The 56,722-nt window shown below is 69.9% G+C and carries 55 protein-coding genes (1 of these 55 cut by a window edge); 13 read left to right on the top strand and 42 right to left on the bottom strand.

Features of this window, described 5'->3' with window-relative positions:
* The 3 genes from ACFWJ8_RS13770 to trpD all read right to left on the bottom strand — a co-directional run.
* The coding region (locus ACFWJ8_RS13770; protein ID WP_378812328.1) for a PHP domain-containing protein at window positions 1-995 on the bottom strand (995 nt) is incomplete at its 3' end.
* Between the two features lie 12 nt (window positions 996-1,007).
* Window positions 1,008-1,511, bottom strand: a complete 504-nt coding sequence (locus ACFWJ8_RS13775) for an aromatic ring-opening dioxygenase LigA (protein ID WP_378812331.1) — start codon at window positions 1,509-1,511, stop codon at window positions 1,008-1,010.
* A gap of 83 nt (window positions 1,512-1,594) precedes the next feature.
* Window positions 1,595-2,656: an anthranilate phosphoribosyltransferase gene (gene trpD, locus ACFWJ8_RS13780; protein ID WP_378812334.1), complete on the bottom strand. Its 1,062-nt coding sequence runs from the start codon at window positions 2,654-2,656 to the stop codon at window positions 1,595-1,597.
* A 187-nt stretch (window positions 2,657-2,843) separates the two neighbouring features.
* Between trpD and ACFWJ8_RS13785 the strand changes: the two genes are divergently transcribed.
* The 5 genes from ACFWJ8_RS13785 (at window position 2,844) to ACFWJ8_RS13805 (ending at window position 7,871) form a co-directional block, all read left to right on the top strand.
* Window positions 2,844-3,485 carry a heme-copper oxidase subunit III gene (locus tag ACFWJ8_RS13785; RefSeq protein ID WP_378812337.1) on the top strand — a complete coding sequence of 214 codons (642 nt, stop codon included), beginning with the start codon at window positions 2,844-2,846 and terminating at the stop codon, window positions 3,483-3,485.
* A 20-nt stretch (window positions 3,486-3,505) separates the two neighbouring features.
* Window positions 3,506-4,309: a c-type cytochrome gene (locus tag ACFWJ8_RS13790; protein WP_378812340.1), complete on the top strand. Its 804-nt coding sequence runs from the start codon at window positions 3,506-3,508 to the stop codon at window positions 4,307-4,309.
* A gap of 37 nt (window positions 4,310-4,346) precedes the next feature.
* Complete coding sequence (locus ACFWJ8_RS13795) at window positions 4,347-5,426, top strand: Rieske 2Fe-2S domain-containing protein (protein ID WP_378812342.1); 1,080 nt, start codon at window positions 4,347-4,349, stop codon at window positions 5,424-5,426.
* A complete protein-coding gene (locus ACFWJ8_RS13800) occupies window positions 5,423-7,276 on the top strand; it encodes a cytochrome bc complex cytochrome b subunit (protein WP_378812345.1) in 1,854 nt (617 codons plus the stop codon). The genes ACFWJ8_RS13795 and ACFWJ8_RS13800 overlap by 4 nt, the downstream gene beginning before the upstream one ends.
* Window positions 7,277-7,451: 175 nt before the next feature.
* The gene (locus ACFWJ8_RS13805) at window positions 7,452-7,871 is read left to right on the top strand and encodes a rhodanese-like domain-containing protein (protein ID WP_378812348.1); all 420 of its coding nucleotides are present in this window, start codon (window positions 7,452-7,454) and stop codon (window positions 7,869-7,871) included.
* A 19-nt stretch (window positions 7,872-7,890) separates the two neighbouring features.
* On the opposite strand, the gene ACFWJ8_RS13810 is transcribed toward ACFWJ8_RS13805, so the two are convergent.
* The 6 genes from ACFWJ8_RS13810 to ACFWJ8_RS13835 form a co-directional block, all read right to left on the bottom strand.
* Window positions 7,891-8,043, bottom strand: coding sequence for a hypothetical protein (locus tag ACFWJ8_RS13810; RefSeq protein WP_378812351.1), 153 nt, complete (start codon window positions 8,041-8,043; stop codon window positions 7,891-7,893).
* A gap of 460 nt (window positions 8,044-8,503) precedes the next feature.
* Window positions 8,504-8,944, bottom strand: coding sequence for a cytochrome c oxidase subunit 4 (locus ACFWJ8_RS13815; protein WP_378812354.1), 441 nt, complete (start codon window positions 8,942-8,944; stop codon window positions 8,504-8,506).
* Window positions 8,945-10,672, bottom strand: a complete 1,728-nt coding sequence (ctaD, locus tag ACFWJ8_RS13820; protein WP_018170586.1) for a cytochrome c oxidase subunit I — start codon at window positions 10,670-10,672, stop codon at window positions 8,945-8,947.
* Window positions 10,672-11,571 carry a cytochrome c oxidase subunit II gene (coxB, locus tag ACFWJ8_RS13825; RefSeq protein ID WP_378812358.1) on the bottom strand — a complete coding sequence of 300 codons (900 nt, stop codon included), beginning with the start codon at window positions 11,569-11,571 and terminating at the stop codon, window positions 10,672-10,674. The genes ctaD and coxB overlap by 1 nt, the downstream gene beginning before the upstream one ends.
* A gap of 169 nt (window positions 11,572-11,740) precedes the next feature.
* On the bottom strand, window positions 11,741-12,106 hold the full coding sequence (gene erpA, locus ACFWJ8_RS13830) for an iron-sulfur cluster insertion protein ErpA (RefSeq protein ID WP_018170584.1): 366 nt from the start codon (window positions 12,104-12,106) through the stop codon (window positions 11,741-11,743).
* A gap of 103 nt (window positions 12,107-12,209) precedes the next feature.
* The gene (locus tag ACFWJ8_RS13835; RefSeq protein ID WP_378812362.1) at window positions 12,210-13,610 is read right to left on the bottom strand and encodes a dipeptidase; all 1,401 of its coding nucleotides are present in this window, start codon (window positions 13,608-13,610) and stop codon (window positions 12,210-12,212) included.
* Between the two features lie 48 nt (window positions 13,611-13,658).
* Between ACFWJ8_RS13835 and ACFWJ8_RS13840 the strand changes: the two genes are divergently transcribed.
* The gene (locus ACFWJ8_RS13840; protein ID WP_378812364.1) at window positions 13,659-14,240 is read left to right on the top strand and encodes a DUF3043 domain-containing protein; all 582 of its coding nucleotides are present in this window, start codon (window positions 13,659-13,661) and stop codon (window positions 14,238-14,240) included.
* A 54-nt stretch (window positions 14,241-14,294) separates the two neighbouring features.
* Here the strand turns inward: ACFWJ8_RS13840 and ACFWJ8_RS13845 are convergent, their stop codons facing one another.
* From ACFWJ8_RS13845 to ACFWJ8_RS13875, 7 genes are all read right to left on the bottom strand, one after another.
* On the bottom strand, window positions 14,295-15,320 hold the full coding sequence (locus tag ACFWJ8_RS13845; RefSeq protein ID WP_378812366.1) for a quinone-dependent dihydroorotate dehydrogenase: 1,026 nt from the start codon (window positions 15,318-15,320) through the stop codon (window positions 14,295-14,297).
* A 26-nt stretch (window positions 15,321-15,346) separates the two neighbouring features.
* Window positions 15,347-15,841 carry a transcriptional regulator NrdR gene (gene nrdR, locus ACFWJ8_RS13850; protein ID WP_378812368.1) on the bottom strand — a complete coding sequence of 165 codons (495 nt, stop codon included), beginning with the start codon at window positions 15,839-15,841 and terminating at the stop codon, window positions 15,347-15,349.
* A gap of 12 nt (window positions 15,842-15,853) precedes the next feature.
* The gene (hisD, locus tag ACFWJ8_RS13855) at window positions 15,854-17,203 is read right to left on the bottom strand and encodes a histidinol dehydrogenase (RefSeq protein WP_378812370.1); all 1,350 of its coding nucleotides are present in this window, start codon (window positions 17,201-17,203) and stop codon (window positions 15,854-15,856) included.
* A gap of 30 nt (window positions 17,204-17,233) precedes the next feature.
* Complete coding sequence (locus ACFWJ8_RS13860) at window positions 17,234-18,397, bottom strand: hypothetical protein (protein WP_378812372.1); 1,164 nt, start codon at window positions 18,395-18,397, stop codon at window positions 17,234-17,236.
* A 114-nt stretch (window positions 18,398-18,511) separates the two neighbouring features.
* Window positions 18,512-21,982 carry a DNA polymerase III subunit alpha gene (dnaE, locus tag ACFWJ8_RS13865; RefSeq protein WP_378812673.1) on the bottom strand — a complete coding sequence of 1,157 codons (3,471 nt, stop codon included), beginning with the start codon at window positions 21,980-21,982 and terminating at the stop codon, window positions 18,512-18,514.
* A gap of 170 nt (window positions 21,983-22,152) precedes the next feature.
* Entirely contained in the window at window positions 22,153-22,602 is a 450-nt protein-coding gene (locus tag ACFWJ8_RS13870; RefSeq protein ID WP_378812374.1) for a DinB family protein, read from the bottom strand.
* Between the two features lie 9 nt (window positions 22,603-22,611).
* Window positions 22,612-23,181: a GNAT family N-acetyltransferase gene (locus tag ACFWJ8_RS13875; protein ID WP_378812377.1), complete on the bottom strand. Its 570-nt coding sequence runs from the start codon at window positions 23,179-23,181 to the stop codon at window positions 22,612-22,614.
* Between the two features lie 92 nt (window positions 23,182-23,273).
* On the opposite strand from ACFWJ8_RS13875, the gene ACFWJ8_RS13880 reads away from it, so the two are divergent.
* Window positions 23,274-23,747, top strand: coding sequence for an NUDIX domain-containing protein (locus ACFWJ8_RS13880; RefSeq protein WP_378812380.1), 474 nt, complete (start codon window positions 23,274-23,276; stop codon window positions 23,745-23,747).
* A 22-nt stretch (window positions 23,748-23,769) separates the two neighbouring features.
* Here ACFWJ8_RS13880 and ACFWJ8_RS13885 read toward each other — a convergent pair whose 3' ends face one another.
* The 9 genes from ACFWJ8_RS13885 to murC all read right to left on the bottom strand — a co-directional run bounded on the left by ACFWJ8_RS13885 (window position 23,770) and on the right by murC (window position 31,384).
* Window positions 23,770-24,690 (bottom strand): RluA family pseudouridine synthase, encoded by a 921-nt coding sequence (locus ACFWJ8_RS13885; RefSeq protein ID WP_378812383.1) that lies wholly within the window; start codon window positions 24,688-24,690, stop codon window positions 23,770-23,772.
* A gap of 1 nt (window position 24,691) precedes the next feature.
* Window positions 24,692-25,384: a signal peptidase II gene (gene lspA / locus ACFWJ8_RS13890; RefSeq protein WP_378812385.1), complete on the bottom strand. Its 693-nt coding sequence runs from the start codon at window positions 25,382-25,384 to the stop codon at window positions 24,692-24,694.
* Between the two features lie 3 nt (window positions 25,385-25,387).
* The gene (locus ACFWJ8_RS13895) at window positions 25,388-25,960 is read right to left on the bottom strand and encodes a DivIVA domain-containing protein (protein WP_378812387.1); all 573 of its coding nucleotides are present in this window, start codon (window positions 25,958-25,960) and stop codon (window positions 25,388-25,390) included.
* 141 nt (window positions 25,961-26,101) lie between these two features.
* Complete coding sequence (locus tag ACFWJ8_RS13900) at window positions 26,102-26,401, bottom strand: YggT family protein (protein ID WP_378812389.1); 300 nt, start codon at window positions 26,399-26,401, stop codon at window positions 26,102-26,104.
* A 9-nt stretch (window positions 26,402-26,410) separates the two neighbouring features.
* Window positions 26,411-26,875, bottom strand: a complete 465-nt coding sequence (locus ACFWJ8_RS13905; protein ID WP_191170739.1) for a cell division protein SepF — start codon at window positions 26,873-26,875, stop codon at window positions 26,411-26,413.
* Window positions 26,876-26,907: 32 nt separating this feature from the next.
* A complete protein-coding gene (locus ACFWJ8_RS13910; protein ID WP_378812392.1) occupies window positions 26,908-27,594 on the bottom strand; it encodes a YggS family pyridoxal phosphate-dependent enzyme in 687 nt (228 codons plus the stop codon).
* Window positions 27,595-27,616: 22 nt separating this feature from the next.
* The gene (ftsZ, locus tag ACFWJ8_RS13915) at window positions 27,617-28,768 is read right to left on the bottom strand and encodes a cell division protein FtsZ (protein ID WP_378812394.1); all 1,152 of its coding nucleotides are present in this window, start codon (window positions 28,766-28,768) and stop codon (window positions 27,617-27,619) included.
* 158 nt (window positions 28,769-28,926) lie between these two features.
* On the bottom strand, window positions 28,927-29,955 hold the full coding sequence (locus ACFWJ8_RS13920) for an FtsQ-type POTRA domain-containing protein (protein WP_378812397.1): 1,029 nt from the start codon (window positions 29,953-29,955) through the stop codon (window positions 28,927-28,929).
* Between the two features lie 7 nt (window positions 29,956-29,962).
* Window positions 29,963-31,384, bottom strand: coding sequence for a UDP-N-acetylmuramate--L-alanine ligase (gene murC, locus ACFWJ8_RS13925; protein ID WP_378812400.1), 1,422 nt, complete (start codon window positions 31,382-31,384; stop codon window positions 29,963-29,965).
* A gap of 117 nt (window positions 31,385-31,501) precedes the next feature.
* Between murC and ACFWJ8_RS13930 the strand changes: the two genes are divergently transcribed.
* Both ACFWJ8_RS13930 and ACFWJ8_RS13935 read left to right on the top strand, forming a co-directional pair.
* Window positions 31,502-32,452 (top strand): hypothetical protein, encoded by a 951-nt coding sequence (locus tag ACFWJ8_RS13930; protein ID WP_378812403.1) that lies wholly within the window; start codon window positions 31,502-31,504, stop codon window positions 32,450-32,452.
* Window positions 32,449-32,820 (top strand): GntR family transcriptional regulator, encoded by a 372-nt coding sequence (locus ACFWJ8_RS13935; protein WP_378812405.1) that lies wholly within the window; start codon window positions 32,449-32,451, stop codon window positions 32,818-32,820. Before ACFWJ8_RS13930 ends, ACFWJ8_RS13935 begins: the two co-directional genes overlap by 4 nt.
* Window positions 32,821-32,831: 11 nt before the next feature.
* On the opposite strand, the gene ACFWJ8_RS13940 is transcribed toward ACFWJ8_RS13935, so the two are convergent.
* From ACFWJ8_RS13940 to ACFWJ8_RS13985, 10 genes are all read right to left on the bottom strand, one after another.
* A complete protein-coding gene (locus tag ACFWJ8_RS13940; RefSeq protein WP_378812408.1) occupies window positions 32,832-33,917 on the bottom strand; it encodes a glycosyltransferase in 1,086 nt (361 codons plus the stop codon).
* A 55-nt stretch (window positions 33,918-33,972) separates the two neighbouring features.
* Entirely contained in the window at window positions 33,973-35,178 is a 1,206-nt protein-coding gene (gene ftsW / locus ACFWJ8_RS13945) for a putative lipid II flippase FtsW (protein ID WP_378812676.1), read from the bottom strand.
* A gap of 97 nt (window positions 35,179-35,275) precedes the next feature.
* The gene (murD, locus tag ACFWJ8_RS13950) at window positions 35,276-36,880 is read right to left on the bottom strand and encodes a UDP-N-acetylmuramoyl-L-alanine--D-glutamate ligase (RefSeq protein WP_378812411.1); all 1,605 of its coding nucleotides are present in this window, start codon (window positions 36,878-36,880) and stop codon (window positions 35,276-35,278) included.
* Complete coding sequence (gene mraY, locus ACFWJ8_RS13955) at window positions 36,877-37,989, bottom strand: phospho-N-acetylmuramoyl-pentapeptide-transferase (protein WP_378812413.1); 1,113 nt, start codon at window positions 37,987-37,989, stop codon at window positions 36,877-36,879. The genes murD and mraY overlap by 4 nt, the downstream gene beginning before the upstream one ends.
* On the bottom strand, window positions 37,986-39,398 hold the full coding sequence (gene murF, locus ACFWJ8_RS13960) for a UDP-N-acetylmuramoyl-tripeptide--D-alanyl-D-alanine ligase (protein ID WP_378812416.1): 1,413 nt from the start codon (window positions 39,396-39,398) through the stop codon (window positions 37,986-37,988). Before murF ends, mraY begins: the two co-directional genes overlap by 4 nt.
* 26 nt (window positions 39,399-39,424) lie before the next feature.
* On the bottom strand, window positions 39,425-41,209 hold the full coding sequence (locus tag ACFWJ8_RS13965) for a peptidoglycan D,D-transpeptidase FtsI family protein (RefSeq protein ID WP_378812419.1): 1,785 nt from the start codon (window positions 41,207-41,209) through the stop codon (window positions 39,425-39,427).
* An 85-nt stretch (window positions 41,210-41,294) separates the two neighbouring features.
* Entirely contained in the window at window positions 41,295-41,894 is a 600-nt protein-coding gene (locus ACFWJ8_RS13970) for a hypothetical protein (protein ID WP_378812422.1), read from the bottom strand.
* Window positions 41,891-42,844: a 16S rRNA (cytosine(1402)-N(4))-methyltransferase RsmH gene (rsmH, locus tag ACFWJ8_RS13975; protein ID WP_378812425.1), complete on the bottom strand. Its 954-nt coding sequence runs from the start codon at window positions 42,842-42,844 to the stop codon at window positions 41,891-41,893. The genes ACFWJ8_RS13970 and rsmH overlap by 4 nt, the downstream gene beginning before the upstream one ends.
* Window positions 42,845-42,955: 111 nt before the next feature.
* Complete coding sequence (gene mraZ, locus ACFWJ8_RS13980; RefSeq protein WP_026305415.1) at window positions 42,956-43,387, bottom strand: division/cell wall cluster transcriptional repressor MraZ; 432 nt, start codon at window positions 43,385-43,387, stop codon at window positions 42,956-42,958.
* Between the two features lie 196 nt (window positions 43,388-43,583).
* Complete coding sequence (locus tag ACFWJ8_RS13985) at window positions 43,584-43,952, bottom strand: DUF3040 domain-containing protein (protein ID WP_378812428.1); 369 nt, start codon at window positions 43,950-43,952, stop codon at window positions 43,584-43,586.
* Window positions 43,953-44,016: 64 nt separating this feature from the next.
* On the opposite strand from ACFWJ8_RS13985, the gene ACFWJ8_RS13990 reads away from it, so the two are divergent.
* Window positions 44,017-45,111, top strand: a complete 1,095-nt coding sequence (locus ACFWJ8_RS13990) for a polyprenyl synthetase family protein (RefSeq protein ID WP_378812430.1) — start codon at window positions 44,017-44,019, stop codon at window positions 45,109-45,111.
* A 4-nt stretch (window positions 45,112-45,115) separates the two neighbouring features.
* Here the strand turns inward: ACFWJ8_RS13990 and ACFWJ8_RS13995 are convergent, their stop codons facing one another.
* Window positions 45,116-45,475, bottom strand: a complete 360-nt coding sequence (locus tag ACFWJ8_RS13995; protein ID WP_378812432.1) for an Rv2175c family DNA-binding protein — start codon at window positions 45,473-45,475, stop codon at window positions 45,116-45,118.
* Window positions 45,476-45,667: 192 nt separating this feature from the next.
* Here ACFWJ8_RS13995 and ACFWJ8_RS14000 point away from each other — a divergent pair, with 192 nt between their 5' ends.
* Window positions 45,668-46,861 carry a LysM peptidoglycan-binding domain-containing protein gene (locus ACFWJ8_RS14000; RefSeq protein ID WP_378812435.1) on the top strand — a complete coding sequence of 398 codons (1,194 nt, stop codon included), beginning with the start codon at window positions 45,668-45,670 and terminating at the stop codon, window positions 46,859-46,861.
* A gap of 109 nt (window positions 46,862-46,970) precedes the next feature.
* Window positions 46,971-48,926 carry a Stk1 family PASTA domain-containing Ser/Thr kinase gene (pknB, locus tag ACFWJ8_RS14005; protein WP_378812438.1) on the top strand — a complete coding sequence of 652 codons (1,956 nt, stop codon included), beginning with the start codon at window positions 46,971-46,973 and terminating at the stop codon, window positions 48,924-48,926.
* 73 nt (window positions 48,927-48,999) lie between these two features.
* On the opposite strand, the gene ACFWJ8_RS14010 is transcribed toward pknB, so the two are convergent.
* From ACFWJ8_RS14010 to ACFWJ8_RS14020, 3 genes are read right to left on the bottom strand one after another with little or no spacing between them, the layout of a single operon-like run.
* Window positions 49,000-50,337: a class II 3-deoxy-7-phosphoheptulonate synthase gene (locus ACFWJ8_RS14010; protein ID WP_378812441.1), complete on the bottom strand. Its 1,338-nt coding sequence runs from the start codon at window positions 50,335-50,337 to the stop codon at window positions 49,000-49,002.
* 51 nt (window positions 50,338-50,388) lie between these two features.
* The gene (locus ACFWJ8_RS14015; protein WP_378812444.1) at window positions 50,389-51,090 is read right to left on the bottom strand and encodes a lysophospholipid acyltransferase family protein; all 702 of its coding nucleotides are present in this window, start codon (window positions 51,088-51,090) and stop codon (window positions 50,389-50,391) included.
* A gap of 7 nt (window positions 51,091-51,097) precedes the next feature.
* Window positions 51,098-52,033 carry an ROK family glucokinase gene (locus ACFWJ8_RS14020; protein WP_378812446.1) on the bottom strand — a complete coding sequence of 312 codons (936 nt, stop codon included), beginning with the start codon at window positions 52,031-52,033 and terminating at the stop codon, window positions 51,098-51,100.
* A gap of 154 nt (window positions 52,034-52,187) precedes the next feature.
* On the opposite strand from ACFWJ8_RS14020, the gene ACFWJ8_RS14025 reads away from it, so the two are divergent.
* The gene (locus ACFWJ8_RS14025; RefSeq protein ID WP_378812449.1) at window positions 52,188-54,014 is read left to right on the top strand and encodes an AMP-dependent synthetase/ligase; all 1,827 of its coding nucleotides are present in this window, start codon (window positions 52,188-52,190) and stop codon (window positions 54,012-54,014) included.
* Window positions 54,015-54,081: 67 nt separating this feature from the next.
* Here the strand turns inward: ACFWJ8_RS14025 and ACFWJ8_RS14030 are convergent, their stop codons facing one another.
* The 3 genes in view from ACFWJ8_RS14030 to ACFWJ8_RS14040 are tightly spaced (at most 49 nt apart) and all read right to left on the bottom strand, a layout consistent with a single transcriptional unit that may run on beyond the window.
* Window positions 54,082-54,573 (bottom strand): peptide deformylase, encoded by a 492-nt coding sequence (locus tag ACFWJ8_RS14030; protein ID WP_378812452.1) that lies wholly within the window; start codon window positions 54,571-54,573, stop codon window positions 54,082-54,084.
* Window positions 54,573-56,516 (bottom strand): AAA family ATPase, encoded by a 1,944-nt coding sequence (locus tag ACFWJ8_RS14035; RefSeq protein WP_378812454.1) that lies wholly within the window; start codon window positions 56,514-56,516, stop codon window positions 54,573-54,575. The genes ACFWJ8_RS14030 and ACFWJ8_RS14035 overlap by 1 nt, the downstream gene beginning before the upstream one ends.
* Window positions 56,517-56,565: 49 nt before the next feature.
* Window positions 56,566-56,722 carry the final stretch of a pyruvate carboxylase gene (locus tag ACFWJ8_RS14040; protein ID WP_378812456.1) on the bottom strand. It continues 3,251 nt past the right edge of the window, so 157 of the gene's 3,408 nt are visible here — the last part of the coding sequence; its start codon lies beyond the right edge, outside the window; its stop codon occupies window positions 56,566-56,568.

The following is a 56,722-nucleotide window of genomic DNA, read 5'->3' on the forward strand; positions in this document are numbered from 1 at the left end:
CGGCGGTCGCGTCCGGTCCACTCCCGCAGCCGCTCCAGCGGCCACGTCGTGACGATCCGCTGGGGCGGGACGCCCAGCCGCTCCGCGCGCTCGGCGCCGTAGTCCAGCAGCGACAGCTGCCCCGGAGCATGCGCGTCGGAGTCGATCGAGAAGAGGCATCCGATCTCCAGCGCCAGCGCGATGAGCTCGTCGGGCGGATCCTGCCGCTCAGGTCTCGAGTTGATCTCGACCGCGACGCCGTGCGCATGACAGGCCTCGAACACGGGCCGGGGTTCGAACGTCGACGGTGGCCGCGTGCCGCGCGAACCTTCGACGAGCCTGCCGGTGACGTGTCCCAGCACATCGACGTGGGGGTCGGATGCCGCGGCCACCAGCCGCCGGGTCATCGGACCGCGGTCCATCCGGAGCTTCGAGTGCGCCGAGGCCACCACGACGTCGAGCACCGCCAGCAGATCGGGGTCCTGATCGAGGGCGCCGTCGTCGAGGATGTCGACCTCGATGCCCGACAGCAGCGTGAAGCCGTCCCCGCTCAGGCCGGCCACCACGTCGAGCTGGGAGCGCAGACGCTCGGGCGACAGCCCGTTCGCCACCCGCAACCGCGGCGAGTGGTCCGTGAGCGCGAGATACTCGTGGCCGAGCGTCCGCGCCGCGTCCACCATCAGGTCGATCGAGGTGAGCCCGTCCGACCATTCGCTGTGGGAGTGCAGGTCGCCGCGCAGCTTCTTGCGCAGCGTCGAGGACCGTTCGACCCCGGCTCGTTCACGCAGATCCACGAGATAGTCGGGCACGTCGCCGGCCAGGGCCTGCTGGATCACCGCGAAGGTGGAGTCGCCCACGCCCTTGCGCCGGCGCAGAGCCGCGGCATCCCTCAGCTCCGCGTCGCTGAGCCCGTCGATCGCCTCAGCGGCCGCGCGAAACGCCTTCGACTTGTACCGCGACGACCGTTCGCGCTCGAGGAGCGTCGCGATCTCGGTGAGGGCGTCGTGCGGGTTCACCGGGAGCCGGGCTCAGGGTGTGATCGTGGCGCGCCTGACGACGACGGGCGCGCCGGCGAGGCGATGCAGCGCCCAGCCGAACAGGATCGACAGGATGCCCATGCCGATCGCGAACGCCGCGACCCCGAACGAGACGACCGACGTGAACAGCGACGCGCGGAGGAACGACGCGTCCATGACGGTCGCGCGCACCGGGTCGTCCATCGGGAGCTCGGCGTAGGTCTTGCCGTCCGCCATCTCCAATGCGTGCTTCTGGATGACCTCGGCCTGCGCGTACGCGGTGAACGGGCCGGCGACCTGCGCTCCCTGGAACGCCATCGCGTCGTCGGACACGGTGATGTTCTCTTCGCGCAGCTGGGTCGACACGGCGATCCACGCGACGATGCCGACGACGATCAGCAGGATGCCGGCGATGATGCCGAGCACTCCGACGACTTTCACCCCGCCGAGCTTGCGGGCGGGTGGTTCGACGGATCCGTCGAGCGGTGCGGACGTGGCGGCTGTGTCATCGGTCATGGCGTCCTCCGGTCGTAGCGTGGGCCTGCCGCACACGCTAGCGGGCGGCAGGGACGCTCCGGTAGAGCCAGGCCGTGAATAACCTAGGGCGCCAGCGTGTGGGTGACCTCGACCCACCGGTCGAGCGTCGCGGCGGCCGCTCCGCTGTCGATCGCGGCGGCCGCGTCGTCCCGCGCCTCGCCGAGGCGCTCGAGGATCGGGCGCTGTACCTGGGTCGCGTCGCGGAACAGCCGGTAGGCGACGATCCCGGCCGCGGCGTTGAGCAGCACGATGTCGCGGACCGCGCCGGACTCTCCGCCCAGCACGCGACGGACGACCTCGGCGTTGTACGCCGGCTCGCCGCCGAGCAGGTCGTCGATGTCGGCCAGCGGGATGCCGAGGTCGCGCGGGTCGAGGTCGTGCTCGTGGATGTCGCCGCGGCTCACCTCCCACAGCCTGCTGTGTCCCGTCGTGGTGAGCTCGTCGAGCCCGTCGTCGCCGCGGAACACCAGCGCCGTCGCGCCGCGCGTGCGGAACACGCCCGTGATCAGGGGCACGCGGTCCAGGTGCGCCACACCTACGGCGTTCGCCTCGGCACGCGCCGGGTTGCACAGCGGCCCGAGGAAGTTGAACACGGTCGGAACGCCCAGCTCGCTGCGGGTCGGACCGGCGTGACGGAAGCCGGGGTGGAACGCCGACGCGAACGCGAAGGTGATGCCCGCCTGCGACAGCGTCTCGGCGACGGCCTCCGGCGACAGCGTGAGATCGACGCCGAGCGCCGCCAGTACGTCGGACGAGCCCGAGGACGAGCTCGCCGCCTTGTTGCCGTGCTTGACGACGGGGACCCCGGATGCCGCGGCCACGAGCGCCGACATCGTCGAGACGTTCACGGTGCCGAAGCGGTCGCCCCCGGTGCCCACGATGTCGAGCACCGCGGCATCCACAGGAAGCGGCAGCGCGGCCTCGAGGATCGCGTCGCGGAAGCCGACGATCTCGTCGACCGTCTCGCCTTTCGCGCGCAGCGCGACGAGGAAGCCGGCCAGCTGCGAGGGCGTCGCCGCACCCGACATGATCTGTCTCATCGCCCATGTGGACTCCGAGACGGTGAGGTCGCGCCGCTCGAGCAGCGTGGTGAGGATTCCCGGCCAGGTGTACAGCTCCGCCATAACGCAGAAGCCTAGCGGCGCGCGGGAATCGGAACAGATTCGTGACACGGCGTCGCACCGGGCGCGATTCTGCGTCTTCACCACGTGTTCACGGCAGAGTCGCAGTGTTCTTTTAGGTCCCCCTAAGTTCGCGTCAGGGCAAATCGATGCCCTCCGATGCGAAAATCGGCGGCCCGGATCGGCCATAATGGGGAGCGTGACGACCTCCACAGCGACCTACTCCCAGGCCATGCGGTCCGTCAAGCGGCCGGATCCGGTCGCTGTCGGAACCATCGTGTGGCTCGGCAGCGAGGTGATGTTCTTCGCGGGCCTCTTCGCGATCTACTTCACCTTGCGCAGCACCTCTCCCGAACTGTGGGCAGAGAGCACCGCCAACCTCAACGTCCCGTACGCGACCGTCAACACGATCATCCTCGTGCTGTCGTCGGTCACGTGCCAGATGGGCGTCTTCGCGGCTGAGCGGTTCCAGCCCTACTCCACCAAGAAGCGCGGCTGGCTCGGCTGGGGCATGGTCGAGTGGTTCTGGCTGACGTTCGCGCTCGGCGCGCTGTTCGTCTCCGGACAGGTGTGGGAGTACGCCCAGCTCGTCACCGAGGGCCTCCCGATCTACGCGAACGCGTACGCGTCGGCCTTCTACCTCACCACCGGCTTCCACGCCCTCCACGTCACCGGCGGCCTCATCGCCTTCCTCCTGGTGATCGGCCGCGCGTACGCCGTCAAGAACTTCGGGCGCAAGGAGATGACCTCGTCCATCGTCGTGTCGTACTACTGGCACTTCGTCGACGTCGTCTGGATCGCCCTGTTCCTCGTCATCTACTTCCTCAAGTGAGAGCGGAGCTGAACCCCGACATGGCACGACAGACCACGCGCCGCTCAACAGGCCGCCGCAGCCCCTGGGCCGCCGCCGCCCTGATCGGCATCGGCCTGCTCATCACCGGCGGCGTGTACGCCGGTGCGTCCGCCGCGATGGCGGCGACCACCCCCGAGACGACGACCAACTCGGCACTCACCGCCGAGGACGGCAAGAAGCTCTTCCAGGCCAACTGCGCCACGTGCCACGGCCTCGACGTCCAGGGGACGGCCGACGGCCCGTCGCTCTACGGCGTCGGCGAGCTGGCGGTGCACTTCCAGATGAGCACCGGACGCATGCCGCTGCAGATGCAGGGCCCGCAGGCTCCGCAGAAGCCCGTGCAGTTCACCGACGAGCAGATCACCGCGATCGGCGAGTACATCCAGTCGATCGCGCCCGGCCCGACCTTCCCCGAGGACGAGGTGCTCGACGGCGAGGGCAGCGCGGCCGAGGGCGGCGAGCTCTTCCGCATCAACTGCGCGATGTGCCACAACGTGGCCGGCGCCGGCGGTGCGCTCACCGAGGGCAAGTACGCGCCCAACCTCCACACCACCACCCCGCTGAACATGTACGCGGCGATGGTGACCGGTCCTCAGAACATGCCCGTCTTCAACGACATGACGCTGACGACCGAAGAGAAGCGCGACATCATCACCTACCTGCTCTACCTGCAGGACAACGAGTCGGCGGGCGGCTTCTCGCTCGGCTCGCTGGGCCCCGTCTCCGAGGGCCTCTTCATCTGGATCTTCGGGATCGGTTCGCTGATCGCCATCACCGTGTGGATCACGGCGAAGTCCAACTGATCACGTTCATAAGACGCAATACCGACTGAGGAGCAGCATGGCCCACGAGGACGACCCGCTCGAGCACGAGAGGGCTTCCTGGAAGCCCTCCCCCGGGCTCGCCGTAGCGGTCAGCGACCCGGTGAACAACCCTGGGCTTCCGCCGCACCGTGCACGGGTCACCGACAAGGACCCGGCCGCGATGCAGCGCGCCGTTCGCACGGTCTACACCCTCTTCTACCTCTCGATCGCGGGCAGCATCTGGGCGGTCGCCGCCTACATGCTCTTCCCGATCGAGAGCGGCCGGATCGTCGACATCCGCAGCAACAACCTCTTCATCGGACTCGGCATCGCCCTCGCGCTGCTGGCCATCGGCATCGGCGCGATCCACTGGTCGAAGGCCGTCATGTCCGACAAGGAGTTCGTCGAGCCCCGTCACGCGACCCGCGGTCGCGACACGACGCGCGAGGCCGCGATCCAGGCGTTCGCCGACGCCAACGAGGAGTCCGGCTTCGGCCGCCGCGTGATGATCCGCAACTCGCTGATCGCCGCCGTCGTGGCCTCCGTCGTGCCGGGTGTCGTGCTGTTCCGCGGACTCGCGCCGTTCAACTCCCCCGAGAAGCCCCACGCGGGCGACCCGGTGTACCTCCTCGAGCACACCATGTGGAAGAAGGGCATGCGCCTCGCGCACGACCCGTCTGGCGAGCCGATCCGTGCTGCGGACCTCACCCTCGGCTCGGCCGTGCACGTCATCCCGGAGGAGCTGGCCGCGGTGTCGCACAGCGACGGCTACCTCGAAGAGAAGGCCAAGGCCCTCGTCCTCCTGGTGCGCCTCCTGCCGGAGCAGCTCACCGAGAGCGAAGACCGCAAGGAGTGGTCGTACAACGGCATCGTCGCGTACTCCAAGGTGTGCACGCACGTCGGCTGCCCCGTCGCCCTGTACGAGCAGCAGACGCACCACCTGCTCTGCCCGTGCCACCAGTCGCAGTTCGACGTCACCGACCACGCCAAGGTCATCTTCGGCCCGGCGGCGCGTCCGCTGCCGCAGCTGCCGATCACCGTCGACGACGAGGGCTACCTGGTCGCGCGCAGCGACTTCACCGAACCCGTCGGCCCGAGCTTCTGGGAGCGTCATTGAGTACCGCAACCGTCACCGAGCAGCCTGAGGCTCCCGTGGCACCCGCGTCGACGACCGGGCGCGACAAGCCCCTGGGCGGGCGCTTCATCGGCGCCACCGCGAACTACATCGACGAGCGCACGAGCCTTTCGGGCTTCGTCAAGGAGCTCGGCCGCAAGATCTTCCCCGACCACTGGTCGTTCATGCTCGGCGAGATCGCCCTGTGGGCCTTCGTCGTCGTCCTGCTGTCGGGAACGTTCCTCACGTTCTTCTTCCAGGCGTCGATGGTCGAGACCCACTACAACGGCGCGTTCCTGCCGATGCGCGGCATCGAGATGTCGGCGGCCATGTCGTCGACGCTCAACATCTCGTTCGACATCCGCGGCGGTCTGCTCGTCCGCCAGATGCACCACTGGGCGGCGCTCGTCTTCGTCGCCGGCATCGGCGTGCACATGCTGCGCGTGTTCTTCACGGGCGCGTTCCGCAAGCCGCGCGAGCTCAACTGGGTGATCGGCTTCATCCTGTTCATCCTCGCGATGGCCGAGGGCTTCACCGGCTACTCGCTCCCCGACGACGTGCTCTCGGGCAACGGCCTGCGCATCATCGACGGCATGGTCAAGGGCATCCCGCTGATCGGCACGTGGACGTCGTTCCTGCTGTTCGGCGGCGAGTTCCCGGGCACCGCGATCGTCGGCCGCCTGTACACGCTGCACATCCTGCTGCTGCCGGCGATCCTCGTCGGACTGCTCGTGGTCCACCTCATGCTGATGGTGATCAACAAGCACACGCAGTTCGCGGGCGCCGGTCGCACCAACAGCGTCGTCGTCGGCTACCCGATGATGCCGGTCTACATGTCGAAGATGGGCGGGTTCCTGTTCATCACGTTCGGCGTCATCGTGCTCATCGCTTCGCTGTTCACGATCAACCCGATCTGGAACTACGGCCCCTACGACCCGTCCCCCGTGTCCGCCGGTACCCAGCCCGACTGGTACATCGGCTTCGCCGACGGCATGCTGCGTCTCATCCCGCCGGGGTGGGAGGTCGTGTTCCTCGACCGCACCTGGTCGTTCAACATCCTGGTGCCGCTCGGCGTCATCGGCATCTTCATCATCCTGGTCCTGATCTACCCCTTCATCGAGGCGTGGGTCACGGGCGACAAGCGCGAGCACCACATCGCCCAGCGTCCGCGCAACGCGGCCACGCGCACGGCGATCGGCGCTGCGGGCGTGACGATGTACGCGGTCATGTGGGCGGCGGCGTCGTCCGACATCATCGCGACCCACTTCTGGCTGACGATGGAGGGTGTCATCCACACGCTCCAGGCTCTGCTGATCCTGGGCCCGATCGTCGCCTACTTCGTCACCAAGCGCATCTGCATCGCACTGCAGAAGAAGGACCGCGAGATCGCGCTCCACGGCTACGAGTCCGGTCGCATCGTCCGCCTCCCCGGTGGCGAGTACATCGAGGTCCACCAGCCGGTCGACGAGTACGAGCGCTTCAAGCTGGCCGACTTCGACACCTACGAGCCGCTTGTCGTGCGTCCGAACGCCAAGGGCCGCATCCCGTGGCACCAGAACTTCCGTGCGTCGATCTCGCGGTGGTTCTTCGAGGACCGCCTCACCCCGGTCACCCAGGGCGAGCTCGACGCGGCGCTGGCGCACCAGCACCACGACCTCGACCACCTGGCTGCCGAGGAGGAGCTCGAGATCCAGGGCGCTCACGAGCGCGCCGGTGTCCCGGATGCCCCGCACAAGCCGATCGACGACGGTCACAACAGCGAGGTGCCCGTCCGGCCCTCGAACGTGATCATCCCCGAGCCCGAGCCGGGCACGAAGGCTCCGAAGAACCGCGAGAAGGAGTCCGACCAGTAAGGTCGTCCACTTCGCCGACGGATGCCTCGGCACGATCGAACAGATCGTGCCGAGGCATCCGTCATTCGGGCGTGCCGACAGGCGCTCCCCGCCACTCCCCAGGTCGGCAGGAATCCGGCGACCTGTGGCACCGCCGCCGCCTCGTGGCGGCGCGCGACGGCCCTACTGTGGACGCATGACCGACGCTCTGACCTACTTCTCCACGAAGCTCGCCCTCGAGACCGACGCCTCCGACGTGTACGCCGCGCAGAAGGCCGGCGAAGACTTCGTGCTCGTCGACGTGCGCGGAGACGAGGCGTGGGCTCAGGGACGCGTCCAGGGCGCCGTGCACATCCCCTACCGTGAGATCGCGGAGCGCGCGCCGCACGAGATCCCTGCCGGCACGCCGGTGGTCGTCTACTGCTGGAGCCCCGGCTGCAACGCGGGCGCGAAGGGTGCCGTCGAGTTCGCGAAGCTCGGATACGCCGTGCGCGAGATGATCGGCGGCTACGAGTACTGGGTCCGCGAAGGCCAGCCTGCCGTCAACGACGAGGGCCCGCTCCCCCGCGTGTTCGACGCCCAGGTGATGGTCGTACGCGTCCCTGTCGGCGGCTGAGCGCCCGCGAGGCGAAGCCTCACGCGGAGTCCAGCTCCTCCACGAATCGTGCGGCGGCGGCGCCGTAGAAGGACGCCTGGGGGCGTCCGCCGCCGTACGAGACGTCGGCCACGACATCGCACACCACCGCGGTGACGTTGTCCCGTGTCCCTGCCTCCAGGGCGATCGCCACGCACGCCGCAGCGGCGGCTGCAGGATGGCATGATCCTGCAGGCGCACCTGGATCTCATCGGCGGGCACGCAGTCCGAGAGCCCGTCACTGCACAGCAGCCACCGGTCGCCGACGACGGCTTCCTGGACGGCGACGGTCGCGGCATCCCGATCCGCGCCGCTGAGCGACGCGGTGATGATGTTCCGCAGCGGATGCGTGACGGCATCCTCGGTGGCCACTATCCCCTGGTCGACGAGGGCCTGGTACGAGCGCTGCAGAGGCCAGATCTCCCGCCGGTCCTCCCCCGACGCCGTGGGCCACCGCGGCGCCCCACGGGGCCGTGAAGGCCGCGTCCTGGTTGACCGTGCGGTGCGGGCCGACGTCGGAGTGCGCCGCTGCATGCAGACGAGCGCGGGGCCCCGTCATAGACGGGGCCCCGCGCTCGTGAAGCGGCAGGCCATGCAGCTCGACTGAGAGCCGATCAGCGGGCGAAGTAGCCGCGGTAGTACTCGTACACCCAGCCGACGATGGCCACCACGAAGACGCCGATGCCGATGGGCATGAGCCAGGCGCCGACGGCGAGACCGATCATGCCGAGCGCTGCCGAGAAGGCCAGGACGAGGGGCCACCACGACCACGGGCTGAACTCGCCGAGCTCGGGGTCGCCGTCGTCGATGTCGGAGGTCAGGACGTCCTCAGGCAGCTCGCCGCCCTGCGCCTTGTGCACGCGGCCGATGTAGAACGCGATCAGCGCGCCCATGAAGGCGGTGAACAGCAGCGCCACGCTGCCCACCCACTCGATGGCGTGGTACCACGGGACGGTAGCCGAGGCGTGGGCGATGATGTTCCACCCCGTGTAGACGGCGGCGACGAACAGGAAGAAGGCCGACAGCAGCCACCAGAGTCCGGTGTTGGTGCGCACTTACTTGACCTCTCCCTCGGCCCCGACAAGAACCGGCGACTCGGCGGCCTCCGGGTGGTTCAGGTCGAACGCGGGCCGCTCGCTGCGGATGCGCGGGATCGACGTGAAGTTGTGTCGCGGCGGCGGGCAGGACGTCGCCCATTCGAGCGATGCACCGTAGCCCCACGGGTCGTTGACCGTGACCTTGGGCGCCTTGCGTGCCGTGATCCACACGTTGAAGAGGAACGGGATCATCGACGCACCGAGGATGAAGGCGCCGATCGTCGAGACCTGGTTCTGCCACGTCCAGCCGTCCGCCTCCGAGTAGTCGGCGTAGCGGCGGACCATGCCGTCGACGCCCAGCCAGTGCTGGATGAGGAACGTCATGTGGAAGCCGATGAAGAGCATCCAGAAGTGCACGTAGCCGAGGCGCTCGTTGAGCATGCGACCGGTCCACTTGGGCCACCAGAAGTAGAAGCCTGCGAACATCGCGAAGACGACCGTTCCGAACACCACGTAGTGGAAGTGGGCGACGACGAAGTACGAGTCCGACAGCGCGAAGTCCAGCGGCGGCGAGGCGAGGATGACACCGGTCAGACCACCGAAGACGAACGACACGAGGAAGCCGAGCGCGAACACCATGGGCGTCTCGAACGTCACCGAGCCTCGCCACAGCGTGCCGATCCAGTTGAAGATCTTCACGCCGGTCGGGACCGCGATGAGCATCGTCATGAGCGCGAAGAACGGCAGCAGGACTGCGCCGGTCACGTACATGTGGTGCGCCCACACCGCGACCGAGAGCGCCGCGATCGCGATCGTCGCGTAGACGAGGGTCTTGTATCCGAAGATCGGCTTGCGGCTGAACACCGGGAAGATCTCGGAGACGATGCCGAAGAACGGCAGCGCGATGATGTACACCTCGGGGTGACCGAAGAACCAGAACAGGTGCTGCCACAGGAGCACTCCGCCGTTGGCCGGGTCGTAGATGTGGGCGCCGAGCACGCGATCCGCGGCCGCGGCGAGGATCGCCGCGGCGAGCACGGGGAACGCCATCAGGATCAGGATGCTCGTGATGAGCGTGTTCCACGAGAAGATCGGCATGCGCCACATGGTCATGCCCGGGGCGCGCATCGTGATGATCGTCGTGATGAAGTTCACGGCGCCGAGGATCGTGCCGAAACCGCTCATGCCGAGGCCGAGCATCCACAGGTTGCCGCCGGCGCCCGGCGAGAACGAGGCGTTGGCGAGCGGCTGATACGCGAACCATCCGAAGGCTGCCGCACCCTGCGGGGTGAGGAAGCCCGCGACCGCGATCGTCGAGCCGAACAGGAACAGCCAGAACGCGAAGGCGTTCAGACGCGGGAAGGCGACGTCGGGCGCACCGATCTGAAGGGGCAGGATCGCGTTCGCGAAGCCCGCGAACAGCGGGGTCGCGAACATGAGCAGCATGATCGTGCCGTGCATCGTGAAGAGCTGGTTGTACTGCTCTTTCGTCGGCACGATCTGCATGCCGGGCTCGAAGAGCTCAGCACGGATGATGAGCGCCATGACTCCTCCGAGGAGGAAGAAGATCACGGACGCGATCAGGTACATGTAGCCGATCGTCTTGTGGTCGGTGGAGGTGATCCATTTGACGATGATGTTGCCCTTCTGCTCGACGCGCGTTGCGCTGAGCAGAGCCGCCTGCCGCGGCGGCAGGGTCGTCGGACGCCCCTGGGACGTCTCCTGGAGAGGGAGTGTCGTCGCCATCAGTGGTCCACCTCTTCCACGTTCTCATTGACGGAACCGCCCGTGCCCGGGAGGTTCTGCAGTCGGTCGTATGCGTCGTTGATGTCGCCCGTCTGGCCGGCGTCACGCAGCGAGTCGAGGTAGTCCTCGTACTCGCCGTCGCTCACGACCTTGACGTTGAAGAGCATCATCGAGTGGTAGTCGCCGCAGAGCTCGGCGCACTTGCCGGCGTACGTGCCCTCGCGGGTCGGCGTGAAGGACCAGAAGTTGTCCTTGCCGATGTACATGTCCTTCTTGTACAGGAAGTCGATGATCCAGAACGAGTGGATGACGTCGCGCGACGTGAGCTTGATCTTCACCGTCTTGTCGACAGGCAGGTACAGCGTCGGCAGCTCGTTGATGATGTCGCCCTTGGCGTCGGTCTGCGCCTGCACGCCCATGGACCACACCGTCTCGTCGTCGGTGGCGCCGTCGTACTGGAAGTCCCAGGCCCACTGCTTGCCGATCGCGGTGATCGAGACGTCGGGGTCGTCGTACTGCGTCTCGAGGATCGTCTGGTCGCGGGCCGTGAAGGCGAAGAACCCGACCACGAGGATCAGCGGCACGATCGTGTAGAAGATCTCGATCGGCATGTTGTACCGCAGCTGGACGGGCAGTCCGGTCTGGCCCTTGCGGCGGCGGTACGCGATCGCGGCCCAGCCCATCAGGCCCCACGTGATGATGCCGACGATCAGCAGGACGATCCACGAGTTGACCCACAGACCCGCCACCATGTCGGTGTGGTTGGTGGCCGCTTGGCCGTCTTCGGTGAACCCGGGGAGGAAGCCGTGCAGCTCGGTCGGGGTGCATCCGGCGAGGAGTGCAGCCGTCGCGACCCCGATGGGGAGAACGGCCCAGCGGATACGGCGTTTCGAAGGCACGGTGCACCTTTCCGATCACGAACAGGACTCTCGCCAGTCTAGGGCAAGCGTCCAGGGGATTCAGGCCATCCGCCCAGGTTGGATCGTGTCGGAGCGCGCGAAAACGGCGGGCCCGGGCGCCATTCGAAGCGCTCGGACCCGCCGCAAAAGTGCTCGGATCGTTAGCCGATCAGTGGAAGCTGTCACCGCAGGCGCATGAGCCCGCCGCGTTGGGGTTGTCGATGGTGAAACCCTGCTCCGAGATCGTGTCCTTGAAGTCGATCGTCGCGCCGTCGAGGTACGGGACGCTCATGTCGTCGACGATCACCTCGACGCCGTCGAAGTCGACGGTCTTGTCGCCGTCGAGGTACCGCTCGTCGAAGTAGAGCTGGTAGATCAGGCCGCTGCAGCCGCCAGGCTGCACGGCGACGCGCAGACGCAGGTCGTCGCGGCCCTCCTGCTCCAGCAGGTTCCGGACCTTGCCCGCGGCGGCGTCGGTCAGCAGAACGCCGTGGTCGCGAGCGGTCTGCTCGGTCGTCAGTGCGGTGTCGGTCATGGCACTCCTCCGGACGGGCCGCCTGGATCGTTCATCCACTGCCGGCGGCGGGATGCCTCGATTGTACGCGTGCCCGCCGCGGGAAGGCTCGGAACCGGCCGTATCAGGCGTCCGCCGTCCGCGCGTCGAGCTTCTCCAGCAGGAGCGCCTCGGACAGGACCGCGTGGCGGAACGTGTCGAGGTGGAGCGACTCGTTGGGGCTGTGTGCCCGCGCGTGCGGGTCCTCCACGCCCGTGACGAGGATCTGTGCGCCCGGGAATTCACGCACGAGATCCGCGATGAACGGGATCGATCCCCCGACGCCGATGTCGACCGACTCGACGCCGTAGCCCTCGTGCAGGGCTTCGCGCGCGGCCTCGACCGCCCAGCCGGACGTGTCCACGAGGAACGGGTTGCCGTAGTCCTGATCGGTGAACTCCAGCTCCGCCCCGAACGGTGCGTGCGCCCGCAGGTGCGCCTCGATGGCGGCGTACGCGTCGCGCGCGTCCTGCCCGGGCGCCACGCGGGCGCTGATGACGACGGAGATCTCCGGGCTCAGCGTGTTGGAGGCGTTGACGACCGTCGGCGCGTCGATGCCGGTGACGGTGATCGACGGCTTGTTCCAGATGCGGCTGAGGATGGTGCCGGTGCCGGCTGGCGACACGCCTTCGGGAAGCCCGGCCTCGTCTCGCAGCGTCGCTTCGGTGTACTCGGGTGTGGCGGCATCCCGTTCGGTCATCCCGGCGACGGCGACCGCGCCGTCCGCGTCCCACAGCGTGGCGAGGAGCTTGACGGTGGCCATCATGGCGTCGGGCACGGCGCCGCCGAACATGCCGGAGTGCGAGGCGTGCTCGAGCGTGCGGACCCGCAGCGTGAACCGGGTGTTGCCGCGCAGCGACACGGTCAGCGCGGGGGTCTTGTCGTCCCAGTTGCCCGAGTCGGCCACGACGATGACGTCGGCGCGGAGAGCGTCCGCGTTGTCGGAGAGGAACTGCGCGAACGACCGGGAGCCGGCCTCCTCCTCGCCCTCGAAGAACAGCGCGACGCCGAGATCGAAGTCGGCGCCCAGCGCCTCCTTCACTGCGCGCAGCGCGGCGATGTGGGCCATGATGCCAGCCTTGTCATCGGCCGCGCCGCGTCCGTACAGACGCCCGTCGCGGACAGTCGGCTCGAACGGCGGCGAGTCCCACAGCGCCTCGTCGCCGACCGGCTGCACGTCGTGGTGCGCGTACAGCAGGATCGTCGGCCGGCCGTTGCGGGCGGCGCGCGTCGCGAGCACAGCGGGGTTGCCCTGCTCCCCCGTCTCGGGGATCACCGCGGTGCGGATCTCGACGGTCTCGAACAGCCCGGTCTCGCGCACGAGACCCGCCACCGCCTCGGCACTGCGCTGCACCTGCGACGGGTCGAAACCGGGGAAGGCGACGGACGGGATGCGCACGAGATCGCCGAGATCGGCGAGGGCGGAGGGGATGCCGGAGGCCGCGGCGTCGCGCACAGCCTCCTGTCGGGTGAGGTCAGGGATCATGCGGGTAATCTTAAGGGCACCCCTTCTTTCGCATCTCGAGGATCAGCCGTGGCCAAGAACTCCGCACCCGCGCCGAACGACGCCCCTTCCGAGGGCACCGTCCTGAACGGCGACCCTGTCGGTAAGGGCCGCGCGACCCCGTCTCGCGCGGAACAGGAGGCCGCTCGCAAGCGCCCCCTCGTCCCCGACACCAAGGAGGCCAAGGCGCGCGCCAAGGCCGATCTCGCCGCGCAGCGCGACAAGGCGCGCATCGGCATGGCCAACGGCGACCCCCGCTACCTCCCCGCCCGCGACCAGGGTGCGCAGCGCAAATTCGCGCGTGACTGGGTCGACGGCGGCTGGCACCTCGGCGAGATCGTGATGCCGGCGATGGTGCTCGTCATCCTCGCGACCTTCGTGAACATCCCCGCGCTGCAGTTCTACGCGTTCGTGGGCCTGTGGGTCTTCATCGTGTTCGTCATCGGCGACATGGTCCTGACCTCGATCCTCGTCAAGCGCGCCGTCAAGAAGAAGTTCGGCGCCGACAAGATGGAGAAGGGCCTCGGCTGGTACGCGGCCATGCGCACCGTGCAGATGCGCTTCCTCCGCCTGCCGAAGCCGCAGGTCAAGCGCGGTCAGAAGCCGGCCTGATCCCCCGAGCCGGCCCGCAGGCCGGCTCCACGCGGCGGCGCGAGCCGCCGCGTTTCAGCGTCCCGCGGCGAGACCGCGGTTGATCTGCCGTGCCCACAGCGGGCCGCGGTACAGGAACGCCGTGTACCCCTGCACGAGGTCGGCGCCGGCATCCACTCGCTCCCGCACATCGTCAGCGGTCTCGATGCCGCCCACCGAGATGACGCAGAAGTCCGCGGGCACGGTCGCGCGGAGCAGGCGCAGCACCTCGAGCGCACGCGCCTTCAACGGCGCCCCCGAGAGCCCGCCGTCGCCCGCGGCCGCGACGGTGGCGGCGTCCGTCCGAAGGCCCTCGCGCGAGATCGTCGTGTTGGTGGCGATGATGCCTGCCAGTCCCGCGTCGACGGCGAGCTGCGCGATCGCGGCGATCTCGTCGTCGGGCAGATCGGGCGCGATCTTGACGAGCAGCGGTGTGGCCCCGGCGGCGTCGTGGACCGCATCCAGCAGGGGGCGGAGCGTCTCGACGGCCTGCAGCCCGCGCAGCCCGGGCGTGTTCGGCGACGACACGTTGACCACGAGGTAGTCGGCCAGCGGCGCCAGCAGCGTCGCGCTGCGGACGTAGTCCGGCGTCGCGTCTGCCACGTCGACCACGCGGCTCTTGCCGATGTTGACGCCGAGCACGGCGCGACGCGACCGCTTGCGGAGCCTGCGCAGGCGTACGGCTGCTGCCTCGGCGCCGTGGTTGTTGAAGCCCATCCGGTTCACGACCGCGCGGTCGGGGATGAGGCGGAACAGGCGGGGGCGCGGGTTGCCGTCCTGCGGGATCGCGGTCACGGTGCCCACCTCGACGTGCCCGAAGCCGAGCGCGTAGAGCCCGGCGGCTCCCTTGACGTCCTTGTCGAAGCCGGCGGCGACCCCGAACGGGGAGTCGAAGCGCAGGCCGAGTGCCGTCGTGGCGAGTTCGGGGGCGGGCTTCGTGACGGCACGGGAAGCCCACGAGAAGGGCGGCACGCCGATCACGCGGATGACCCGCATCGCGGCGTGGTGGGCGGATTCAGGATCCATGCGCGACAGCACGGTGCGGAAGAGAAGGGGATACATCCCTACTAGGTTAAGGGACGTGCGCCTCAGGCTTCGGCGGGAGCCGCCAGCTCGTCGGCGTCGAGCGTCGCGCGAACGTGATCCCGTCGCAGCTGCTCGATCGCCGATTCGAAGTCCTCCAGCGAATCGAACGCCTGATAGACGCTCGCGAATCGCAGGTACGCCACTTCGTCGAGGTCGCGCAGCGGCCCCAGGATCGCGAGACCGATCTCGTTCGCATCGAGCTGGGAGGCGCCCGTCTGCCGGATGCTCTCCTCGACGGTCTGGGCGAGCACCGCGAGGTCTGCATCGGTCACCGGGCGGCCCTGGCACGCCTTGCGCACCCCGGACATGACCTTCTCACGGCTGAACGGCTCGATGACGCCCGACCGCTTGATCACGTTGAGACTCGCCGTCTCGACGGTGGTGAACCGGCCGCCGCACTCGGGGCACTGCCGGCGTCGGCGGATGCTGAGGCCGTCATCGCTCGTACGCGAGTCGATGACGCGCGAGTCGGCGTGGCGGCAGAACGGGCAGTGCATGGCCCAGCCAGCCTACGCCGGGACCCCGGGCTCGGGCGCGACACCCGCCGGAGAAGTGGATGCCTCCTCGAACCGCGCGGTGACGGCCTCGCCGTGCGCGGGCAGGGCTTCTGCCTCGGCGAGGGTGACGATGGCGTCGCGCACCGCCGCGAGGGCGGCGCGGTCGTACTCGATCACCTGCTGCGGGCGCAGGAACGTCGCAGCCGAGAGTCCGGAGGAGTAGCGCGCCTGCCCGCCCGTAGGCAGGACGTGATTGCTGCCGGCGAGGTAGTCGCCGAGGCTGACCGGGGAGTCCGGGCCGACGAACACCGCCCCCGCGTGCACGAACTCGTCTGCGCGCGGATCTTCGAGGTGCAGTTCGAGGTGCTCGGGGGCGTAGGCGTTGCTGAACGCCGTCGCGGTGGCCAGATCGTCGACGAGCACGACCGCGGACTGCGGGCCGGAGAGGGCGGCGGCGACGCGCACGGCGTGCCGCGTGGCGGCCGCACGAGGGCCGATCGCGTCGAGCACGTCCTGGGCGAGCTGCTCCGACGCCGTCACGAGCACGGCCGATGCCTGCTCGTCGTGCTCGGCCTGGCTGATGAGGTCGGCGGCGACCAGCCGCGCGTCGGCGCTGTCATCGGCGACGATGAGGATCTCGGTGGCGCCGGCTTCGGCATCCGTCCCCACGAGTCCCGCGACCGCGCGCTTCGCGGCCGCGACGAAGTTGTTGCCGGGGCCGGTGACGACGTCGACCGGTGCCAGACCGAGCTCCGGGACGCCGTGCGCGAGCGCACCGATGGCGCCGGCACCGCCCATCGCGTACACCTCGGTGACCCCCAGGAGCTTGGCGGCGCCCAGGATCACGGGGTGGACGCGCCCGCCGAACTCCCGCTGCGGCGGGGAGGCGAGGGCGATCTCGACGACGCCCGCGACCTGCGCGGGCACCACGTTCATGACGACGCTCGACGGGTAGACCGCCTTGCCGCCGGGCACGTACAGGCCGACGCGGCGGACCGGCTGCCAGCGCTGCAGGACGCGGGCGCCCGGACCGAGCTCGGTGACGACGGGTGCCGGGACCTGTGCGGCCGACGCTTCTCGCACGCGGGCGATCGCCTGCTCGAGCGCCGCGCGCACGGCCGGGTCGAGCGCGTCGAGCGCCTCGTCGAGGTGCGCCGCGGGCACGCGGATGTGGTGACCGACCGCCCCGTCGAAGCGCTCGGCCTGCTCGCGCAGCGCCGTCTCGCCGCGTGTCGCGACGTCGTCGACGATGTGCGCGGCGGTCGCGAACGCCTCCTCCCGCGCCGCAGTGGCACGGGGAACGGTCGCGAGCAGTTCGGCGGGCGTCAGGGCGCGCCCGCGCAGGTCGATCGTCCGGAGCATCCGTCTACGGTACCGCGCGGGCGCAGGCCCTCAGCCTCGCGTGACGCCTGAGACGTCGTGCAGGTAGCCGATGCGCCCGTCCTCGTGGCGCACCACGAACACCTCGCCGCGGTCCTCGATCACGAGAGCCCAGGCGGTCGGGCCGATGCGGAACACCGGGATGCCGATCTCGTCGACGATGTCACGCTCTTCGGGCACGAGCGCCCAGAACGCCTGGTGCTGCGATGCGGCTACCGGCTCGGCGACGGCGACCGGCTCGGGCTGGGGTTCGGGCGCAGGCTGGGAATCCGGCTCGTGCTCCCCCACCGCGTCGGCGGCGTCGGCGACGGCGACCGGCAGGACGGTGGTGGCGGCATCCGCGTCCGCCTGGGCGTCGGCGACCGGGATCACGGTCGTGGCGTCGGTCGCGGTGTCGGCGCCGACCACGTCGCCGTCGGCGTCCCAATAGGGTGACGCGTCCGTCGCTGCGGGCTCGACCGCGGCATCGCCGCCGGGCTCGGCCGGCGCGGCGTACTCGGCGTAGACCGGGGTGGCCGCCGCCTCGGCTGCCGGAGCGGGAGCGGACTGGACGGGGCGCGGCGCAACGGGACGCGCCGGGCGCGCGACGCGATGGGCGGGCACCTCGGTGCGACCGATGAAGTCCTGGTTCAGCGGCGGGATGAACGGTGCCAGCACCGTGAGGAACACGCCGGCGAGCATCATGATGAACTCGACCCACACGACCCACGTGCCGGCGAAGACCGACTGCCCGAGCAGGGTGATGAACGACTTCCAGATGATGGCAAGCCACAGCACGGTCGAGACCGAGAACGCCACCGAGGCGAACTGATCGATGCCGAGCGAGCCGACGCGCCGGATGCCCTGCGGTGACAGGCGGCGCAGCACGATGAGGAACACGGCGACAGTGGGCACGCCGATGGTGAGCAGCCAGTCGATACCGCTCCCCCAGACCGTGGGGCCGTTGCCGATCTCGCCGTACACGGGGAAGAACGATGCGATGAAGGCGATCAGCCACGCACCGCCGAGCGAGACCTCGCGGATCGAGAAGGGGCCGACGCCGTACTGGGGTGACGCTGCGTCGATGGCGCCGTCGGACGCCGCGGGATCTTCCGTCGTGATCGTGTCGGCCTCGGCCGGCGCCTCCACGGCGACCTCAGGCCTGTTCTCTTCGGTGTACTCGTCCGTCACGATCATCCCTTCCAGCAGGCTCCCGAGGCCCGCGTCGACCCGATATTACCCACGACGCATGAGACGTCGATGAGATCCGATGCGGCGGGTGACGCTCTTCGTCACGCCGATTCCGCGGCCTCAGCCGAGGCATTGCGGGCCGAGGAGGCCCTTCAGCTCGCCGTACAGATCCGGTGTGATGCGCACCGGATGAGGCACCTCGAAGACCTTCGCCACCGCACCGCTGTGGAGCTTGAGCGACACTTCGGTGTCGCCGGCGTGCCTCTGCAGGGTCTGCAGCAGCTCGCCGATGACAGCCTCGCTCGCGCGGCGCTCCGGCATGAGCAGGACGAGCCCGCTGGACTCGTCCAGCGCGCCGAGGTCGGGGCTGAAGGCCGACTGTGCGTGGAGGTTCATGCCGTCGTCGCGGCGAGACACCCGGCCGCGGACGACGAGGATCGAGTCGGCGGTCAGCATGTGCTGGAACTCGGTGTACGTCTTTCCCATGTACATGACCGTGATCTCACCGTCGAAGTCCTCGACGGTGATCATGCCGTAGGGATTGCCGCTCTGCTTCGCGACGCGATGCTGCACGCTCGTGACCAGTCCGGCGATCGTCACCATCTCGCCGTCGGCGATGTCCTCCGAGGCCAGCAGGTCGTGGATGCTCGTGGACGCGTGCTTGGCCAACGGGATCTCGAGTCCGGCGAGCGGGTGGTCCGAGACATACAGCCCGAGCATCTCGCGCTCGAACGCCAGCTTGTCCTTCTTCGTCCACTCGGGGCGTTCGGGAACCTTCGCCGACTGCTGCGGCTCGTCTTCGCCCCACAGCGCGTCGAAGTCGAAGCCGACCTCGCCGTTGGCCTCGCGGCGCTTGTCGAGCACGGCCGCCTCGGTGGCGTCCTCGTGGACCTCCATGAGCGCGCGCCGCGTCGAGCCGAGCGAGTCGAACGCGCCGGCCTTGATCAGCGACTCGACCGTCCGCTTGTTGGCGACGTGGACCGGCACCTTCGAGAGGAAGTCGTGGAAGCTCGTGAACGTGGCGTCGGCTCGCGAGGCGACGATGCCGTCGACGACGTTCGTGCCGACGTTGCGGACGGCGCCGAGCCCGAAGCGGATGTCTTCGCCGACGGCCGCGAAGTAGCGGATCGACTGCCCGACGTCGGGCGGGAGCACCTTGATGCCCATGCGACGGCACTCGTTGAGGTACACCGCCATCTTGTCCTTGGAGTCGCCGACGCTGGTGAGCAGCGCGGCCATGTACTCGGCGGGATAGTGCGCCTTGAGGTAGGCCGTCCAGTACGAGACGAGACCGTAGGCCGCGGAGTGGGCCTTGTTGAAGGCGTAGTCCGAGAAGGGCAGCAGGATGTCCCACAGCGCCTGGATCGCGGCCTCGCCGAATCCGCGTTCGATCATCCCGTCGTGGAAGCCCTCGTACTGCTTGTCGAGCTCGGACTTCTTCTTCTTGCCCATCGCACGCCGGAGGATGTCTGCTTGGCCCAGCGAGAACCCGGCGACCTTCTGCGCGATGGCCATGACCTGCTCCTGATAGATGATCAGGCCGTAGCTGATGTCGAGGATGTCCTTCAGCGGCTCCTCGAGCTCCGGATGGATCGGGGTCACCGGCTGCAGGCCGTTCTTGCGCAGCGCGTAGTTCGTGTGCGAGTTCGCGCCCATGGGACCGGGGCGATACAGCGCGATCACGGCCGAGACGTCTTCGAAGTTGTCGGGCTTCATGAGGCGCAGCAGCGATCGCATCGGCCCGCCGTCGAGCTGGAACACGCCGAGGGTGTCGCCCCGGGTGAGCAGGTCGTACGCCGCCTGGTCGTCGAGCGCGAGGTGCTCGAGGTCGAGCTCCTCGCCGCGGTTCAGGCGGATGTTGTCGAGCGCGTCCGAGATGATCGTCAGGTTGCGCAGCCCCAGGAAGTCCATCTTGATGAGGCCGAGCGTCTCGCACGACGGGTAGTCGAACTGCGTGACGATCTGGCCGTCCTGCTCGCGGCGCATGATGGGGACGATGTCGAGCAGCGGCTCCGACGACATGATCACGCCGGCGGCGTGAACGCCCCACTGTCGCTTCAGCCCCTCGAGGCCGAGCGCACGATCGAACACCGTCTTGGCCTCGGGGTCCGTCTCGATCAGCGTGCGGAACTCGACCGCTTCCTTGTAGCGGGGATGCTGCGGGTCGAACATGCCGTCCAGCGGCATGTCCTTGCCCATCACGGCCGGCGGCATCGCCTTGGTCAGCCGCTCCCCCATGCTGAACGGGAACCCGAGAACCCGGCCGGCGTCCTTCAGGGCCTGCTTCGACTTGATGGTGCCGTACGTGACGATCTGCGCGACGCGCTCGGACCCGTACTTCTCGGTGACGTAGTCGATCACCTCGCCACGGCGACGGTCGTCGAAGTCGACGTCGAAGTCGGGCATGGAGACGCGGTCGGGGTTGAGGAAGCGCTCGAAGATGAGGCCGTGCTCGAGTGGGTCGAGGTCGGTGATCTTCATCGCGTACGCCACCATCGAGCCGGCACCGGAGCCGCGGCCGGGACCCACGCGGATCCCGTTGTCCTTCGCCCAGTTGATGAAGTCGGCGACCACGAGGAAGTAGCCGGGGAAGCCCATCTGCAGGATGATGCCGGTCTCGTACTCGGCCTGCTTGCGCACCTTGTCGGGGATGCCCCCGGGGTACCGGTAGTGCAGACCCCGCTCGACCTCCTTGATGAGCCAGCTGTCCTCGGTCTCGCCGTCCGGGACAGGGAACCGCGGCATGTAGTTCGCCGACGTGTTGAACTCGACCTTGCAGCGCTCCGCGATCAGGAGCGTGTTGTCGCACGCCTCGGGGTGGTCGCGGAAGAGCTGCCGCATCTCCTGCGCGGTCTTGATGTAGTAGCCGTCGCCGTCGAACTTGAAGCGGTTCGGATCGTCGAGCGTCGAGCCCGACTGGACGCACAGCAGGGCGGCATGGGCGTCGGCCTCGTGCTGATGCGTGTAGTGGGAGTCGTTGGTCGCGACCAGCGGGATGTCGAGGTCCTTCGCGAGCCGGAGCAGGTCCGTCATGATCCGGCGCTCGATCGACAGACCGTGGTCCATGATCTCGGCGAAGTAGTTCTCCTTGCCGAAGATGTCCTGGAACTCGGCCGCGGCCGCCCGTGCGGCGTCGTACTGGCCGAGGCGCAGACGCGTCTGCACCTCGCCCGACGGGCAGCCGGTGGTCGCGATCAGGCCTTTGCCGTACGTCTGCAGCAGCTCCCGGTCCATGCGGGGCTTGAAGTAGTAGCCCTCCATGCTCGACAGCGAGCTCAGCCGGAAGAGGTTGTGCATGCCCCCGGTGTTCTCGCTCCACAGGGTCATGTGGGTGTAGGCGCCCGAGCCGGAGACGTCGTCGCTCTTCTGCTCGGGCGAGCCCCACGCGACACGCGACTTGTCGCTGCGATGGGTGCCCGGCGTGACGTACGCCTCGAGGCCGATGATCGGGTTGACTCCCGCGGCCTGCGATGCCCGGTAGAACTCGAACGCCGCGAAGGTGTTGCCGTGGTCGGTGACCGCGATCGCCGGCATCCCGTAGTCGGCGGCCGCCTGCGTCATCGCGCCGATCTTGGCCGCCCCGTCGAGCATCGAGTACTCGCTGTGGACGTGCAGATGAACGAAGGAGTCGGATGCCACGCAACGAGTCTACGGACGACCGCGGACACCGCGGCCGGCGCCGCCGGGTGTCGGCGGGACCGGCTGCAGAGGTCGGTTCACTCTCGACCTCAAGGTGAAGGAATACCCCCGTGCGTGGGAACTCAGAACTCCTCGTCGAGGGCGTACTGCTGCTGCCACGTGTGCGGGCGATCGATGCCGAGCCCGTACAGATACCGGATGAGCTGCCCCTGGTGCATCGTCTCGTGCTCCAGCAGCGCGAGGACGTAGCGCAGCGAGTCCTCGTCGGCGGGGTCGATGCCCGTGATCCACTCGCCGAGGTCGGACGAGGTCTGGACGAACGCCGCGCGGACCACCGCGGCGTCCGCGGATCCGTCACGGTCGATCGGGCTGGAGAACCCCTGCCACTCCCCCGCCCGAGCCGCCTTGGGGAAGCTCTCGCGGGCGCCGAGCACGCACCACAGCTGATGCCCGACGGTGTCGGAGGGCAGGCCGGGCAGCGTGGAACCCAGGTGCTCGGCGGGGATCGTGTCGAGGAAGTCGAGGTACAGCGTGTTGGCGCGCTCGAGGCGGCGACGGAGGAGCTCGTTCACGCGTCCACGCTAGAGGTCGCGCCGCATGAGCACACGGGTGAACCCCGACAGCACCGACGTCGTGTCGACGGCCTTGGCGAACCCGGCCTGCTCGAACAGGCGACGTGTGCCGACGTACGCCATCGTCAGGTCGACCTTGGCGCCGTCGTTGTCGACGGGATACCCCTCGATCGCCGGCGCCCCGTGGTCGCGCGCGAAGTCGACGGCACCGTCGAGGAGCGCGTGCATGACCCCCTTCTTGCGATGCCCGGGGCGCACGCGGAAGCACCACACCGACCACACATCCTGATCGTCGATGTGCGGGATCTTGCGGAACGTCGCGAAATGCGTCTGTGACCGCGGTGCGACGGCGGCCCAGCCGACGGGCTCGTCGCCGTCGTACGCCAGCACGCCGATCGGCCCCTCCTCGTGCATGAGCCGGCGCACGCGGTCCGCGCGATCCGGGCCGCGCAGCGCGTTCGACTCCTTCGACGGGATCCGGTAGCTCAAGCAGAAGCACACGGTGGACTGCGGATTCTTCGGCCCGATCACCGCGGCCACGTCGTCGAACACGGTGGCCGGCCGCACCTCGATCGTCATGCGCCCACTATGGCCGAGGCGTCCGACATCCGGCGAGGCCATCCGGCGAGGCCACGTGCGCCGTCCTCCGACGCCGCGCCTAAGCTGACCCCATGGCCACCCCGGACTTCGTCATCGAACTGCGCCGCCACATCGGCACCACTGCCCTGCCGCTCGTCGGCGCGACGGCCGTCGTGCTGCGCGGCGACAGCATTCTGCTCGGTCGGAGGAGCGACAACGGCGCCCTCACCCCGATCACCGGAATCGTCGAACCGGGCGAGGAGCCGGCCGATGCCGCGGTGCGCGAGACGCTCGAAGAGGCGGGCGTGGTGTGCCGCGTCGAGCGCCTCGCGTGGGTGCACCAGCTGCCGCGGGTCGTGTACCCGCACGGCGACGAGGTGGACTACCTCGACCTCGTGTTCCGCTGCGAATGGGTCTCGGGCGAGCCGTACCCCGCCGACGGCGAGATGACCGAGGTCGGCTGGCATCGGCTCGACGACCTGCCCCCGCTGGAGCTTCCCGACATGTACCGCCGCATCGAGTACGCGCGCGCCGAGGGCACCGCGCGGTTCGAGGGCGGCCGCTGAACCGGCGGCGCGCGCGCAGGCGTCAGTCGCCGCGCAGCACCTCGAGCGCGTGGGCGAGGTCGGCCGGGTAGTCCGACGTGAAGGTCACCCAGTCCCCCGTCGACGGGTGGGCGAACGACAGCTCGTGCGCGTGCAGCCACTGCCGTGTGAGTCCGAGGCGCGCGGACAGCGTCGGGTCGCCACCGTAGAGCGGGTCGCCGACGCAGGGGTGACGGTGTGCCGCCATGTGCACGCGGATCTGGTGGGTGCGGCCCGTCTCGAGGTGGATCTCCAGCAGCGACGCGCCGGGGAACGCCTCGAGCGTCTCGTAGTGGGTCACCGAGTCTTTGCCGTCGGGCGTGACGGCGAACTTCCAGGAGTGCGAGGGATGCCGGCCGATCGGCGCGTCGATCGTCCCGACGAGCGGATCGGGGTGTCCCTGCACCACCGCGTGGTAGATCTTCTCGACCTCGCGCTCCTTGAAGGCGCGCTTGAGTGCGACGTAGGCACTCTCCGTCTTCGCGACGACCATGAGGCCGCTCGTCCCGACGTCGAGCCGGTGCACCACGCCCTGGCGTTCGGCGGCACCGGTCGTGGCGATGCGGTACCCGCCCGCCGCGAGGGCACCCAGCACCGTGGGCCCCTCCCAGCCGAGCGACGGGTGCGCCGCGACGCCGGAGGGCTTGTCGACCACGACGATGTCGTCGTCGTCGTACACGATGCCGAGCTCAGGCACCTCTACCGGCACGACGCGGGGCTCCTCCTTGGGTGTCCACGAGACGTCGAGCCACGAGCCGCCCCGCAGCTTGTCGGATTTCGCGAGGGTGCGACCGTCCATCGTCACGCCGCCGGCGTCGGCGACATCGGCCGCGAAGGTGCGCGAGAACCCGAGCATCTTGGCGAGCGCCGCGTCGACGCGCGTGCCGTCGAGCCCGTCGGGGACGGGAAGGCTGCGGGACTCCACGTCAGTCCCCGGACTTCGGCGGAACGGGGTCGGATGCCGCGGCGTCCGCCTCATCGTCACCGCCGGCAGGAGCGGCGGCCGCGCTGTCGGCCGCGGAGTCCTCGCCGTCGGCGGCCTCGGCATCGTGCGCAGCGGCCTCCTCGGCCTGCTCCTCAGCGAGCTTCTTCTCGCGCGAGCCGTCGAGATGGAGCCCCACGAGCACCAGGATCGCCACGCCGATCATCATCGACACGATGAACATGTCGGCGATGTTGTAGATCCCGCCGGGCATGCCGGGGATGAACCACATCCACGGGGTGTCGATGAAGTCGACCACGTGCCCGACCCCGAAGCCGGGGTCGCGGAAGAGCCGGTCGCCGAGGTTGCCCAGCACGCCCCCGAGCAGCAGGCCCAGGGCGACGGCCCACAGGCGCGAGCGCACGCGGGTCGCGGCGAGCCATACGATCACGACCACGACGGCTGACAGCGCGATCGTGAAGATCCAGGTGGCGTCCGCGCCGAGCGAGAACGCGGCCCCGGAGTTGCGGGTCAGGTAGAAGATCAGGAAGTCGCCGATGACATGGACCGGCTCCTGGAACGGCAGGTTCTGCAGCGCGAAGTGCTTCGCCAACTGGTCGGCGGCCAGCACCACCAGCGCGAGGATCGCGATGATGGCGCCGGCCGCCGCCGGACGAAGGGGTGCTCGGCCCGACAAGGGTTAGAGGCCGAGCGACGAGACCGGCTGAGCGCCGGACGTCGTCGCCGTGGTCTCGAGGTCACGCAGCTTGCCCTCGATGTAGCTGCGCAGCTGAGCGCGGTAGTCGCGCTCGAAGTTGCGGAGCTCGGTGATCTTGCTCTCGAGCCCGGTCCGCTCGCGGTCGAGCTTGGCGAGCTCCTCGCGGCCGCGGGTCTCGGCGTCCGAGACGATGGTCGCGGCCTGCGACTTGGCGTCCGAGATGAGCTGGTCGCGCTGGGCGATGCCCTCGGCGACGTGCTCGTCGTGCAGGCGCTGCGCCAGCTCGATGATGCCCGCGCTCGCGGCGGGGGCGGCGCCGGTGACCGGCGCGGCCTCGACGACCGGGGCGGGGGCGGGCTCTGCCGCGCGCGCCGGAGCGGCACCCGACTCGTACGCCGCCAGCTTGGCCTTCAGCTCCTCGTTCTCGGCGACGGCCTTGCGCCACTCGACCACGATCTCGTCGAGGAAGTCATCCACCTCGTCCGGGTCGAAGCCCTCCTTGAAGCGGACGTGCTGGAACTGCTTGGTGACGACGTCATCGGGGGACAAAGCCATGGTGATTCCTCTTTCGAGCGTCTGGGCCGATGTCGGTTAGGTCGCCGGTCGGCGGCCGTTCGTATCAGCAAAGCATAGCCGCGGCTTCTGAGAGTGTCGAAGAAGGACGACTCCCGGAAGACTCCCGGTGACGCGATCGGATCAGCCTGCGAGAGCCCGCGTGATGCTCAGCAGCACGAAGCACAGGAGCATCGTCAGGGCGAACCCGAAGTCGATCGCGATGGCCCCGATGCGCAGCGGCGGGATGAAGCGGCGGAACAGCTTGATGGGTGGGTCGGTGACCGTGTAGACGATCTCGGCAGCGACGAGACCGGCGCCGTGCGGGCGCCATTCACGGTTGAAGAACGGGATCCAGTCGAGGATCAGCCGCGCGAGCAGAACGAAGACATACAGGAGCAGCGCGAGGTTGAGGATCGCTGCGATGAGTTGGACGACTGCCACGTAGCCAGATTACGGCTGCGAGAAGGGAACCGAGTCCGGGTCGGCCTGCGCGACCGCTCCATCCCCCGATACCGCGACGTTCTCGGGCGACAGCAGGAAGACCTTGCTGGTGACCCGCTCGATGCGCCCGTAGAGCCCGAGCGACAGCCCACTGGCGAAGTCGATCAGGCGGCGCGCGTCGGCGTCGCTCATCTGCGAGAGGTTGATGATGACGGGGATGCCGTCACGGAAGTTCTCTGCGATGACCTGGGCATCCCGGTACTGCTTGGGGTGGACCGTCAGGATCTCGTTGATGGCCGCCGGCGCGGGCTGACGGACGACGGTGGGGCGATGGATCGGGGTCACGGGGGCTGCCGCCTTCTCTACGACCTTCTCGGAGGTGCGGGCACGCGGCTGCGGTGCCGGCTCTTCGTAGACCTCTTCCTCGTCGGCGAGGCCCAGGTACACCATGGTCTTCTTGAGCGGGTTCGACATCGCATCCTCCGTAGTGCTCATCTGTTCCGAGGTTAACCGCGTTCAGGCCGAGGGCCGGTGATTGCCGACCCGATACGTAGGTGTGTCGCGCCGGCCGCGATGGCCTCCGCGAAGTCGGCGGTCATCCCCGCCGAGATCCACGACGCGCCAGGGACGACGCGCCGAAGGGCGTCCGAGCAGCCGCGGAGACGCTCGAACGCGGGTGCGGGAGGCTCGTCGAGCGGGGCGACCGCCATCACACCCCGCACCCGCAGCGACGGCAGAGCGGCCGTGTGCTCGGCGAGGGCGACGACGCCGTCCGGCGACACGCCGCCGCGGCCCGGGTCGTCGGTGAGGTTCACCTGCAGCAGCACGTCGAGCACGGGCTCGTCGTCCTCGGCGGCCGCGTGCAGCGCATCGGCCAGGCGGGCGCGATCGAGCGAGTGCACGACCGTCGCCGCCGCCCGGATCGCGCGCGCCTTGTTGGTCTGCGCCTGCCCGATGAAGTGCCACCGCAGGTCGGGCCGGTCTCCGACCTCGCCCACCTTGCGGCTGAGCTCCTGCTGCCGGTTCTCCCCCACGTCGCGCACGCCGAGCCCGTACAGCTCGTCGACGAGCGACGCGGGGTGGAACTTCGTCACCACGATGCGGGTGAGCTCGGACGGATCGCGACCGGCTGCGCGTGCGGCATCCGCGATCCGTCCATCCACCTCCGCGAGACGCGACCAGAGTTCTCCCACGGTTCCTGAGCCAGCCGACGGGTTACTTCAGGAAGTCGGGGATGTCGAGATCGTCGTCGCTGAACGCCGAGTCGTAGGACGACTCGGTGACGGCGCCGACGGTCACCGGCACGGCCGGCGGCTCGACGACATCGCGGTCCTTCGCGGCCTCGTCGGCCGGCGTCACCGGCAGCGCCGGCGTCGAGACGACACGCGCGGCCGTGATCGGCTCGATGCGGGCCTGCGGCTCGCCGCCGTCGAAGCCCGCCGCGATGACCGTGACGCGCACCTCGTCGCCGAGGGTGTCGTCGATGACCGTGCCGAAGATGATGTTGGCCTCGGGGTGCGCGGCCTCCTTCACCAGCTGCGCGGCGTCGTTGATCTCGAAGATGCCGAGGTTCGAACCGCCCTGGATCGACAGCAGCACGCCGTGCGCGCCCTCGATCGAGGCTTCGAGCAGCGGCGACTCGACCGCGAGCTCGGCGGCCTTGATGGCGCGGTCGGCTCCCCGTGCCGAGCCGATGCCCATGAGCGCCGACCCTGCGCCCTGCATGACCGACTTGACGTCGGCGAAGTCGAGGTTGATGAGACCGGGCGTCGTGATGAGGTCGGTGATGCCCTGCACACCGGCGAGGAGCACCTGGTCGGCCGTGGCGAACGCCTCGATCATCGAGATGCCGCGGTCGCTGATCTCGAGCAGCCGGTCGTTCGGCACCACGATGAGGGTGTCGACCTCTTCCTTGAGGCGTGCGACGCCGGACTCGGCCTGCTGCTGGCGACGACGACCCTCGAAGGAGAAGGGCTTCGTCACGACACCGATCGTGAGTGCTCCTATCGACTTCGCGATCTTCGCGACCACGGGTGCGCCGCCGGTGCCGGTGCCGCCGCCCTCTCCCGCCGTGACGAAGACCATGTCGGCGCCGCGCAGCGCCTCCTCGATCTCCTCGGCGTGGTCCTCGGCCGCGCGTCGGCCCACCTCGGGGTCGGCACCCGCGCCGAGGCCCCGGGTCAGCTCGCGGCCGACGTCGAGCTTGACGTCGGCGTCGCTCATCAGCAGCGCCTGGGCGTCGGTGTTGATGGCGATGAACTCGACACCCCGCAGGCCGAGCTCGATCATGCGGTTGACCGCGTTGACGCCGCCGCCGCCGACGCCGACGACCTTGATCACGGCGAGGTAGTTCTGGTTCTGGCTCATGCCGGCCCCCTGGCTTGTAAACCTTCAACCTCTAGTAGAGGTATAAAGAATTGCCCGGTATGCAATTCCGCTGTGTCGAAAGTAAGCCGACGCCGCCGCGCAGCACGGAACGAGTCGGCGTGTCGCGGCAACTGTGGGCGAAATCGGCGACGAGCGCGTCAGCGCACGACGACGGCCTCGGGCGAGGAGACGTCGTAGGTGTAGACGTCCTGCGGCGGCCTGCCCGCCATCGTCTTCTGCAGCACGACGGCCTTCAGGGCCGAGTCCTCGGCGTTGCCCCACACGACCTGCGTGTTGGTGCCGCCGAGCGTGAGGGTGACATCGTCGGGAGTGGATGCCGACACGGCCGTCACCTGCGCACGGATGTCGTCGGGCAGCGACCTCATCACCTGGCCGGCCGCCGCGAACGCGTCGGACTTCACGCCGCCCGTGATCGTGAGCAGGGGGGTGCCGGCGCTCGGCGTCGCGGCCGTCGACAGCGCGACGCCCGCGGCGTCGACGAGCGTGTAGCCGGCGCGCGTCTCGATGAGCCCGATGGGCGTGCGCTCGACGATGCGGACCACGAGCTCATGCGGCGGCCGCGCCTCCAGCGCGTACGTCTCGACGAGCGGGAACGCGACGAGCGCCTTCTTGACGGCGCTCTCGTCGACGAGCGGCAGCGGCGTGCCCAGCTGGCCCGACAGCGCATCGGCCACCTCGGTCGCGTTCAGCTGCTGCGCCCCCACGATGGAGATCTTCTCGACCCCGAACAGTGGGCTGTACGCCGCGCCGACGGTGCCGAGGGCGAGCACGACGATGGATGCCGCGGCCCCGAGCCAGACGGCGCGCCGCCGTCGCTGGCGCACGGTGAAGCGGCGCACCTCCGCGCGCAGCGCCTTGCGGCGGGCGCGGGCGGCCTTCCAGACCTCGCGGAAGCCGACCTCGTCACCACCGGCGGCCGCCGCGTCGCCGGCACCGGCGTCCGCAGCGGGAGCGGCGTCCACCTGGCCAAGGTCCGCTGCGAGCGGGATGACCGGGGCCGTCGGATGCTCGGCGGCGACGGTGTCGGCGTTCCGGGCCGCGGGGTCGGCCGGGAGGACGGCATCCCTCACCGCGTCGTCCACGACGGCACGCGGCGCCGGCGGGGCGGCCGGAGCCGCGCCGCGCGTGACGGCGGGCGGCTGCGGCAGCGGCGAGGGACGGCGCATGCGGGCCCTACTCCCCCGATGCCGGCGGGACGGAGTGCGAGCCCGAGAGCGCCTCGAGCACCTGCGGGATGATGAGGTAGACGTTGCCGCAGCCGAGCGTGATGACGTAGTCGCCCTCGCGCGCGACGGTCGCGGTGTAGTCGGCGGCCTGCTGCCAGTCGGGCACGTAGTGCACGTGCGACGGATCGGCGAACGCGCCGCTGACGAGCTCCCCGGTCACCCCCGGCACGGGATCTTCGCGGGCGCCGTAGACGTCGAGCATCACGGTGTGGTCGGCGTAGCGCTCGAGCACCTCGGCGAACTCGCGGTACATCTCCTGCGTGCGCGAGTACGTGTGCGGCTGCTGGATCGCGATGATGCGGCCGTCGCCCACGACCGTGCGCGCGGCGGCGAGGGCCGCGGCAACCTCGGTCGGGTGGTGCGCGTAGTCGTCGAAGACGCTGACGCCCCGTTCGACGCCGTGCAGCTCGAACCGCCGGATCGTGCCCGCGAAGCCCTCGACCGCCCGGACCGCGGGCTCGAGGTCGTGACCGAGGGTCAGCAGCACGGCGACCGCGCCGGCGGCGTTGATCGCGTTGTGCGCGCCGGGGATCGGCAGCTGCGCCTCGACCGTCGCGCCGTCGTGCGTGAGGCGGAACGAGACGGGCCCGTCGGTGACGATGTCGCTGACGCGGACGGTGGCGTCGGCCGCCTCGCCGAACGTCACGACGTGCGGGTGGGTGAGCTGCGCCGCCACCCGCTGCGCACCGGCGTCGTCGGACGAGATCACGACGGCTTCGCGCGCCTCGTTCGCGAACCGGGCGAACGCGGCGTAGAACGCGTCGCGCGTGCCCCAGTGGTCGAGGTGGTCGGGATCGACGTTCGTGATGAGGGCGATCGACGTGTCGTACAGCAGGAAGGTGCCGTCCGACTCGTCGGCCTCGATGACGAAGACGTCGTCGGAGCCGGTGCCGCTGGAGACGCCGAGCTGGGCGATGACGCCGCCGTTGACGAAGGTGGGGGCGACGCCGAGGTCGCGCAGCGCGGTCACGAGCATGCCGGTCGACGTGGTCTTGCCGTGCGCGCCGGCGACCGACACGAGACGGCGCCCGCCGATCAGCCAGTGCAGCGCCTGCGACCGGTGGATGACGTGGAGCCCGCGCTCCTTGGCCAGCACGAACTCGGGGTTCTCGGGCCAGATCGCACCGGTGTGGATCACGGTGTCGACATCGTCGGCGAGGTTGCCGGCGTCGTGGCCGACGTGCACGGTCGCGCCGAGCTCGGCGAGCTCGCGCAGCGCCTTGCTGTCGGCGCGGTCGGAGCCCGACACGCGGATTCCGCGCTCCAGGAACATGCGGGCGAGCCCCGACATGCCGGATCCGCCGATTCCGATGAAGTGGGCGGCGGTGATGTCGTCGGGGATGGGAAGGCTGAGATCGGGTCTGATCATGACCCGTCAATCCTAAGTTGGCGAGGGGATGCCGCGGCCCCGGCGCGCCCGACGCCGCCGGCCGGCGGCATCCACTCTGTATTGACACATTGATACAGAACACGACACAATCTTCCTGTGCCGATGAGTTTCGAGATGTCGTTCGAGGCGTTCAACACGATCCTGCTGTGCCTGGCTGCGGTCGTGCCTGTCGTGATCCTGATCGCGACCCGCAGCGACACGTGGGGCGTGACGACGATCGAGCGCATGTCGGTGCGGGCGCGTCTGCCGATCCCGTCGTGGGACATGTGGCGCAGCATCCGCGGGCGTTCGCGGGCGCTCCTGCGCGCCAACATGTGGGGGCTGCTGGCCGGCATCGTGTTCGTCGGCGGACTCTTCGTGTGGACGCCCGCCGGCTCGTCGCCCTTCGCGATGTGGCTCCTCACGCTCACTCTGCTGATCGGCGTGCTCAGTATCGCCTCGACGATCGTCGGGGTGCGCGAGCGCCTGTTCTCCCCCGCCCCCGCGGCGCCCCGCATCGCGCGGGCGAAGGCCCTGCAGGTGCGCGACTACCTGCCGACGTGGGCCGCCCTGCTCCCGGCCTGGCTGCTCGCCGCGGCCGTGCTCGCGTGCGCCCTGCTCGCGGCCATGACCTCCGTGGGCGCCATCGCTCCCCTCTCGGCGATCGTCGCCGTCGCCGCGCTCGCCTTCGCGGGGCTCGCGGCAGCCGCGTGCCGGGTCGCCGAGCACCGTGTGCTGGCACAGCCGCAGCCGGCGTCGGACACGCTCGAGCTCGCCTGGGACGACCTGTTCCGGGTCGGCGCGTTCGTGTCCCTGCGCATGAGTGCCGCGATGGCCGCCTGGCTGCCGCTCGGTCTCGCCCTCACGGGCATCGTCTACGCGGCCATCGGGATCGGCGAGCCCGACGTGTCACGCCTGTTCTCGCTGTTCCCGTGGTTCGGCATCCCGTTCCTTCAGGTCGGCTACTCGCTGATCGACGGCAGACTCCCGATCCGCCTGTATCCGGAGTATCTTCGCCCTGCAGCGCCGGCGCCGGCGCCGGCGCCGATCGGAGGGTTCCCGGCATGATCGTCATCGATCCCTCCTCGCCCGTCCCGCCGTTCGAGCAGCTGCGCGCCGGGCTCGTGGATGCCGTGGCCACCGGTGAGCTGGCCGCCGGGGAGCGGCTGCCCACCGTGAGGCGTCTCGCCGAGGATCTCGGCGTCGCGCCGGGAACCGTGGCGCGCGCCTACCGTGAGCTCGAGGCATCCGGCATCATCGAGACCCGCGGCCGCAACGGCACGTTCGTCGCGTTCGACGCCGATCCCGCGCGCCAGCAGCTGCAGCGTGCCGCTGCCGCGTTCGCCGCGCAGGTGCGCGACCTGCGGCTCGACACGGACGAGGCGCTCGCCGTCGTCGCCGCGGCGCTGCGCTCGAGCGGTCCGGCGACGGCCTAGAGCGACCCCCGTCAGCCGCGCAGTGCCTCGTCGATCATCGCGACGACGTTGTCGGTTCCGTTCTTGATGCCGACGGATGCCGCGGCCTCCGCCATCGCGGCGCGCCTCGTGTCGTCGGCCAGGAACGGGACGACCTCGGCGCGCACGCGGTCGCCCGTGAAGCCGGCGTCCGGGATCAGGACGGCGGCGCCGGCGCGCACGGCCGAAGCGGCATTGAGCGCCTGCTCGCCGTTGCCCACGGCGTACGGCACGTACATGGTCGGGATGCCCAGGGCGCTGATCTCGCTCACCGTCGCCGCACCCGCGCGCGAGACGATCACGTCGGCCAGCGCGAAGGCCAGGTCCATGCGGTCGAGGTAGCGCACCACCGCGTAGCCCGGCACGCCGGGGTCGGTCAGCTCTGAGCGCTCCCCCGTCGCGTGCAGGAGCTGCCAGCCCGCGTCGACCACGTCGCGCCACGCCGCCCCGTGGCCTTCGCCGAACGCCTCGTTGAGGCGCTGCGCGCCCAGCGATCCGCCGAATACGAGCAGCACCGGCCGCTCGGCGTCGAGTCCGAAGTACGCGGCGGCCTCGGCGCGGAGCGCCGCGCGGTCGAGCGTGACGATCTCGTCGCGCAGCGGCATCCCGACCACGCGCGAGCGCTTGAGCGGTGTGCCCTCGAACGCGACCCCGACACCCGCGGCACGGCGTGCGCCCAGCACGTTGGCCAGGCCCGGGCGGGCGTTCGCCTCGTGGACCACGAACGGCACACGCTCCCGGCGCGCGGCGACGTACGCGGGGGCCGAGGCGTAGCCGCCGAACCCCACGACGACGTCGACGCCCCGCTCGGCGATGTGACGGCGGACCTGTCCGATCGCGCGCTGGAACCGGGCCGGGAACGCCGCCGCAGCGCCGTTCGGGCGACGCGGGAAGGGCACTTTGTCGACGAACAGCAGCTCGTACCCGCGCTCGGGAACGAGGCGCGCTTCGAGCCCTTCGCGGGTGCCAAGGACCAGCACGTCCGCCTCGGGGTCGCGGGCACGCAGCGCGTCGGCCACGGCGAGCAGCGGGTTGACGTGCCCGGCGGTGCCACCGCCGGCGAGAAGATACGTCGTCACTCCCCGAGCCTACCGGGCGGGCGCACGCCACTCAGGGCCGCGGCCGCGGCGAGGGTCAGCGGACGGCGCGCAGCTTCGCGCGCTCCCGCGCGGCGCGTGCCTCGGCGATCCTCGCCTCGCGTCGCGCGACGGATGCCGGCAGCGACCGCGCGAACGCGAGCAGCACGCCGCACGCGACGAGCACGGACAGCAGCGAGGTTCCACCCTGCGACATGAACGGCAGGGGCACGCCCAGCACCGGGAACACACGCAGCACAACGCCGATGTTGATGAGCGCCTGGCCGACGATCCAGACGGTGATGCCGCCCGCGGCGATGCGCACGAACGGGTCGTCGGTCTTGCGGATGATGTGGAAAGCGCCGACCGCGAACAGCGCGAACAGCGTCAGCACGACGGCGCAGCCGATGAGCCCGAGCTCTTCACCGACGATCGCGAAGATGTAGTCGTTCGCGGCAGCCGGCAGCCAGTCGTACTTCTCACGGGAATTGCCGAGCCCCAGGCCGAACAGTCCGCCGCTCGCGAGGCCCCAGATCCCGTGGAGAGGCTGGTAGCAGTCGTTGTAGTAGTCGGCGAGGCAGTTCGGGTTCAGGAAGCTCATGAACCGCCGCATGCGGTCGGGGCTGGTCACCGCGAGCACCGCCACGGCGCCGGCCGCGGCGATGGCGGGCAGCACGAAGATGCGCAGCTTGACCCCCGAGAAGAACAGCGCCCCGAGGACGATGAGCACGAGGATCATCGCGGTGCCGAGGTCCTCGCCGGCGAGCACGGTGGCGATCGCGAAACCTGCGACCGGCACGAGCGGGATGAACACGTGCTGCCACTTCGTCAGGAGCGTCCGCTTGCGGAACAGCACATACGCGACCCACAGTGCGAGGCCGAGCTTGAGGAACTCCGACGGCTGCGCCTGGAATCCCGCGATGGTGATCCAGTTGCGGTTGCCGTCCGCGGAGTGGCCGAGGGGTGTGAAGACGAGGAGCTGGAAGGCGACGCCGAAGATCAGTGCGGGCCAGGCCATCTTCTTGAAGAACGAGATGGGCAGGCGGCTCGCGATGAACATGAGCGGGAGGGCGATCGCCGCGAAGGCGGCCTGCTTGATCACGTCCTCCCACGGGGCTTCGCCGCGCGAGGTGGCGACCGCCGAGGTCGCCGACAGCACCATGACCAGCCCGAACGCGGTCAGCAGCAGCGCGGTCGACGCGATCAGGAGGAATTCGCTCGGCACCGGCGCGAACACGCGGCCCAGCGAGACGCGAGCGGCCAGCCCGCGCTTGGCGGGCCTGTCGTCGGTCGCCTGCGCGTCCTTCGTGCGAGGGCCTCTCGTCGGGCGCGATGCCGAGGGCGCAGCCGACGCTTCGGGCTCAGGCGTCGTCGGCGTCGTCCGGCGCGGCGGGGTCGGCCGGGTGGCCCGAGGCCGAGGCGGCTCTGTCGTCGTCACCCGGGACCTCCGTTCCGATCCGTTCCCTCACCGCCGCCGCGAATCGGCGGCCGCGGTCCGCGTACGAGGCGAACTGGTCGAAGGATGCCGCAGCGGGAGCGAGCAGAACCACGTCCCCGTCACGCGCCACCCCTGCCGCCAGTTCGACGACACGCGCCATGACGTCTTCAGTCTCGACGCCGTCCACCTCGAACACGGGCACCGTGGGCGCGTGTCGCTCGAACGCGGCGACCACCGCGGCCCGCTCGGCGCCGATGACGATCGCCGCCTTCGCGGCCGCTCCGCGGCCCGCGACGAGTTCAGAGATGTCCACGCCCTTGAGCAGACCGCCGACGACCCACACGGCGCCGGGGTAGGCCGCGAGCGACGAGGCGGCGGCGTGCGGGTTGGTGGCCTTCGAGTCGTCGACCCACGTGACGCCCGCGTGCCGGGCCACGATCTCGATGCGGTGCGGATCCAGGCGGAAGCCGCGGAGCGCGTCGCGGATCGCGGCGGGCGGGACGTCGAGCGAGCGTGCCAGGGCGGCCGCGGCGAGGATGTTGGCCACGATGTGCGGCGCGGCGAGCCCGAGGCCCGCGAGCTCGTCGACGGTGGTGAGCTCGAGCGCGCTCTTGTGACGGTCGTCGAGGAATGCCCGGTCGACGAGGATGCCCTCGACGACGCCGAGGTCGCTCGGGCCCGGGATGCCGAGATCGAAGCCGATGGCGCGGGCGCCCTCGATCACCTCGGCGTCCTCGACCATGGCCTGGGTGGCGGCATCCGCCTTGTTGTACACGCACGCGACCCGCGTGTTGTCGTAGACGTGCGCCTTGGCGGCCCGGTACCCCTCGAACGAGCCGTGCCACTCGAGGTGGTCGTCGGCCAGGTTGAGGCACACCGCGGCGTGCGGCGACAGCGGCTCGGGCGAGTCCTGGAGCCCGAGGTACCAGAGCTGGTGGCTCGACAGCTCGACGACGAGCACGTCGAAGCCGGAAGGGTCGCGCACCGCGTCGAGCACCGGGGTGCCGATGTTGCCGACCGGCGCGGCGCGCAGTCCGCCCGCGACGAGCATCGTCGCGGTGAGCCGCGTGGTGGTGGTCTTGCCGTTCGTGCCGGTGATGAGCACCCAGTCGGCCGGCGTGCCGTCGGCGCGGACGACCTTGTCGCGCACGCGCCACGCGAGCTCCACGTCGCCCCAGAGCGCGATGCCGTTCTCGCGCGCCCAGACGACGACGGGATGCCGCGGCGAGAAGCCAGGCGAAGCCACGACGACCTCGGGGGCGAAGTCCGCGAGTTCGGCGGGAACGGAGCCTTCAGCCCGCGGATCGGCGCTGTCGAGCGGGCCGGTCCACAGGCGCGCGCCGATGACGGGCAGCAGGCGCGCGTACTCCTCGTCGGCCTTCTCGGTCACGACGAGCACGTCGGCGCCGAGCTCGGTCAGCGTGTCGGCGACCGAGAAGCCCGTGACGGACAGGCCGAGCACGGCGACCCGGAGGCCCTTCCAATCGGCATTCCAGCTGGTGAGGGCGCGCAGGCGGTCCGAGGTCATGTGCGGGAGAGCCATTCGACGTAGAAGAATCCGATGCCCGAGACCGCGAGGAGGCCCGCGATGATCCACATGCGGACGACGATCGTCACCTCGGACCAGCCGCGCATCTCGAGGTGGTGGTGGAACGGGCTCATGAGGAACAGGCGCTTGCCGCGCGTGATCTTGAAGTAGAGCCGCTGCAGGATCACCGATCCCGGACCGATGATGAAGACGCCGGCGACGAGCACGGCGAGCAGCTCGGTGCGGGTGAGGATCGCCATGGCGGCGATGACGCCGCCGATCGCCATCGAGCCGACGTCGCCCATGAAGACCTTGGCCTTGGGGGCGTTCCACCAGAGGAACCCGACGAGGGCGCCGACGAACGAGGCCGAGATGATCGCGAGGTCGAACGGATCGCGCGTCGGGTAGCACGCCATCTGCGCACCGGACGTCAGTTCGCCACCGCCCCAGCAGGCCTGGTTGAACTGCCAGAAGGCGATGAGACTGTACGCGCCCGTGACGAAGATGCCCGAGCCCGCCGCGAGTCCGTCGAGGCCGTCGGTGACGTTGGTGCTGTTCGAGAACGCGACGCCGATGAACGACACCCACGTGAGGTAGAGGATCCAGCCGACGACCACTCCGAGCGCCATGAACGACAGCGCCTGCACGTCGCGGAACACCGAGATGTACGGCGACGCAGGAGTCTGCCCGTAGATGTTCGGGAAGTTGAGCGCCACGATGCCGAAGGGCACGGTCACGATGACCTGCCCCACGACCTTGCGCCACCCGCTCAGGCCCATGAAGCGCTGCTGGCGCACCTTCATGTAGTCGTCGATGAATCCGACGACGCCGAGGCCGACCATCATCCAGATGACGAGCAGGCCCGAGATCGTGGGCGGGTTGTTGCCGCTGTAGCAGCCGACCAGGTAGCCGACGATCGTGCCGACGATGAAGATCGTGCCGCCCATGGTGGGCGTACCGCGCTTGGTCTGGTGGTTGGGGTTGCGGATGTCCTCGGGTGTGCGGATCACCTGCGCCCAGCCCCACTTGCGGAACAGCCGCAGGAAGACCGGGGTGAGGAAGAGGGTGAAGGCCAGCGAGATCGCCGCCGCGGTAAGGAGAGATCTCACGAGAACGATTCTCCCAGACGATCGCCCAGGAACCGCAGTCCTGCCGAGTTGGACGACTTCACGAGCACACGGTCGCCCTCGCGCAGCTCGCCCTGCAGGTAGTCGAACGCCTCGTCGGCGGTCGAGAAGAAGACGGCCTCGTTGTCCCACGACCCCTGCGCGACCGCTTCGAGGTACATGCGGCGGGCGGCGTCGCCCACCACCACGATGCGCTGGATGCCCAGGCGCACCGCGAGCAGGCCGACGCGGTCGTGCTCGTCCTCTGCGTACTCGCCGAGCTCGCTCATCGCGCCGAGCACGGCGACCGTGCGCTCCCCCGGTCCGGTGATCTGCGCGAGCGTGCGCAGCGCCGCGGCCATCGAGTCCGGGCTGGCGTTGTACGCGTCGTTGATGATCCGCACACTGTCGGAGCCGAGCGGCTGCATGCGCCAGCGCTCGGCGATCTCGACCGTCTCCAGGCGCGAGACCGCGTCGGCCAGGGTCACGCCGAGCGTCGTCGCGGCCGCGATCGCGGCGAGGGCGTTCATGACGTGATGCTCGCCGAGCACCTTCAGGCGCAGCGGCAGCGACTGGCCGTCGGCCGTGACGGTGAAGGACGTGCCGGATGCCGTCACGACGACGTCGTCGGCACGCACCTCGGCCTCCGGCCCGCGGCCGAACCACCGCACCGAGACGCCCTGCTCAGCGGCGATGGGCGCCATCGCGGCCACGCGCGCGTCGTCGGCATTGAGGACGGCGACTCCGCCGGCACGGAGCGCGCGCACGAGCTCGGACTTGGCGTGGAACGTCGCCTCGATGCCGCCGAACCCGCCGGCGTGGGCCATGCCCACCATGAGCACGACGCCGACGTCGGGGTCGACGAGGCCTGCGAGCCGGGCGATCTCGCCGGGTGCGCTCGCGCCGAACTCGCTCACGAGGAATCGCGTGGAATCGGTGACGCGAAGCATCGTGAGGGGCGCCCCGACCTCATTGTTGAACGACGCCTTCGGGGCGACCGTCTCGCCCTCGCCCTCGAGGATGCGCGCGAGGAGGTTCTTGGTGGTCGTCTTGCCGTTGGAGCCTGTGATGCCCACCACGCGCAGGTCGCCGGCATCCCGGACGCTCTTCACGACCACCCGGGCGAGGTCGGCGAGGGCCGCCACGGCGTCGGGGACGACGATCTGCGAGACGCGGGCAGCGACCCGGTGCTCGACGATCGCCACGGCGGCGCCGTGTGCGACGGCGGCGTCGACGAACAGGTGCCCGTCGGTGGCCTCGCCGGGCTTGGCGACGAAGACGCCGCCCGCGGCGATGAGCCGCGAGTCGGTGTCGACGGCGCCGGAGACGACGGTGTCGGGCGTGTCGCCGTCGGCGAGGATGGCCTCGCCCGAGACGGCATGCGCAAGCTGTGCGATGGTGAGGGAGATCATGGGGAAGGTGCTCCGTCGGGTCGGTGCTACCCGAACTTGGGCAGCAGCACCGGCGACGTCGTCGAGGGCATGACGCGATAGGTCTTCAGAACCTGGGTCATGGCCTTCTGGAACGCGGTCGCGTTGGCCGCAGACGATGTTACCTTCGTCGGCTCGTCGAGGGTGACGACGACCACGTACTCGGGGTCGTCGGCGGGCGCGAAGCCCACCATCGTCGTGTAGTACACGCCCTGCTTGTAATGGCCGTTGCCGTCGGTCTTCTCACCGGTGCCGGTCTTGCCGCCGATGCGGTACCCGGGGATCTCCACGGCCTTGGCGTAGTTCGCCTGCAGGAACACGTTCTCGAGCATCTCGCGCATCTGGGCCGACGTGCTCTCGCTGATGACGCGCTCCGGCTCGGCGACCTCGGGCTTCACGACCGTGCCGTCGGCCTTCGTGCACGACTCGATGATCTGCAGCGGCATCCTGACCCCGCCGTCGACGATCGCACCGTACGCGCGCGCGAGCTCCGGCATGGTGGTCGTGACGCCCTGACCGAACGCGGTGTTGTACGTCGTCTGCGCGCCCCACTCGTCCGACGGGTAGATGAGGCCGTTCTCTTCCCCGGGGTAACCCGAGTCCGTGCCGTCGCCGATGCCGAACCGCTTGAAGTAGTCGTAGCGCGTCTGCTTGTCGACCTTCTCGCTGAACTTGGAGATGCCGGCGTTCGACGAGTCGATGAGCACTCCCGTCAGGGTGTAGTCATAGGCCGGGTGCTGGAAGGAGTCGCGCACGCGCACCCCTCCAGGGAAGTACTCCAGGCCGGACGCGGTGACGGTCGACTCCGGTGTCTGGCCGCCCGCGTCGATCACGGTCGCCGCCGTGAGGCCCTTGAAGGTCGACCCCGGCTCGAACTGGTGGAGGAAGATGCTGCTGGTGCGGTCGCTGACATCGGCCGCGGCGAAGTTGTTCGGATCCACCGTCGGGTACTCGGCGGCCGCGCGCACCTTGCCGGTCTTGACCTCGTAGACGAGGATCGCACCGCGCTGAGCCACCATGTTCTGCGTCTGCTCGGCGATCAGCTGCTGCAGATACCACTGCAGGTCACGATCGATGGTGAGCTGCAGCGTGCCGCCGTCGGTCGCCGGGTCCTCCTTCTCCGTGCCCGGGATGACGACGCCGTCCTTGCCGCGCTCGTACGTGAGTTCGCCGTTCGTCGCGGCGAGACAGGAGTTCTGGGAGCTCTCCAGGCTCTCCAGCGGCTGACCGTCCGTCCCGACGAAGCCGATCAGATTGCCCGCGACGGCGCCGTCAGGGTACGTGCGCGCGGGGTGCTCCTGGCAATGGAGATACGGGACCTTGAGATCCGCGAGCGCGCGGAACTGCTCGGTCGACAGGCCCTTCTTCAGGGACGCGTACTGCGTCGCCGAGTTCTCGGCCAGCGCATCTCCGACGATCTGACGCACCTCCTCGGGCGTCTGCCCGGTGACGGCGGCGACGTCGTCCGACACGTCCGCCCACAGTCGGTACTTCGACTTCTTCTCGAGCACCGCGCTGTCGATCTGCGTGATGAGGAGCGGATCGAGCTGGCAGTCGTACTGCAGGATGCTTCCGGCCAGCACCTCGCCGTTCGTGTCGACGATCGCGCCGCGCGTGCCGTACAGCTTCTCCTTGCCGGCGAACGCGACGTTCAGCGAGTCCTGGACGTGCTCGTCGGCGTTGACCACCTGGATGTCGACGAGGCGGACGACGAAACCGGCGAGGACCGCCAGCACGACTCCGAGGGCCACGACGGTGCGGCGGCGGGGGCTTCTCGTGCTTCTGGTCGTCATCTGCTTCTCGTGCTCTGCGTCTCGCGTTCTCTGCGTTCAGTGCTCACCGTCGGCGCCGTCGTCTCGTCTCAGTGTGTGCTCGGCCCTAGTGTGTGCTCGGTGTCGGCAGTCCATCGGTCATCGGCGGCGGAGTGTTGCCGACCCCGCCGTCGACGGGATCCGCCACCTCGACGGGCAGCCCTCCGATCGTCGCGTCGGGGACGGTGACCAGCGGGGTGTCGGTGATGAGGGCGTTGGCGACCGATCCCCGGCCGATGGCGTCGACGGACGACGACCCCATCGCGACCTCGGACGGCCCGAGGATCGCGCCGTCGCTGAGGCGCAGGTAGCTCGGCGCCTCGTTGATCACCATGCCGAGCGCCGCCGCGTTGGCGGCGAGGTACTGCGGCGAGCTGAGTCCGGCGACGTCGTCGTACAGGATCTGCTTCTGATACGTGAGGTCGCGCTGCTCCTGGGCGAGCGTGGACAGCTCATAGGTGCCCTGGGTCGTCATGAGCGACAGTGACATCTGGGCCGCGGCGATGAGGAACGCCCCGGCGACCGCGACGATGCCGTACAGCAGCTTCGGCCGACGCCGGCGGGCGGGCGCATCGACGATCCGGAGGCGCCGGCGCGGGGCATCCGCCCGCTCCGGCGCGACGGACCGCCGCGGCAGTCCCCTCGCGCTCAGCGCAGTCGTGCTCATGCGTCCTCCCTCAGCCGCTCGGCGGCGCGCAGCCGCACAGGCGTCGCGCGCGGGTTGACCGCGCGCTCCTCGTCAGTGGCGAGCTCGGCTCCCTTGACGAGCAGTCGGAATCGGGGGGCGTGTTCGGGCAGCTCGACGGGCAGGCCGGCCGGCGCCGTCGAGGCCGATGCCTCGGCGAGGGCCCGCTTGACGAGCCGGTCTTCGAGCGACTGGTACGACAGGACGACGATGCGGCCGCCGACCGGAAGGATGCCGAGGGCCGAGGGCACGGCGCGGTCGAGCACGGACAGCTCGCGGTTGACCTCGATGCGCAGCGCCTGGAACACGCGCTTGGCGGGGTGCCCGGCGCGCTGCACGGCGGCAGGCGTCGCCGCCTGCAGGATCTCGACGAGGCGGCCGGAGCGCTCGATCGGAGCCTCGGCGCGGGCGGCGATGATCGCGCGGGCGTAGCGGGCGGCGAGCTTCTCCTCGCCGTAGCGCTCGAAGATGCGGCGCAGGTCGCCCTCGCCGTAGGTCGCGAGGACGTCGGCGGCCGTCGTGCCCGCGGACTGGTCCATGCGCATGTCGAGCGGTGCGTCCTGCGCGTAGGCGAAGCCGCGGTCGGCGACGTCGAGCTGCAGGGACGAGACGCCGAGATCGAACAGGATGCCGTCGGCGTGCGCGAAGCCGGCCGACGTGACGGCATCCGCGATCCCGTCGTAGACGGTGTGGACGAGGGTCACCCGGTCGCCGAACGGCGCCAGGCGCTCCCCCGCGATGCGCAGCGCGTCGGTGTCGCGGTCGAGGCCGACCAGGTGCAGCCCCGGGAAGCGCTCGAGGAACGCCTCGGAGTGGCCGCCCATGCCGAGCGTCGCGTCGACGAAGACGGCGCCGTCGCGCTCGAGGGCGGGGGCGAGCAGCTCGATGCAGCGCTCGAGCATGACGGGAGTGTGGATGTCGCGAAGGTTCATGATGCGTCAGTCCCGCTGTTCTCCTCCCCCGGTCCTGATCCCCATCCGCTCTGACCTGGCACCGGGGAAGTGTGTCAGGGCGGGAGCGGCTGGGAGTCGGGGCCTGGGGCGTCAGAACAGTCCCGGGATCACCTCCTGCTCCAGCTCGGCGTAGCTCTCTTCGTTGGCCTCTGCGTAGGTGTTCCACGCATCGGCGTTCCAGATCTCGGCGTGGGCGCCCACGCCGGTGACGACGAGTTCGCGTTCCAGGCCGGCGTAGGCGCGCAGCGGAGGGGGGATGGTGATGCGGTTCTGACTGTCGGGCTTCTCGGCGCTCGCGCCGGAGAGGAACATGCGCAGGAAGTCCCGCGCCTGCTTGTTGGCGAGCGGCGCCTCGCGGATGCGCTCGTGCACCCGTTCGAACTCCGCCTCGCTGAAGACGTACAGGCAGCGATCCTGCCCGCGCGTCACGACGACACCCCCACCAAGGTCGTCTCGGAACTTCGCCGGGAGGATGACGCGGCCTTTGTCGTCGAGCTTGGGTGTGTGCGTGCCCAACAGCATCGGTACATCACACCCCCTTCAGCCGGCCCCCCGGGTTATTCGCCACTTTACTCCACTCTCCTCCACTTCACCATCGATTCGATGCTGAACGCTCCCTGTGAGGTACCTGAAGAGGGTTGGCGACCCGTACACGGGCAACAAAAAAGCACCGACCCGAAGGTCGGTGCTTCTGTGCCGTTTCAGGCGACGGGGACGCTCAGCGCTCCTCCTGCCGCTTGTCCCAGCGATCGTTCATGCGGTCCATGAACGAAGAACTGTTGTTCTGCGGCTTGGCCGGCCGCTCGGGTTCGACGCGGGCCTTGCCGGCTCCGCGTCCGGGGGTGATGGCGAGGATGACCCCGCCGAGCATCACGACGAAGCCGATGACCCCGACGGCGATGATCTGGAGCGAGACGCCCATGATCAGTCCGCCGATGCCCAGCAGCACGAGGATGGTGCCGTAGACGATGTTGCGATAGCTCAGGGTGCGCCCGCCCTGCGGCGCGCTGACGACGTCCGCGTCGTTGCGCATGAGATGGCGTTCCATCTCGTCCAGCAGGCGCTGCTCCTGTTCGGAGAGTGGCATGCATCCCCCTCTGTACTTCCGGTGGCTCGATTGTACGCGTGCCCTTCGTCACTAGGCTAGGCCCGTGTCCTCACTCGCAGAGCCGATCGAAGCCATTTCCCAGCGAGTCGACACATTCGTCACAGCACAGCGGGCGGGCGCGGCGGATGCCGGCGCTGACGCGGCGCTGTTCATCGACGCCGCGGCCGACGCCGCGACCGGCGGAAAGCGCCTTCGCGGCCGCTTCTGCCTCGTCGGGTGGAGGGCTGTGGAGGAAGCCGCAGGACCCGCCCCCGACGCACCCGGGCCGGTGCTCGCCGCGGCCGCCGCGCTCGAGGTGTTCCACGCGGCCGCACTCGTGCACGACGACCTCATCGACAACTCCGACACCCGTCGCGGGCGCCCGGCCACCCACCGCGCGCTCGAAGCGCGCCACCGGCTCGCCGGCTGGCACGGCGACGCCGACGCGTTCGGCCGCTCCAGCGCCATCCTCGTGGGCGACCTGCTGGTGGCGTGGAGCGACGACATCCTCGAGGAGGGCCTCGTCGAGGCCCTGCCCGCGCGCGCCGCGGCCGCTCGGCGCCAGTACGCGCTCATGCGGCGGGAGGTGACCCTCGGCCAGTTCCTCGATGTCGCCGAGGAGTCCGCCTTCGTGACGGAGCCCGACGACCGGCACGCCGAGCGGGCGCTGCGGGTCGCGTCTTATAAGTCGGCGCGATACAGCGTGCAGCAGCCGCTCGCGGTCGGCGCGGCCCTGGCGGGCGCCGACGACGCGCAGGCGGCGGCGCTGGCGGCGTTCGGGCATCCGCTGGGCATGGCGTTCCAGCTGCGCGACGACGTGCTGGGCGTGTTCGGCGACGAGCAGGCCACCGGCAAACCCTCCGGCGACGATCTGCGCGAGGGCAAGCGCACCGTGCTGATCGCCTTCACCCGAGAAGCGCTGAGCCCCACGGCGCGCCGCATCGTCGACGAGCTCGTCGGTGACCCGGGACTGGATGCCGCACAGATCGCGTCGCTGCAGCAGACGATCGTCGACTCGGGTGCGCTGGACCGCGTCGAACGCCTCATTGCGGACTACGCCCACGAGGCCGATCGCGCACTGTCGGGCGCGCGTCTGGGCAACGCCGCCGTCGGCGAGCTGCGCGATCTCGCGCACGCCGCGACGGTCCGCGCGACCTGAGGCGTCAGGCCAGCGAGCGTGCGACCCGGCGGACCTCGCTCTTGCGACCGGCGAGGAGCGCCTCGATGGGCGCGACGCCGATGGTGTCCTCGGGGGCGAGCAGCCAGTCGATCGCCTCGTCGTCCGAGAACCCGGCGTCGTGGAGCGCGAACACCGTTCCCCGCAGAGACGGCAGCGGGTGGCCGTCGACGATGAACACCGACGGCACCTTCAGGGCGCCGTCGCGCCGCGTGCCCACCAGGTGGAACTCGTCCAGCAGACGACGCACACGCCCGAGCGGTTCGCCGAGCACCTCCACCAGTTCCGGGAGGGTGAGCCAGTCGGTCTCGAACAGCGAAACTTCGTCAGAGGTCACGAAAGCCACTATCTCAGATGTTCGCGGCGCGCGGCTCCGGTCTCGTTCTGTCACATCCGTCACAGGGGTCACTTCCTATGACAGGCGTTGACACCCCTCACCATCCGTGACACCGTTTTCGGAGTCGACTGAGGGGGGAAACTCGTGCGACAGACCAGCAGCGCCCGCATTCCACGCGGGCACCGAGCGATCTTCTCCGGCGTGCCCGTGGCCGTCGCCGGATCCATCGCCCTGACGCTCACCGCCGCTCCCGCGCAGGCCACGACGGTGGATGCCGCGGCCCGTGGCGCAGCGGCGGATCCGGCCCGCAGCATCCGCTCGCTCGGCGTCGTGCACCAGCAGGCGCACGCCGTGGCACCCGCCGCCGCTCCCGTCAGTGCGGTGCCCGCGGTGGCGGTGCCGGCGGCGCAGCCGGCGCCCGCGACCTACACGGTGGTGCGCGGCGACACGGTCAGCCGCATCGCGTCGCGGTTCGGGCTGCGCACCGCCGACGTGCTGGCCCTGAACGGTCTCGGCTGGTCGTCGGTCATCTACCCCGGCCAGGTGCTGAAGCTCACCGCGGCCGCGGCGTCCGCCCCGGTCGCGGCCCCGCCGGTGACGAGCGCCGGCTCGTACACGGTCCAGCGCGGCGACACGATCAGCTCGATCGCGAGGCGCCACGGCGTGGCGACGAATGCCGTCCTCTCGTCCAACGGGCTCGGCTGGTCGTCGATCATCTACCCCGGCCAGCGGATCTCGATCCCGGGCGGAGCCGCACCGGCCGCGTCCGCACCCGCAGCTCCGACGACGCCGGCTGTCGCTCCTCCTGCGGCTCCGTCGGCAGGGGGTGCGACCTACACGATCGTCGCCGGCGACACCATCAGCGCGATCGCGAAGCGCCACGGCGTGAGCGTCAACGCGGTGCTCGCGGCCAACGGTCTCGGCATGTCGTCGATCATCTACCCCGGCCAGACCATCACGGTGCCGACCGCTGCGCCTTCGATCCCCGGTCTCACCGCCGAGCAGGTCTCCAACGCGCAGCTCATCGTCCGGATCGGGCGTGAGCTCGGCGTTCCCGAGCGCGGCATCGCGATCGCACTCGGCACGGCGATGCAGGAGTCGTCGCTGCGCAACGTCACGTGGGGCGACCGCGACTCGCTGGGCCTGTTCCAGCAGCGGCCGAGCTACGGCTGGGGCACCGAGGCTGAGGTCCAGGATGCCGCCCGCGCGACCCGCGCGTTCTTCGGGGGCGCCGGCGACCCGAACGGTGCGCGTACACGCGGCCTGCTCGACATCCCCGGATGGCAGGGTCTGACGTTCACGCAGGCCGCGCAGGCGGTGCAGATCTCGGCCTACCCCGACGCGTACGCGAAGTGGGAGGCCCCTGCGGCCTCGTGGCTCGCCGCCCTCGGCTGACGGCCGCCGCGCCCGCGGGGTCGTCCGGCGCGATGCGGACCGTCACATTACGGTCTCACGGGGCGAGGCGCTCCGCGGCCTCGCAGGTCCGCATCCGTAGACTCTCAGCGTGAGCACGAGTCAGCAGACCGACCCGCTGATCGGCCGTCTGGTCGACGGCCGGTACCGGGTGCGTGCTCGCATCGCCCGCGGCGGCATGGCGACGGTCTACGTCGCGACGGATCTGCGCCTGGAGCGCCGCGTCGCGCTCAAGGTGATGCACTCGCATCTGAGCGACGACTCCGTGTTCCAGAGCCGGTTCATCCAGGAGGCGCGCGCGGCCGCGCGGCTGGCCGATCCGCACGTGGTGAACGTGTTCGACCAGGGCCAGGACGGCGACATGGCGTACCTCGTCATGGAGTACCTCCCCGGCATCACGCTGCGAGAGCTGCTGCGCGAGCAGCGTCGCCTCACGGTGCCGCAGGCGATCTCGATCCTCGATGCCGTGCTGTCGGGCCTCGCGGCCGCGCACAAGGCCGGGATCGTCCACCGCGACGTCAAGCCCGAGAACGTGCTGCTGGCCGAGGACGGCCGTATCAAGATCGGCGACTTCGGGCTGGCGCGCGCGACCACCGCGAACACGGCCTCCGGTGCGCAGCTGCTCGGCACGATCGCGTATCTGGCGCCCGAGCTGGTCACCCGCGGCACCGCCGATGCGCGCAGCGACATCTACGCCATCGGCATCATGCTGTACGAGATGCTCACCGGCGAGCAGCCGTACAAGGGCGAGCAGCCCATGCAGATCGCCTTCCAGCACGCGACGGACTCGGTGCCGCGTCCGAGCGTCAAGAACCCTGGTGTGCCCGAGCCGCTCGACGAGCTGGTGCTGTGGGCGACCGAGAAGTCCCCGGAAGAGCGCCCGGTCGATGCGCGCGAGATGCTCAACCGCCTGCGCGAGATCGAGCGCGAGCTCGGCGTCGCCCCTGTCGTCGCCCGCACGGGACCGATCGGCGTGATCGGCGAGTCCGCGACACCGACGGGAGAGCTGACCGCGGTGCTGCCCAGCACGGCGACAGGCCCGGTGTCCACCCTCGAAGAGGTCGACAACTCCGCGCGCCTGCGCACGGCGACGCAGCGACGGCGCACGCGCGGCGCGTGGCTGCTGGCGCTCGTGCTGCTGCTGGCCGTCATGGCCGGCGGCATCGGCTGGTGGTTCGGCTCCGGCCCGGGCTCGATGGTCGTGGTGGCCGACGTGACCGGGCAGACGTACGACGAGGCCGCGGCGCGGCTCAAGCAGGACACGCTCATCGCCGTCCGGCAGGACGCGAACAGCCTCGATGTGCCGGTCGGCGACGTCATCAGCACGGACCCGGGCCACGGCACGCGCGTCGACCGCGACACCGAGGTGACGGTCGTCGTGTCGCTGGGACCGGCTGAGGCGACGTTCACGTCGTTCGCGGGCATGACCGACGCGGATGCGCGCGCGGCGCTGTCGGCGCAGTCCGTCGACACACCCGGTGAGAGCGCGCAGTTCTTCACTTCTGCCGCCGCCGACACGGTGGTGGGCGTCTCCATCCGCCCCGCCGGAGCGCCCGACGACGGCTCGCAGGACGTCCCCTGCATCGACGGCTGCACCGTCCACCAGGGCGACACGGCGAGCATCCAGGTGTCGCTCGGACCGGTGCCGGACGTGTCGGGCCAGAGCGAGGGCAAGGCCCGCAGCACCCTCGAGGGTCTCAATCTCGTCGTCGCCGACACCAGCACGACCGAGGCGAGCGACACCGTCGCCGAGGGCAAGGTGATCCGCCTCGACGGCGTCCCCGAGAACGGCTGGCTCGCACCCGGCGACACCGTGACGCTCGTCGTGTCGACCGGTCCCCCGCTGTTCCCGGTGCCGGACGTGGTCGGCGATACCCGCGACGAGGCGATCAGGAAGCTCGAGGACGCCGGGTTCCAGGTCGACTACGCCCCGTTCTTCGCGGTCGTCCCGGACGACATCACCGAGGTGAAGGCGTCCGATCCCGAGGCCGACGCGATGCAGCCCAAGGGCACGCGCGTCTACATCCAGCTGAGCGTCACGGGCTGACGCCCGCAACGACGAAGATCCCGGATGCCTCGGCCGGAGGCATCCGGGATCTTCGTCGTTCAGGCCGTCGGGCTCAGCGCTTCTCGAGCTCCTCGGCCACGAGGAACGCGAGTTCGAGCGACTGCATGTGGTTCAGGCGCGGGTCGCACAGCGACTCGTAGCGCGTGGCGAGGGTGGCCTCGTCGATCTGCTCCGAGCCGCCGAGGCACTCGGTGACGTCGTCGCCGGTGAGCTCGACGTGGATGCCGCCCGGGAAGGTGCCGACGGCACGGTGCGCTTCGAAGAAGCCGCGCACCTCGTCGACGACGTCGTCGAAGCGACGCGTCTTGTAGCCGGTGGGCGTGGTGATGCCGTTGCCGTGCATGGGGTCGGTGACCCACAGCGGGGTGGCGCCGGAGTCCTTGACGGCCTCGAGCAGCGGCGGCAGCGCATCGCGGATCTTGCCGGCGCCCATGCGCGTGATGAAGGTGAGGCGGCCGGGCTCGCGCTCGGGGTCGAGCTTGTCGATGAGCGCGAGAGCCGTCTCGGCGGTCGTCGTGGGGCCGAGCTTCACGCCGATGGGGTTGCGGATCTTCGAGAAGTAGTCGACGTGGGCGCCGTCGAGGTCGCGCGTGCGCTCCCCGATCCAGAGGAAGTGGGCCGACGTGTTGTACGGCGTGTCCGTGCGCGAATCGATGCGCGTCATCGGTCGCTCGTAGTCCATCAGCAGGCCCTCGTGGCCGGTGAAGAACTCGACGCGCTTGAGCTCGTCGAAGTCGGCGCCGGCGGCCTCCATGAACTTGATGGCGCGGTCGATCTCGGTCGCCAGGCGCTCGTACTGCTGGTTGGCGGGGTTCTGCGCGAAGCCCTTGTTCCACGAGTGCACCTCGCGCAGATCGGCGAAGCCGCCCTGCGTGAACGCGCGGATGAGGTTGATGGTCGACGCGGCCGTGTGGTACCCCTTCAGCAGCCGCTGCGGGTCGGCCTGGCGCGAGCCCTCGGTGAAGTCGTAGCCGTTGACGATGTCGCCGCGGTATGCCGGCAGGGTGACCTCGCCACGGGTCTCGGTGTCGCTGGAGCGCGGCTTGGCGAACTGCCCCGCCATACGGCCCATCTTCACGACCGGCATCGACGCGCCGTACGTGAGCACGACGGCCATCTGCAGCACCGTCTTGATGCGGTTGCGGATCTGCTCGGCGGTGGCGCCCGCGAAGGTCTCGGCGCAGTCGCCGCCCTGCAGCAGGAACGCCCGGCCCGACGCCGCGCGCGCGAGGCGGTCGCGCAGGTTGTCGACCTCGCCGGCGAACACCAGCGGGGGCAGCGTGGCGAGCTCCGCGGATGCCGCCGCCACGGCCTCGTCGTCATACCACTGGGGCTGCTGCTTGATGGGCAGGGTCCGCCAGTGGTCGAGTGCGTCGAGGGTAAGAGGCATCCCACGATTCTACTGTCGGGCGATGCCGCCCCGGCGCCGCGTGACGGGGGCTCAGGCCGCGGGCTTGTCCACCGGCTTCTTCAGGCGGTCCTTGACGGTGGAGGCGTACACGTCCTCGTACTCCTGCTCCCCCAGGCGCTGCAGGGCGACCATGATCTCGTCGGTCACCGAGCGCAGGATGTACCGGTCGCCCTCCATGCCCTCGAAGCGCGAGAAGTCCAGCGGCTCGCCGATGACGATGCCCACACGCACGATGCGCGGGATCGTGGTGCCGATCGGGAGCATCGTGTCGGTGTCGACCATCACCACGGGCACCACCGGCACGTGCGCCTCCAGCGCCATGCGGGCAAGGCCCGTGCGGCCGCGGTAGAGCTTGCCGTCGGGGCTGCGCGTGCCCTCGGGGTAGATGCCGAGCAGGTCGCCCCGCCCGAGCACCTGCAGGCCGGTGTTGAGTGAGGCCTCGGACGCCTTGCCGCCGGAGCGGTCGATCGGGATCTGCCCCGTCGCCTTCATGAACATGCGGGTCGCCCAGCCCTTGAACCCCTTGCCCGTGAAGTAGTCGCTCTTGGCGAGGAACGACACCGGGCGGTCGATCATGAGCGGCAGGAAGACGGAGTCCATGACCGACAGGTGGTTGCTCGCGAGGATCGCGGCACCCTCCGAGGGGACGTTGCGCCGGCCGACGATCCACGGGCGCCAGATCGCCTTGACGATCGGACCGATCACCACGTATTTCATCAGCCAGTAGAACATCGGGCGTCTACCCCTCCGCCGAGGCCAGGTCCGCGGCGCCGATGAGGCCCGCGTCGTTGACGAGCTGCGCGATCGCGAACTGCGCGACCGGGCGATCCCCGTATCCGGGGAGCGACGTCTCGTAGGCGAGGCGCACCGGAGCGAGCAGGTCCTCGCCCAGCTGCGCCACGCCGCCGCCGATCACGAACAGCTCCGGGTCGAGCACGGCCTGGAATCCGCCGCACGCCTCGCCGAGGGCCGTCGCGACGCGGCGCAGCGCTTCCGTGGCGCCCGGGTCGCCGGCCAGCACGAGTCGCGACACGGCCGGGCCCGAGATGGTGCCGGTCTCGGCGCGGAGCGCGGCGAGGGCCTGGCCGATCCCGCCGGCGTCGGCGATGTCGTGGGCCTCGCGCTGCAGTGCGCGACCGGAGGCGTACTGCTCGAGGCATCCGCTCTGGCCGCAGCCGCACAGCAGGCCGCCACGGATGAAGCGCATGTGACCGAGCTCGGCCGCGATGCCGTGGCCGCCCCGGAACAGCTCGCCGTCGAGCACGATCGCGCCGCCGACGCCCGTGCCCATCGTGAGCATCACCATGTTCTGGACGCCGCTGCCGGCGCCGAAGCGGTACTCGGCCCAGCCGGCCGCGTTGGCGTCGTTCTCGATCGCGACGGGGAGCTGGATGCCGTCCTCCAGGCGCGCCTTGAGCGGCTCGTTGCGCCACGCGATGTTGGGCGCGTGGATCACGATCGCGCGGTCGCGGTCGATGAACCCGGCGGCGGCCACCCCCACGGCTGCGACGTCGTGCTCTGCGCGGAAGTGGCGGGCCATGTCGATGACGGCCTGGGCGAGCGCCCCCGTGTCGGTCGGCGTGTCGACGCGGACCTTCTCGATGATGCGGCCGTCGGCGTCGACGACGCCTCCCGCGATCTTCGTTCCGCCGATGTCGATGCCGACCTTGAGCACTGCACTTCCTTCCCGGCTGTCGCGCGCGCGAACAGCGTCTTGAAGTCTAGCCAGCGCGCACTCGTCCACACCCCCGACAGCGCGGATGTGACGGCCGATTAGACTCGGATCATCTACCCGAGATAATCCGTCGTCCGGTACCGAAGGAGCTGCCGTGGTCCAGTTCGAAGTCCCCGCGATCGTCCCCGCCGATCCGCAAGCCAACATCTCCGACCTCCTGGTCGAGCGCGTCAAGAAGACACCGAACGGCGCACTGTTCGCCGTCCCCGAGGGCGACGGGTGGCGCGACATCAGCGCCGCCGAGTTCCAGAAGCAGGTGATCGCCCTCGCCAAGGGCTTCGCCGCCGCCGGCATCGAGCCGGGCGACAAGGTGGGCTTCGTCGCCCGCACCACGTACCAGTGGACGCTCGTCGACTTCGCGCTGTTCTACGCCGGCGCCGTCATGGTCCCGATCTACGAGACGAGCTCGGCCGCGCAGATCGCCTGGAACCTGTCGGACTCGGGCGCGATCGCGATCATCACCGAGCAGGCCGACCACACCGCGCGGTTCGAAGAGGCCCGCGCCGAGCTCCCCCTGATCCGCTCCGCGTGGCAGATGCACGCCGGCGACCTCGACAAGCTCGTCGCCGAGGGCGTGGGCGTGACCGATGACGAGATCGAGCGCCGTCGCAGCATCGCGGTGGGCGCCGACATCGCGACGCTCATCTACACCTCCGGGTCGACCGGGCGACCGAAGGGCTGCGTGCTCACGCACGCCAACTTCGTCGAGCTCGCCCGCAACTCGGCGAAGTCGCTCCACGAGGTCGTCGAGACGCCGGGCGCGTCCACCCTGCTGTTCATCACGACGGCGCACGTGTTCGCCCGCTTCATCTCGATCCTCGCCGTGCACTCCGGCGTGAAGGTCGGCCACCAGCCCGACACGAAGCAGCTCCTGCCGGCGCTCGGCTCCTTCAAGCCGACCTTCCTGCTCGCGGTGCCCCGCGTGTTCGAGAAGGTCTACAACTCGGCCGAGCAGAAGGCCGAGGCCGGAGGCAAGGGCAAGATCTTCCGTGCCGCGGCGAAGACCGCCGTCGAGCACTCGACGCTCCTCCAGGACGGCAAGAAGGTCCCGTTCGGCACGAGGATCAAGTTCGCGCTGTTCGACAAGCTCGTCTACTCGAAGCTCCGCGAGGCCATGGGCGGCCGCGTCACGTACGCCGTGTCGGGCTCCGCCCCGCTCGGCCCGCGCCTCGGCCACTTCTTCCACAGCCTGGGCGTGACGATCCTCGAGGGCTACGGCCTCACCGAGACGACCGCCCCCGCGACGGTCAACATCCCGGCGAAGTCGAAGATCGGCACCGTGGGTCCCGTGCTCCCGGGCGTCGGCATCCGCCTCGCCGACGACGGCGAGATCCAGGTGCGCGGCATCAACGTCTTCAAGGAGTACTGGCGCAACGACGAGGCCACCGCGGCCGCGTTCGACGGCGACTGGTTCAAGACCGGTGACGTCGGGTCGTTCGACGACGAGGGCTTCCTCACGATCACCGGCCGCAAGAAGGAGATCATCGTCACCGCCGGCGGCAAGAACGTCTCGCCCGCCGCGCTCGAGGACCCGATCCGCGCCAACCCGATCGTGGGCCAGGTCGTGGTGGTCGGCGACCAGAAGCCGTTCATCTCGGCGCTGGTCACCCTCGACCCCGAGATGCTGCCGGCGTGGCTCGCGAACAACGACCTGCCCAAGGATCTGTCCCTCGCCGACGCGGCGAAGAACCCCGCGGTGCGCGCCGAGGTGCAGCGTGCGATCGACGAGGCGAACAAGTTCGTCTCGCGCGCCGAGTCGATCCGCAAGTTCACGATCCTCCCGACGGAGTGGACCGAGGACAGCGGCCACCTCACGCCGAAGATGAGCATCAAGCGCAACGTCATCCTGGCGGACTTCGCCGGCGACATCGAGGAGATCTACGCGGTGCCGGTGAGCACCACGAACGTCTCGCTCTCCTGACGGATGCAGAAAGGGATGCCGGCGGCCTCGGCCGCCGGCATCCCTTTCGCTTGTCCGAGAAGGTTCGTCAGAACCAGTCGGACTCGCGGATCTCGCGCATGGCGACGCGGCGCCCCTCGGGGGTGAGCCGGTCGAGATACAGCTTGCCGTCGAGGTGATCGGTCTCGTGCTGGAGCGCCTGGGCGAGCAGCCCCTCGCCCTCCAGGACGAGCTCGTTGCCATCGAGGTCGAGGCCGACGACCTTGGCGTACGGGTAGCGGACGGCGTCGTGCCACAGGCCGGGCACCGACAGGCAGCCCTCGCCGATGGCCTCAGGCTCGCCCGACACCTCGACGAGCACGGGATTGAGCACGTACCCGATGTCACCGTCGATGTTGTAGCTGAACGCGCGCAGGCCGACGCCGATCTGGTTCGCGGCGACGCCGGCCCGGCCGGGCAGCTCGACGGTGTCGACGAGGTCGCGCACGAGGGCGCGGACGCCCTCGTCGATGTCGCCGATGGGGGCGCAGACGGACTTCAGGACGGGGTCGCCGAAGACACGGATGGGCCGGACCGCCATCAGGCGGCCACGGCGGGCGTGCGCAGCCCCTCGACGACGGTCGCGGCCAGTTCGCGCGCCGCTTCGCGGGTCGCGGGCTGCAGCTCACGGAACGCGATGGCGCTGCCGGCGGCGATGTGCGGGTCGTACGGCACGCGCACGACGGCACGCACGCGCGTGCGGAAGTGCGCCTCGAGCTCGTCGAGCTGGACGAGCGGATGCCCGGGCTTGGCGTTGTTGAGCACCACGATGGCGCTGCGCACCTTGTCGGCGTAGCCGTTGGTCTCCAGCCACGTCAGCGTCTCGGACGCGAGACGCGCCTCGTCGACGCTGAGGCCGGCGACGATGACGATCTGGTCGGCGAGGTCGAGCGTCGCCCCCATGACCGAGTGCACGATGCCGGTCCCCGTGTCGGTGAGCACGACGGAGTAGTAGTGCGCGGCCAGGGCGGCCACATCGCGGTAGTCGGCGTCGTTGAACGCCTCCGACACGCGCGGATCGGTGTCGGACGCGACGACGTCGAGGCGCGTCTCGTCGCGCGCGACGATGCTCGACAGGTCGTTGAAGCCGACGACCTCGGGGCTGATGCGCACGAGGTCACGCACGGTCTTGCCGCTGTCGCGCGAGATGCGCTCCGCCAGAGTGCCGCGGTCGGGGTTGGCGTCGACGGCGATCACCCGGTCGTCGCGGGCGTCGGCCAGGGCCATGCCGAGAAGGGTGGTCACGGTGGTCTTGCCGACGCCGCCCTTGCGCGAAAGGACCGGCACGAAGCGGGCGCCACCGGCGAGCGGCGCGGCGATGCGGCGGTCGAGCTCCTTGCGGGCGCGGGCGCGCTTGCTGTCGCCCAGGTTGATGCGCTTGCCCGACACCGAGTACACGAAGTGCTGCCACGCGCCCTCGGGCTCGGGCTTGACCACCTGGTGCGGGTCGAGGAGGCGATCGGCGGTGAGCAGGTCGGAGGTCTCGCGGCCGGATTCGAACTCGCCCAGCCGCTTCGAGGTGAGCGTCGGCGTCGGACGCGGGGTCACGCGATCCACGGCGCGCTCGCTCGTGCGCTCCACGACGGGCACGGCGCCGGTGTGCTGCGCCTCGCGTCGCGTCGCCGGAGCGGTCGCCGCTGCCGCAGCGGCCGCCGCGGGGACGACCGTCGCTGCCGGCGTTGTCTTCTTGGTGGACCCGGATGCCGCGGCATCCGTCTTCTCAGGTTCCGGGGCGTGCGCAGGCATGGGATCCTCCACGTTCTCATCGGTCAGCTCGAGGTCGAACTCGGTGCCGTCGAACTCGAAGTCGGCCGCGTCGAAGTCGGCGGCCTCGAAGTCGGTGCCCTCGAAGGCCGCGGCGAACTCGTCGGCCTCCGGCGCGGGCTCGGTCTCTGCCTGGACGGGCTCAGCCACGGGCTCGGCCTCAGGCTCGGCGGACTGGTCCTCCGCGAGCGGCTCCTCGGCGTCGACGGCTGCCGACGCCTCGACGGGCTCCGCCTCGACCTCGGTCGCCGTCTCGTCGGTCGCCGTCTCGTCGGCCGGCGCCTCGTCCGCGGATGCGGCGTCGGCGGGGTCCTCGGCCTCGGCCTCGGCCTCGGCCTGGGGCTCGCCGGCGGCCTCGGTGTCGTCGGACTCGTCGTCGACGATCACGGCGTCCTCGATGACCTCGACCTCGACCTCGTACGCGTCGTCGCCGTCGAGCACCTCTTCGGCGTCGATGACGTCGTCACCGGACTCGGCGGGCACGAACACCTCGACGATCGGCAGGTCGGCGTCGGCCGGGATCTCGATGACGAAGGGGACCTCGTCGTCGATCACGCCGTCGTCGTCGCGGTCGTCGTCCGACTCCGTCGGCAGCTCGACGTTCACCTGCGCGGTCGCACCTCCGAGGATGCCGATGCCTGCGGTGTCCAGGCTTCCGGTGTCGGAGAGCACGCCGTTCACGGGCTCGTCGGGCGTGTGGTCGGTGCGATCGGGCGTCACTGCGGAGTTCTCCTGGGCAGACGTATTCGGGCGGATGCCACCCTCCAGGCTACTGGGCCGGACGGATCACGACCAAAAGGTCTCCGGCATCCACTTGTGCGGTCTCGGCGATCGCGAGCCTTTCGACCACGCCGTCGACGGGTGCGGTGATGGCCGCCTCCATCTTCATGGCCTCGATCGACGCGACCGGCTGACCCGCGGTGACG

This window comes from Microbacterium sp. NPDC058389 (genome assembly GCF_042722305.1).
Taxonomy (GTDB): domain Bacteria; phylum Actinomycetota; class Actinomycetes; order Actinomycetales; family Microbacteriaceae; genus Microbacterium.

Coding starts and splice junctions, on each gene's coding strand:
- ACFWJ8_RS13920 (WP_378812397.1), bottom strand. CDS start 29,955: ATGCGCCGTCCCTCGCCGCTGCCGCAGCCGCCCGCCGTCACGCGCGGC.
- ACFWJ8_RS14010 (WP_378812441.1), bottom strand. CDS start 50,337: ATGCCTCTTACCCTCGACGCACTCGACCACTGGCGGACCCTGCCCATC.
- ACFWJ8_RS13935 (WP_378812405.1), top strand. CDS start 32,449: ATGATCGTCATCGATCCCTCCTCGCCCGTCCCGCCGTTCGAGCAGCTG.
- ftsZ (WP_378812394.1), bottom strand. CDS start 28,768: ATGAGCCAGAACCAGAACTACCTCGCCGTGATCAAGGTCGTCGGCGTC.
- ACFWJ8_RS13905 (WP_191170739.1), bottom strand. CDS start 26,875: ATGTCGAACCCGCTCAAGAAGACCATGGTGTACCTGGGCCTCGCCGAC.
- ACFWJ8_RS13875 (WP_378812377.1), bottom strand. CDS start 23,181: ATGACGATCGAGGTGCGGCCGGCCACCGTGTTCGACGACGTGGCCGCG.
- ACFWJ8_RS14030 (WP_378812452.1), bottom strand. CDS start 54,573: ATGGCGGTCCGGCCCATCCGTGTCTTCGGCGACCCCGTCCTGAAGTCC.
- ACFWJ8_RS13985 (WP_378812428.1), bottom strand. CDS start 43,952: ATGCCACTCTCCGAACAGGAGCAGCGCCTGCTGGACGAGATGGAACGC.
- ACFWJ8_RS13880 (WP_378812380.1), top strand. CDS start 23,274: ATGGCCACCCCGGACTTCGTCATCGAACTGCGCCGCCACATCGGCACC.
- ACFWJ8_RS13805 (WP_378812348.1), top strand. CDS start 7,452: ATGACCGACGCTCTGACCTACTTCTCCACGAAGCTCGCCCTCGAGACC.
- ACFWJ8_RS14015 (WP_378812444.1), bottom strand. CDS start 51,090: ATGTTCTACTGGCTGATGAAATACGTGGTGATCGGTCCGATCGTCAAG.
- ACFWJ8_RS13860 (WP_378812372.1), bottom strand. CDS start 18,397: ATGATCGTGACGGACGAGTACACCGAAGAGAACAGGCCTGAGGTCGCC.
- ACFWJ8_RS13895 (WP_378812387.1), bottom strand. CDS start 25,960: ATGGCTTTGTCCCCCGATGACGTCGTCACCAAGCAGTTCCAGCACGTC.
- murD (WP_378812411.1), bottom strand. CDS start 36,880: ATGACCTCGGACCGCCTGCGCGCCCTCACCAGCTGGAATGCCGATTGG.
- murF (WP_378812416.1), bottom strand. CDS start 39,398: ATGATCTCCCTCACCATCGCACAGCTTGCGCATGCCGTCTCGGGCGAG.
- ACFWJ8_RS13970 (WP_378812422.1), bottom strand. CDS start 41,894: ATGAGCACGACTGCGCTGAGCGCGAGGGGACTGCCGCGGCGGTCCGTC.
- mraZ (WP_026305415.1), bottom strand. CDS start 43,387: ATGCTGTTGGGCACGCACACACCCAAGCTCGACGACAAAGGCCGCGTC.
- murC (WP_378812400.1), bottom strand. CDS start 31,384: ATGATCAGACCCGATCTCAGCCTTCCCATCCCCGACGACATCACCGCC.
- hisD (WP_378812370.1), bottom strand. CDS start 17,203: ATGCTCCGGACGATCGACCTGCGCGGGCGCGCCCTGACGCCCGCCGAA.
- ctaD (WP_018170586.1), bottom strand. CDS start 10,672: ATGGCGACGACACTCCCTCTCCAGGAGACGTCCCAGGGGCGTCCGACG.
- ACFWJ8_RS13835 (WP_378812362.1), bottom strand. CDS start 13,610: ATGATCCCTGACCTCACCCGACAGGAGGCTGTGCGCGACGCCGCGGCC.
- dnaE (WP_378812673.1), bottom strand. CDS start 21,982: ATGCTCGACGGGGCGGCCAAGATCGGCGCGATGACGCAGGCGGCCGCC.
- ACFWJ8_RS13795 (WP_378812342.1), top strand. CDS start 4,347: ATGGCCCACGAGGACGACCCGCTCGAGCACGAGAGGGCTTCCTGGAAG.
- rsmH (WP_378812425.1), bottom strand. CDS start 42,844: ATGAACCTTCGCGACATCCACACTCCCGTCATGCTCGAGCGCTGCATC.
- erpA (WP_018170584.1), bottom strand. CDS start 12,106: ATGACCGACACCGCACTGACGACCGAGCAGACCGCTCGCGACCACGGC.
- ACFWJ8_RS13845 (WP_378812366.1), bottom strand. CDS start 15,320: ATGTATCCCCTTCTCTTCCGCACCGTGCTGTCGCGCATGGATCCTGAA.
- ACFWJ8_RS13775 (WP_378812331.1), bottom strand. CDS start 1,511: ATGACCGATGACACAGCCGCCACGTCCGCACCGCTCGACGGATCCGTC.
- ACFWJ8_RS13785 (WP_378812337.1), top strand. CDS start 2,844: ATGGGGAGCGTGACGACCTCCACAGCGACCTACTCCCAGGCCATGCGG.
- trpD (WP_378812334.1), bottom strand. CDS start 2,656: ATGGCGGAGCTGTACACCTGGCCGGGAATCCTCACCACGCTGCTCGAG.
- ACFWJ8_RS13965 (WP_378812419.1), bottom strand. CDS start 41,209: ATGACGACCAGAAGCACGAGAAGCCCCCGCCGCCGCACCGTCGTGGCC.
- nrdR (WP_378812368.1), bottom strand. CDS start 15,841: ATGCACTGCCCGTTCTGCCGCCACGCCGACTCGCGCGTCATCGACTCG.
- ACFWJ8_RS13790 (WP_378812340.1), top strand. CDS start 3,506: ATGGCACGACAGACCACGCGCCGCTCAACAGGCCGCCGCAGCCCCTGG.